Source organism: Nocardia araoensis NBRC 100135 (assembly GCF_000308435.1).
Classification (GTDB): Bacteria; Actinomycetota; Actinomycetes; order Mycobacteriales; family Mycobacteriaceae; genus Nocardia; species Nocardia araoensis.
In genome coordinates this window covers 55,991-112,844 of sequence record NZ_BAFR01000071.1, presented here as the reverse complement: position 1 = coordinate 112,844, position 56,854 = coordinate 55,991, and the positions used below count along the sequence as shown (strand labels likewise).

The window sequence follows — 56,854 nt, the reverse complement described above, 5'->3', positions numbered from 1 at the left end:
GCACCCTCCGCGGCGCCACGCTGCGCGTCGGCGCACCGGCGCCACGGGTCAGGCCGGACACGCTCATGGCCATCGCCGAGACGTGTCAGCGCCACGAACGGCTCAGGTTCGACTATCGCGCGCACAGCGGCGCGCTCGGCCTGCGCACCGTCGAGCCGCACACCCTCGTGCACTTCAGCAGGCATTGGTATCTGGTCGCCTGGGATGTCGACCGCACCGATTGGCGCACCTTCCGGGTGGACCGGATCACCCCGCGGATTCCGACCGGTCCCCGCTTCACACCGCGGGAGCCACCGGAAGGAGATGTCGTGGCATACCTTTCGATGCGGCTGTCGGCCCACGCGTGGCCGCATCAGGCGACAGTGCTGCTGCACCGATCGGCCGATGACGCCGCCGCGCGCGTGTGGCCCGGCGCGGGCGTCGTGGAGGCCGTCGACGAGCATAGCTGCCGCCTGCACGTCGGGAGCGAGACCCCCGAACAGCTGGTCTGGATGATCACCTCCGTCGATCTCGACTTCACGGTGCTCACCGGCCCACCGGAACTCATCGATGCGCTCCGCGACCAGGCCGCCCGCTGCGAGCGCGCGGTAGGCGACTTCGCGCCGCGACGGACTAGCAGCGCCAATCCAGGACCGCGGCGAACGACCTGAGTTGCACCGAGTCGGGGATCGCCCGCACCACGGCGTTCCGCAGCGCGACCGCGGGCGGAAACGACAGCTGCGCCACCGCGCCGATCCGGCGCGAGCGCGACGCGATCATCCTGGTGCGCGGCCTGCGTTCCCGGTCGTAGCCGGTCGGATCGCCGTCGCGGGTCACGACCCGGGCCAGCACCACGGCGTCCTCCAGCGCCTGGCAGGCGCCTTGCCCGAGATTGGGCATCATCGCGTGCGCCGCGTCGCCGACGAGCGCGATCCGTCCCGCCACGAACGTTCGCAGCGCGGGCAGGTCATAGAGATCGTGGCGCAGCACCTCGGCGTCCCCCGCCGCGGCGAGCAGGGCGGGGATCGGCTCGTGCCATCCACCAAACCGGGCGCGCAACTCGGCGAGCCCGCCGTCCGCCGTACCCGCGGGCATGTTGGCGGTGGCGAAGCAGTAGACCCGGCCGTCGGAGAGCGGCGCGTACCCGAAACGCTCACCGCGCCCCCAGCTTTCGCCCATCTCGGTGAGCGGCCTGCGCGGCGTGACGATCAGACGCCAGGCGGTGTATCCGCCGTAGCGGGGCCGTATCTCGCCGCAGACCGCGCGGCGCACCACACTGCGGATGCCGTCGGCCCCGACGACGACGTCCCCGCCGGATGTCCCGGCCGAGTGCACCACGGTGCCGTCGGCCCGAGCCTCGGCCACGGTGACACCGGTGCGCAGCGCCTCCGCCGGAATGGCCGAGCGCAGGACGTTCACCAGGTCCGCGCGGTGCAGCATGATCGGGCTGCCGTAGCGCGTCCGGATCGCGTCGGCGTCCATCCTGGTGAGCCACCGCCCCGCGCGGTCACGAATTCCCGCCTGCCTCTGCTCGACCGCCCGTGCCCGCACCTCGTCGCCGAGGCCGAGCGCGTCGAGCGCGCGAAGCGCGTTGGGCCACAGGGAAAGTCCCGCGCCGACCTCGGTGATCTGCGCAGCCCGCTCGAGCACTTCGACCCGCCAGCCCCGGCGCAGGAAGGCCACCGCGGTCGCCAGACCACCGATGCCACCGCCCACGATGACCGCCTCGGACATCGTCTCCCCTTTCTCCTGGCCGCTCGGCGAGCAGCTGACCCAAAGCTACTACGCATGTAGTGCGACGGCGTCGCGCTGTAACAAGCGTCACTACCGCTGTAGTATCGAATGATGTCCAGCAAGCGCGAACTCGTCTTGGACGCGGCGATCGAGCTGCTCGGCTCCCGCGGGATCCGAGCCCTGACCCACCGCGCGGTCGACGAGGTCGCGGGCATGCCCGCCGGATCGGCGTCCAATTACTTCCGCACCCGCGCGGCGCTGCTGACCGGGATCGCCGAGCGACTCGAAGCTCGCGACTACGCGGATTGGGAGGCGCTCAACCGGCAACCCGCGCCCGGCAGCATCGACGCGCTCGTCGACGGCATGGCGGCCTTCGTCGTCCACGCGGTGCGGACCGACCGCACGCGGACGCTGGCGCGCTACGCGCTGTTCCAAGAGGCACAGACCGCGCCCGCGTTGCGCGAGACGGTGCGCGGCGGCCACCGCAGATTGACCGAATGGGCCGCAGGCCTGCTGGCGGGGGTCGGCGGCGATCGGGCGACGACGCAGATCTTGGTCGGCCAGCTCGAGGGCATCATCCTGCACCAGTTGGTGGACCCCACACCGGATTTCGATCCGCGTCCCGCCCTGGACCGGTTGGTGCGCGCCTTGATCGCTTCGAACAACTGACGCCGGGACGTAAGCGCGTGGCCTCGCGAATCGCTCCACTCCGGCCGCAGTTCCCCCAGCGCCGCCGGGGATCGCCGCCGCCCTCAGAAGAACGTGTGCAGCAGATCGACCACTCTCGGCGCGGGAGCGTCAGCGTCATCGATCACCGGGATCAGCCGCCATTTGTCGAAGGCGGTGCACGGATGAGACAGACCGAGCCGCACGACCGCCCCGATGGACAACTCGGTGGCGGCCCCGCCGGGGAGGCGGAGGAAGGCGTGCTGGTCGTTGAGCGCGGAGACCGTCGCCTCCAGCGCACCGCCCAGCGGCCCCGCGACGCGTTGCGGAATCGGCATTCCCTCGTCGAAAGGCAGATCGCGTCTGCCCGCGTCCAGCAAGGCGAGACCGGGCTCCGGACGCGAGAGAGTGCGTGCCCAGCCGTGCATCGCCGAGCGCAGCGGTCGCGCGCACCCGGGAGCCGCCAGTGGCGACATGCTCGCGTAGAAGCCGTCGTCGTGGATGACATACGCGCCCGAGCGCAACACGACCGTCGTCGCGACACCCTCCCTGCCCTGCTCGTCGGACAGCGGGGCGAGGTACTCGAGCGCCAGCTCCGGGTAGGCGCTGCCACCCGCGGTGACCACCGCCGGACCGCGATATCGCCCCGCCGCGGCCAGTTCCCGGTGCAGCCGGGCGATTTCGCCGAGGTAGTCGCGCACCGCGCGGATGCCGGTCGCGGTGCGGTCGTGCGCGAGCGCGCCCTCGTAACCGCCGACCCCGGCGAGCGTGAGCCGCGACGCCGCCTCGATCGCGCGCGCCACCGCATGCGCCTGTTCCACGGTGCGTGCGCCGGTTCTGCCGTGCGGGCCGCCGAGTTCCACCAGCACCCGGATCGGCTCCGAGTCGGGAGCCGTGCGCAGGTGCGCGTCCATCAGCGCGACCGTTTCCACGCTGTCGGCCCAGCAGTAGAACTCGAAGGACGGATCACGCGCCGATTCCGCCGCGACCCATCGCAATCCGACCGGATCGACCAGCGCGTTGGCCAGCAGCACTCGCGCGACGCCGAAGGATCGCGCCACCTGCGTCTGCCAGACGGTGGCCAGGGTGATGCCCCAGGAACCGGCGGCCAGCTGATCGGCCCACACCTGCGGCGCCATCGTGGTCTTGCCGTGCGGCGCCAGCCGCACGCCTGCCGCGCGCACCCAATCGGCCATGACCGCGATGTTCCCGGCGACGGCCGCGCGGTCGACGGTGAGCACCGGCGTCTGCAACTGGTCCAACCCCGGCGCGGCATCGCGCAATTCCCGCACGGTCCGCCCCCAGAACGCGGGCGGCATGCCCTTGTGCTCGGGACCGATCCGGCGGTCCGCCAGCGCCGCCACCGCTGCTTCGTCGATCGACACGACGTCCTTCCTACCGGGCCACGGCCCTTCGGCGGCTAGCCCGAGTTGCGCAGCGCGGTGGCCAGGCCGTTCATGGTCAGCAGGATGCCGCGTTTCACCAGTTCGGAATCGTCCCCGGCGCGCAGGCGGCGCAGCAGCTCCACCTGCATCTGGTTGAGCGGCTCCAGGTAGGGGAAGCGGTTGTGGATGGACTCGGCCAGCGACGGGTTGTCGGCGAGCAGATGATCGTTGCCGGTGATCGCGGCGTGCATGCGGACGGTGCGGGCGTGTTCGTCGCGGATCATGCCGAAGATCTGCTCCCGCAACGCCACGTCGTCCACGAGTTCGGCGTAGCGCGCGGCGATGTCCAGATCGCTCTTGGCCATCACCTGCGCCAGGTTGGACAGCACCGTGCGGAAGAACGGCCAGCGGCGGTACAGATCCGCCAAGGTGGCCAGGCGCTCCGGGTCCCCGTCGATCCACTCCTCCAGCGCGCTGCCGGTGCCGTACCAGCCCGGCAGCATCACCCGCGACTGGCTCCACGACATCACCCACGGGATGGCGCGCAGGTCCGCGACCGAATTCGTCGGCTTGCGCGAGGCGGGCCTGCTGCCGATGTTCAGATCGCCCACCTCGGCGACCGGCGTGGACTGCCGGAAGTACTCGACGAATCCGGGCGTCTCGTGCACCAACCGCGCGTACGCGGCGCGGGCGCGGGCCGCCAGATCGTCCATGATGCCGTAGGACGGCTCGGCGTCGGCGCCGAGGCCCTCCACGTCCAGCAGCGTCGACTCCAGGGTGCCCGCGATCAGCGACTCCAGATTGCGGTGCGCCGCACCGGGTTCGGCGTATTTCGCGGCGATCACCTCGCCCTGCTCGGTCAGCCGCAGCGAGCCGCGCACCGCCCCGGCAGGCTGGGCGAGGATCGCGTCGTAACTGCGGCCGCCCCCGCGGCCGACCGTGCCGCCGCGGCCGTGGAACAACCGCAGCCGGATGCCGGTCTTGCGCGCGACCTCCACCAAGTCCAGTTCGGCCCGGTACAGCGCCCAGTTGGCGGCCAGGTACCCGCCGTCCTTGTTGGAGTCGGAGTAGCCGAGCATCACTTCTTGGCGCATGCCCTGCGCGGCCACCAGATCGCGATAGACCGGCACTTCCAGCGCCGCGGACAGCGTGTCCGCGCCCGCGCCGAGGTCCTCGATGGTCTCGAACAGCGGGACGATGCCCACCGGGCAGCTCGGCGGCCCGTCCGGCTCCCCGGGGTCGAGCAGCCCGCCTTCCTTCAGCAGCAGGGCGGCTTCGAGCAGATCGCTGACCGACGTGCACATGCTGATGATGTAGTTCGGCACCGCCTCCGCGCCCAGCGTGTCCACCACCTCCCTGGCGGCGCGGACGATGCCGAGCTCCTTGCCCGCCAGTTCGCTCAGCCGTGCGTGCGGGCCGAGCAACGGGCGGCGGGTGCGCAGCTCGGCGGCGAGCAGTTCCACCCGGCGCGACTCCGGCAGGCTCCCGTAGTCGGGGTGCACCCCGGCCCAGGCCAGCAGTTCGGCGACGACCTGCTCGTGCACCTCGGAGTTCTGGCGCATGTCCAGGCTCTGCAAATGGAAGCCGAACGTCTCCATGGCATGGCGCAACGCGGCGAGGCGATCGTCGGCGAGCAGGCCGTCGCCGCTGCGCCGCAGCGAGGCATCGATCGCGTCCAGGTCGTCCAGGGCGGCCTGCGGGGTCGGGTAGGGCCGCGCGCCGGTATCCAGCCCGTTCGGCGGAACCTCCCCGAGCGCCGTCAGCGCGGTGGCCGTCAGCCGGGCCCGGACATGGTGCAGCGCACGGCGATACGGCTCGTCGGCGTGCGCCGCCGGATCGGGGTATCCGGTCTCGGCGAGCGCGGCGACCTCGGGCGTCACGGTGACCAGCCGGGCCGACAACGACAGCGTCTTCTCCAGTTCCACCAGCTCGCGCAGGTAGCGCTCGAACGCCACGCCCGCGGCGCGGTAGGCGGCCTGCCGCACCACCTCGGCGGTGACGTACGGATTTCCGTCGCGATCGCCGCCGATCCACGAGCCGGGACGCAGCATCGGGCGCGCCAGCAGCTCGACTTCTGGCCACCGCGAGCGCAGCGCGGCGCGCACCTCGGCGTTGATCGCCGGGATCACGTCGAAGAGGGTCAGGTCGTAGTAGCGCAGACCCACCGAGATCTCGTCCTGGATGCGCAAGCGGGCCAAGCGGATCAGCGCGGTGCGCCACAGGCTCAGCACTTGGCGCCGGATCCGCCGCTCCAGATCGGCTCGCTCGCGTTCGTTCTCGGCATAGCGCTGGCGCAGGCGCATCAACTCGGTGATCCGGGCCTGCGCGTCGAAGACGGTGCGGCGGCGCGTCTCGGTCGGGTGCGCGGTGATCACCGGCGACACCAGCGCGTCGGCCAGCAGATTCGCGACCCGGTTTCCGTCCAGCGCCGCCGCGTCCAGCTTGCGATAGGTGGCCGCCAGCGACGAGTCCTGCGGCGGTTCGCCCGCCGTCTCGTGCGCGACGCGGCGGCGGTCGCGCTGGATGTCCTCGGCCAGATTGGCCAGCAGCACGAAGTAGCTGAACGCGCGGATGAGCGGAAGGGCCACCGCGATGTCCACGCCGTCCAGCATCTCGGCGACGGCGCTGCGGCCGACCTCCTCGCGGCGCACCCGGAACGCTTCGATGCGCACCCGCTCGATGAGGTCGAAGACCTCCGGCCCCTCGTGGTCGCGAATGGTGTCACCGAGCACGCCACCGAGAAACCGGATGTCGTCGCGCAGTGGCCGGATGGCGTCCTGTTGGGTCTCGCTCATCGTTTCACCCATGATCAGACAGTATTGCCCTCCGGCAGGCGAGGGTATGCGACGCGGCCCACACCGGCCGCGCCCGGCTCAGCCGGGAAGTTCGGAGAAGCGCAGGTGGTTGCCCCACGGGTCACGGAACCCGCAGTCCCGGACGCCGTACGGCTGCGAGATCGGCTCTTGTGTCACCTCCACTCCGGCATCGCGCAGCCGGGCGAACGTGGCGTCCACGGCATCGGTGGTGAAGATCAACGTGCCCTGCGCCCCGTTGGCCAGCCGGGCCCGCGCCGCCGCACCGGCCGCCTCGTCCGGCACCATCTCGGGGGTTTCCAGAATGAACTCGATGCCCGGCTGCTTCACCGGGCCGACGGTCAGCCACCGCCCACCGGCGAACGGCAGGTCCGCGCGCACTTCCAGGCCGATCACGTCGCGATAGAACTCGAGGGCCTTGTCCTGGTCACCGACCAGCACGCCGATGTGGGTGAGGGCGAGGTCCGCGCCGTTGCTCATAGTGTTGCTCCTTCGTCGTCAGGGCCGGGCAACAGTACAGACGACGCCCGCGTGGAGAATTCATCGGTTCCCGCGAGACGACCGCGACGGCCGTGCCGCCCTCAGCCCGCGTCCCGGGCGGTGAGGTGATCCGCACGGTGCAACAGGACTTGTTCGAGCAGCGCGACCAGTACCTCCTTGACCGAGTCACGCTGCCTGGCATCACATTCCAGCACCGGGATCCAGTCGTCGAGTTCGAGCGCCTCCCTGACCTCGCCGAGGTCGAAGCGGGCGCCGCCGTCGAAGCGGTTCACCGCGACGACGAACGGCGTGCCGCGCGCCTCGAAGTAGTCCAGTACCGGGTAGCAGTCGTCGACGCGGCCGGTGTCCACCACGATCACCGCGCCGAGCGCACCGTCGACCAGGTCGTCCCACAGGAAGACGAAACGGTCCTGGCCCGGCGTGCCGAACAGGTACAGCAGCAGTGCGCTGTCCAGGGTGATGCGCCCGAAATCGAGGGCGACGGTGGTCTGCGTCTTGTCGTCGCGGTGCCCCGCGTCGTCCACGCCGACGGCCATCTCGGTCATCGCGGCCTCGGTCACCAACGGCTCGATTTCGGAGATGGCTCCGATGAATGTCGTCTTCCCGACGCCGAAACCACCGCTGACCACGATTTTCACCGAGGACGGCATGGTCGGCGTTCGCATGTCAGAGTGCCCGGACAAGGTCTCTGATCCTCTCGATGGCGGCGGCGGTGAGCTGATCGGCGGAGCGCACGGTCACGTGCCCGGTGGCGGCCAGGTCGCTGACCACGACCTTGGCGACCCCGATCGGGACGCCCAGCGCGGTGCCGATCTCGGCGATGGAGTGCGGCCGCTGGCACAACCGCACGAGGGTGCGCTGCTCGAAGCGCAGCGGCGCGGACAGCGCGGCGGGTTCGGCCCGCACCAACGTCTCGATGCGCAGTCCCTCCAGCAGCGGCGTGGTGCGCCCGGCGGTGACCACGAAGGGGCGCACGAATCGGTCGTCGCCGGAGGCGGTTGCGTGTCTCATCGGCGCAGCGACTCGCGCAGTTCGGCGATGAGCGCGGGATCCAGCAGCGCACCCGCGCGCTCGGCCAGCACCGCCATCTCGTAGCCGACCAGGCCGACATCGCACCCGCTGTCGGCGATCACGCCGAGACAACTGCCGTCGCCCATGGCGGAGACGAGCAGGAACCCGCGCCGCATCTCGATCATGATCAGCTTCAGGCCGTCGAAGGAGTAACTGCGCGAGGCGCTGCGGGCGAGCCCGACCAGCCCGGACACCATGGCGGCGAGCCGGTCGGCCGAGGCGCGGTCCAGTCCGTCGGACATGGCGATCAACAGGCCGTCCGAGGACACCGCGACGGCCTCGCGCACACCGTCGGTCTCGCGGACGAAGTTGGCCAGCATCCAGTTGAACGTGTACGGGTCGGTGCTCGATATGGGGGTGGTCACCGGATCTCCTCTGCCATGGTCGCGGCGGGCTGGATTTCGGTCGCCGCCTCGGCGGCGCGGACGCGGTCGTCGCGCGAGGCGGCGTGCCGTGCGGGGGCGCCACGCTGATGTCCCGTTCGGAAGGACGACAGCATGCCGCGGATCTCCTCGGGTGAGCGCTCGACCGCGGGGGCGGGCTCCGGCCGGGGCGCCGTATCGGGCCGCATGCCGGTGGCGGCGGCACGGGCCTTCTTGTTGCGTTTCACCAAGCCGTTCTTGGTGTGCCGCGCCGCGGGTTCGCCCGGCGCCGGAACCGATTGCCCTGGTGCGCGGTGCGATTCGGTGCGACCCGCGCTCGCCGCGGGCTCGGTCCGTGCGGAAACGAATTGGGTGTAGGCCGACGACCCGGCGCTCATCGCAGGAGCCGGTGGGCGGCCGGCGCCGGTCGAAGACGGCCGCGAACCGATCGCGGACCCAGCGGTATCGCCCGCTGTGGCAGCGTGGGAGGTGGATGCGGTCGGCCGTCCGCTCTCGGCGCTTGCCGAGGGCTCGGCGAGGTCGGCGCGCGGTTCCGGCTCGGTCTCGACCATGCCGGGCGGCAGGGTCAGACGCGCGACGATGCCGCTCACCGGCGAGACACTGAGTTCAACGCCGATACCGAGCCGCTCGGCGAGCCTGCCGACCACGTAGTGGCCGAGATGGCGGGTCGGCGCGACGACGAAGTCCTGTTCGCCGCGCAGTCGCGCGTTGGCCTGGGCCAATTGGTCTGCGGGCATGCCGACGCCGTGGTCGACCACCGCGAGCAGGTACCCGTTCGGCCCGGCGCGCCCGTAGATCTCCACCTCGAGATCCGGCGGGGAGAACGCCAGGCCGTTCTCGATCAGCTCGGCGAGCATGTGCGCCAGCTCGCTGGCGGCTGCACCGGCGACCAGCGCGTCGTCCATCCGGCGCAGCACCACCCTGCGATAGTCGTCGACCTCGGACAGGCCGGCGCGGATCACGTCGCTCAGCGGTATCGGTTCCGCCCAGCGGCGCGGGCTCGCCTCGCCGACCAGCACCAGCAGGCTCTCGGCGTTGCGACGCATCCTGGTGGCGAGATGGTCGAGCTCGAACAGGTTCGACAGCGCCTTGGGATCGAGTTCCTCGCGCTCGAATTCGCTGATCAGCCCGAGCTGGCGGCGCACGAGGTTCTGGTTGCGGCGGGCCAGGCTGACCATCGATTCGGTGGTGTTGCGGCGCACCAGCGCTTGCTCCGACGCGAGGTCGAACGCGGTGGACTGCACCCGGTCCAGCGCGCGGGCCACGGCGGCGATCTCGACGCTCGCGCCCGGCGGCTCCCGCACCGGGGCGGGCGGATCCGGCGGGCGGGTGTCGTCGCCGGTGCGCCAGGCCGAGATCACCTCGGGCAGCCGCCGACCGGCTACGTCGTCGGCGTCCTCGGCCAGCGCCGCCAGCGGCCGGACGATCGCGCGCACCGCGGCGACGACCAGCGCCACCTCCAGCGCGATGGCCGCGAGGGCGGCGAGGACGAACGCGCCGAGGATCACAGCGGCGTTGCGCCGCAGGACTTCCGCGCGCTGCCGCACGTCCGCGCCGACCGTCTGCTGCACGGTGCGCTGCTCGTCGATGACCGCGGTCATCCGGGCCCACCAGGCGATCGAATCGACCGGGCGCGCCAGCGGTCCGCCGCTGGAGGCGATCGCGATGTTCTCCGCTTCCGTAGCCACGACCGCGTCCGCGCCGTCCAGCACGGCGTCCAGGCGTGCCTGCTGTGCCGCGGTCGCGTCGCGGGCGAACGCCGCCAGACCGGCCAGCTTGGCCGCCCGGATGTCGAGGAACTGCACGTACTCGCCCGGCCCGAAGGCGTCCGCGGCGAAGACGCCGTTCAGGAAGCCGCGCTCGCGAGCCGTCTGCTCCTTCGCCTCACCCAGCGCGTACAGCGCTTGCAGCCCGTGCCGGACCACCGGGTCGGCGGCCTGGTCGAGACCGAGGGACAGGTGGTTCAGCGCGTCGATGGCGTCGGTGTAGTACTGGAACGCCGCCTGCCGGGAGGTACGCCGCTCGTCGATCCTGGAGCGCGTCGCGTCCAGATCGGTGAGCGACCCGGCGGCCTCCCGCACCCGCTCCGCGCCCGGCGGGCCGTCCGCCACCGCCTGCCGCAGAGCGCGCAAGGCGCGGTCGACCGTGCCGCGCTGGTCGTCGACCGGTTGCCGCAAGCGCTGGTCGCCGCCGAGCAGGCCATTGGTCAGGCCGCGCTCGCGCTGGGTCTCGTGCACCAGGTCCTGCACCGCCAGCGCCAGCGCCACCGCGGCCGCCGTGTCCCGGCTCTTCCGGTACGCGTCGACCTCGCGCGCCACCATCGCGCCCAACAGCGCGAGCACCAGAACGAGCGAGACCACGAGGATGCGGGACAGCTGCCCGCGAATGGTGCGCGGGCGCACAATTCCGCTGCCGGACACCTGGCGTTCATCATCGGAAGTGCGAAGCGGGAGAACCGGTGTGCCGCCGGAATTCTCCGGTCGTCCAGGTGACCGCACCACCCTCTGCTCCTCCGATCAGCCGCCGCGCCCGCTCCACAGCGAGCACCCGGAAATCAAGGGCAAACTGTCACAGGCCGCACCCGCCGTCAACGCGAAAAGCGGACAAAACGGACACTGTGCGGACTTCTAAACACACTGGCAACGAAGAGTTACGAGCACGACAAAACCGGCATCCGCAGGGACGCACGCGGAGGCCGAATCTCGTTGCCTCATACCCGCCTTCGCCCGCCGCGAAACCTGCCGACTCGACTCTGATACAGTCCGGCGCGACACACCCGTAGGCAAGAGGGCTGGATGGCGCACCGAATCACGTTGGTTCCCTTGGCAATCGCACTTGTGCTCGGATCGGCTGCCTGCGGCGACGAGTCCGGCGGATCACCGGCGACGACCACCACGCAGGCGGCGGGCGCGACCACCGCACTGTTCGATCCCTGCACCGGCATCCCCGACACCGCGCTGACGAGCGCCGGACTCGACCCGGCCAGCAAGCAGGTCGGCGTCGGCGGGGTGAAGCAGCCCGGCTGGGAGATCTGCGGCTGGAAGGGCGCCGACTTCACCCTCGGCGTGTTCTCCAACGGCATGTCGGTGGCCGAGTTCGAGCGGAAGCCGGGCAATGTCGACTTCCAGGACGTCACCGTCGCCGGACGCCCCGGACGCCAGTTCCGCGTCGACGACGCCGCCAAAGATCAGATGTGCGACGTGCTCTTCCCCGCCCGGCAGGGACTGCTGCAACTGACCCTGGTCAACAAGACGGCCGGCCAGAACCCATGCGACCGCCTCGCCACCATCGGCGAAGCGATCGTCCCGGCGCTGCCGAAGTAGCGGTCAGCTACCGCCCAGGATGCCGAGCACCTCGTCCGAGGCGTAGAAGGGGGCGAGGCGCTCGCGGATCAATCCGGCGAGAACGCCTTCACGCTTCGCGCCCTCGATGACCGCGGGCCCGTACCGGAGGATCTCCTCGACGATGTCGTCACCGGTCAGGCCGAGTTCGGGCAGCATGGCCGCCAGGGTGAAATCGCCGTACTTGGTGAAGAACACCTCCACGCACTCGTCCAGCAGCAGGCCGAAGTACTCCTTCTCGCGGGTGGTGACGGCGATCTCGTAGCACAGCAGCACCAACTCGTTGAGGTCCTTCTGGCTGAGGTACTCGCGCAGACCGCTGACCGGCTCGTCGGCGTGCAGATCCCAGAACTCCATCGCGGCGGCGTGCACCGGAGCGTCGCGCAGCATCTCGCGGATGGCGTTGTTGGTGCGCTTGAGCGCGAACAGGGCTCCCTTGCCCGCCAGGTCGCCGACGAAGGTGCCGTCGGCGACCTTCTTGGCGCGATTGGCCGCGGACTGGCCCAGCGACATCAGCGAGGACACGCCCGGGATCTTCTCCGCGCGCTCCCGGTTGGCCTGCATGAAGTCGTTGATCAGCTTGTCCACGAACTTCGACGCGACGGTGGCCACCAGCGGGCTCTCGGTGAGCCGGTCCAGGATGCGCTCCTGTGCCTGGTGCATGCCGAAGATCTTCTCCAGCAGCGCCTCCACCGGCTCGCGCTCGACCACATCGCCGAGCTTGTAGTCGTGGTTGGCGGCGATGTGGTCGTAGATGGAGTCGGCGAACACCCCGACCATGTCGGCGAAAACCGGACTGCCGCCGATCAGTTCGACCACCGTGCGGACCGTCTGCTTGGCCTGGTCGATCTCGACCACGTCCCGGAAGACGAGCGTGTCGGCGACTGCGAGCACCGCCTCGGTGTCGCGGGCGACCACCTCAGCGAAACGCTCGCCGGTCACCTCGGCGAGCAGGAATGCCACCTGGGCGTCCAGTAGCCGTTCGGCGATCTCACGCGGCTCGCTCATCGAATTCCACCCATCACAGCTCGTCCGGCGCGCCCGGCGCGGCTCACGGCTGGCGCGGGTCGCTGTCGTTGTCGTTGTCGTGCAACGATTTCCGGATCCGGTCCAGGCGCTCACGCGCGGCCTGCTCACGTGCCTGCCATTGTTCGTCCACGCTGCGGCCCGCCGGAGTCTGCCGATCGAGTTCGCCCATCCCCTGCGCGGTGCCGTAACGATGCTCGACCTTATCGCGTACTGACTCGAAAGTAGGAACGCCGGAGGCCGAATATCCGCCACTCGCGGCGGGCTCCGGCATACCCTGCGGCGGTACCGGTACCGCCGGTACCGCGGAACTGCCGCCGACCTGGCCCGACACGTCCGGCACCCCCGGTGGGAGGACAGGGCCGCCGGGCGCGGTGTCAGGAGTCACATTCCCGGACACGGTCGTATCACCGGTTTCCAACAGCCCGACCAACGCCGCGTGGACCGCCGCGAAACCGGGACGCCCCGCCGTGGCGGCCAGCAGCACGCCTGCCAGCTCGGCGTCGGACAGCTCGGCCAACCGGCTCGCCATATCGCTGTTGTCGCTCATACCGCCAGGCTACGCACGCTCGACCACACCGAAGGCGTTCACGACCGCACGCGCGCACCCGCCCAGTCCCTCACCAGGTCGGACCAGGCCGAGCCGCCGACGACGATCAGGTCGTTGTGCCCGGCCCCGGGGAAGACGACGAGCCGTTTGGGCTCCGGCGCCGCGGCGTAGAGCCGTTGCGCGTGCCGCAGCGGCAGCAGTTCGTCCTGGTCGCCGTGCATGATCAGGACCGGGGCGCGCAGCGCGCGAATGCGGCGTTCACTGGGGTAGGCGTTCGGCACCAGTGGCGCGGGCAGGAACGGATATATCGAGCGAGCCGCGTCGCGCAGGCCGCTGAAGGTGGACATCAGCATCACCCCGGCCGGCGGGTGGTCCTGCGCGAGCTCGAGCACGACACCGCCGCCGAGGGACTTACCCAGGTACAGCACGCGGTTCGGATCGACGCCGGGCTGTGCCAGCAGCGCCCGGCGCGCGGCGCGTGCGTCCAGATAGGTGCCGTGCTCGGTCGGCTTCCCGGTGCTGCGCCCGTAGCCGCGGTAGTCGAAGGCAAGCACGTCGAAACCGGCCTCGGTGAGCAACGCGAAGATCGGCACCCGGTCGCCGAGATTGCCCGCGTTCCCGTGCGCGAACAGGATGTGCCCTATCGAATCGCGGGCGGGCATCCACCACGCGTGCACCGTCTCCCCGTCCGAGGTGGGCAGGAACAGTTCGGTGTATTCCATGCCGAGCACCGCCGGAGTTTGCAGCACCGTCCGCTCCGGCAGGTAGGTCAGCGCGTTGAGGATCGGACGGGCCGGGTGTCGCATGCCCACGTTCTTACTCCTGGACAGGCAAGGCCGGGTCGGGCGGGTCCGCGACACCGGCGCTCGAGGCTACGACCCACCGCCGCAGGGCCGGTACAGACGCCGGTCACCGACCGCCGCAGCGTAGGCGGCCGGGCCGGACCGCCGCGAGCTTTCGCACGACGAGACCGTGCGCCCCTCCGGCCGCACGGTCTCGTTCGCCGCGGACCTCGACGTCAGCCGCGCAGCACCGCGCCGACGGCGTCGGCCGCCGCCGCGACGGCCGCGTCGCGCGCCGCACTGGCCTCGTCTTCGGTGAGTGTCCGGTCGGTGGCCCGGAAGCGCAGGGCGTAGGTGAGCGACTTGCGTCCCTCACCCGCCTGAGCGCCCTCGTACACATCGAACAGCGCGATGTCCTCCAGCAACTCGCCGCCGCCGGTGCGCAGAGCGGACTCCACTGAGGCCGCCGGAACCGTCTTTTCGACGCTCACCGAGACGTCCTGGAGCACTGCGGGGAACGGTGACACCGTCGGAACCGGCCGGGCTTCCCGCAGCGGCAGCGCGTCCAAGTCGAGCTCGACGGCGCAGGTGCGCGGCGGCAGACCGGAACGTTCCAGCACGGCGGGATGCAGCTCACCCGCGTAGCCGACGACCGTTCCGTCGACCACCAGTTCGGCGCAGCGACCGGGGTGCCAGGGCAAGTGGGCCGCCGGACGGCGCTCGATGGTCACGCCGGCCGCGTCACCGACAACGTCGGCGAGGGCGAACGCGTCGGCGGCCTCGGCCGGACGGCCCGGCCCCCACGGCCCACGCGGCTCGCGGCGGCCGGTCAGGACGGCGGCCACGTGCACCGGCTGGTCGGGCAGCGAGTCCAGCAGTTCGGCGATCTCGTCGTCGGTGGGGCGGCGATCCACCGGCAGCGGATCGACCGCCCTGGTCTTCGCGCTCGGCAGCACGACTTGCGCGATGCCGTAGATCGCCAGGTCGCGCGCGCCCCGCGAGATGTTGCGGACGGCCACCTCGAGCAAACCGGGCAGCAGGGTGGTGGCCAGCTCGGCGCGCTCCACGTCGAGCGGATTCAGCACCTTCGTGGTCGCGCGGCGCGGGTCGTCGGCGTCCAGGCCCCAGGTGTCGAACACGTCGGCGGGCAGGAACACCGGCGGCGGCACCTCCACGGCGCCGGCGAACGCCAGCGCGCGGCTGACGGCGCGGCGACGGCGCTGGGTCGGCGTGAGCCCACGTCCGGCCGGTGCGGCGGGCAGCACGGACGGGATCTGCTCCAGACCCTCCAGCCGCAGCACCTCCTCCACCAGGTCGGCGGGCTGGGCCAGATCGGGCCGCCAGCTCGGCGGGGTCACCACCAGCTGACCGTGTCCGGCCTCGCTGACGCCGACCTCGACCGTGCAGCCGATCTGGGCCAGACGGCGCGCCGAGGTGCCGGTCGGGTACGTGACGCCCGCGACGCGGTCGGCCAGGTCGATGTCCATCCGGATCGGCTCTGGCGCCGGGACCGGGGCCCGGACGTCGGTCAGCACCGGTTCGATGGTGCCACCGGTGATCTCGGCGAGCAGCGTGGCAGCCCGATCGAGCGCGGCCACGTTGATCTCGGGATCGACGACCCGCTCGTACCGCTTACCCGCCTCGGACACCAGCTTGTGCCTGCGCGCGGTCCGGTAGATCAGCAGCGGATTCCAGGTGGCCGCCTCGAGCAGGATGTCGGTGCTGTCCGCGCCGACCTCGGTGCTCGCCCCGCCCATCACACCGGCCAGCGAGATGACGCCGGAATCATCGGCGATCACCACGTCCTCGGTGTCGAGCGCGCGCTCCACGTCGTCCAAGGTGCGCAACTTCTCGCCCTTGCGCGCGGGACGGACCACCAGGCCGCCCGACACCTTGTTCGCGTCGAAGGCGTGTAGCGGCTGCCCGAGCTCCAGCATCACGTAGTTGGTGACGTCCACCGCGGGCGAGATCGGACGCACACCCGACAGCAGCAGCCTGCGCTGCAACCACCAGGGGCTGACCGCCTTCGGGTCGACGCCGGTGACCCGCCGTGCCGCGAAGCGGGTGCACCGAGAGTCCGGCTCCACCCGGATCGACCAGGCTTCCTGCTCGTGATCGGGCAGGGTGCGCACCGCCGGGTCGGCGTACTCGAGATCGAAACCGCAGGCCAGCTCACGCGCCAGGCCGCGCACCGAGAAGCAGTAACCGCGGTCGGGGGTGATGTTCAGCTCGACGACGGTGTCGTCCAAACCGAGCAGCGCGTTGGCGTCGGCGCCCGGCTCGGCGGTGCCCGGTTCCAGCACCAGGATGCCGGAATGGTCCTTGCCGATACCGAGTTCGGCGACCGAGCAGATCATCCCGTTGGAGACGTGCCCGTAGGTCTTGCGCGAGGTGATCTCGAACCCGCCGGGCAGCACACCGCCGGGCAGCACCACGACCACCAGGTCACCGACCTGGAAATTCCGCGCGCCGCAGATGATCTCCTGCAACTCGGGCTTGCCGACGTCCACCTTGCAGAAGCGGATCGGCTTCTTGAACTCGGTCAGTTCGGTGATCTCGGCGACGCGGCCGACCACCAGCGGCCCGGAGCCCTCCTGCGGACCCGCGATCCGCTCGAGCTTGTCGAGCTCCTCGACTTCCAGCCCGACCCGGACGAATCCCGCGTCGAGCTCCTCCGGCGTCACCGACCACCCCGGGTTGGTGCGCTGGATGATGTCGGTCAGCCAGGACTGCGCTACTCGCACTTGACGTTTCGCTCTCTCGATCGAAGGGTGGGGTCAGGACCGGATACCGAAGGGCAGCGTGAAACGCACGTCGCCCTCGACGATGTCGCGCATGTCCGGGATGCCGTTGCGGAACTGCAGCGTGCGCTCCAAGCCCATGCCGAACGCGAACCCGCTGTACACCTCGGGATCGATCCCGCTGGCGATCAGCACCTTCGGGTTCACCATGCCGCAGCCGCCCCACTCGACCCAGCCCGCACCGCCCTTCTTGTCCGGGAACCACACGTCGACCTCGGCGGATGGCTCGGTGAACGGGAAGTAGTTGGGGCGCATGCGGGTGCGGGTCTGCGGCCCGAACAACGCACGGGCGAACGCGTCCAACGTGCCGCGCAGATGCGCCATGGTCAGGCCCTTGTCCACCGCCAGGCCCTCGACCTGGGAGAACACCGGCGTGTGCGTGGCGTCCAGCTCGTCGGTGCGGAAGGTGCGCCCCGGGCAGACCACATAGATCGGCAGCTCGCGTTCCAGCATCGAGCGCACCTGCACCGGCGAGGTGTGCGTGCGCAGCACCTGGCGCGAGCCCTCCGGCGCGATGTGGAAGGTGTCCTGCATGGTGCGGGCCGGATGGTCGGGCAGGAAGTTCAGCGCGTCGAAGTTGAAGTGCTCGGTCTCCACCTCGGGACCTTCGGCGACCTCCCAGCCCATCGCGACGAACACGTCGGCGATCTGCTCGGAGATGGCGGTGATCGGATGCCGCGCGCCGACGGCCTCGCGACGCGCCGGCAGCGTCACGTCGATGGTCTCGGCGACCAGCACGGCGGCGTCGCGCTCGGCCAGCAACGTGGCGCGGCGGGATTCGAACGCCTCCGACACCCTGGACCTGGCGACGTTGACCCGTTTGCCCGCGTCGGCCTTCTCCGACTTGGGCAGGCTGCCCAGCGCGCGTTGCGCCAGCGCCAGCGGCGCCTTGCCGCCGAGGTGCTCGGTTTTCGCGACCGCGAGCGCATCCAGGTCGGCGGCAGCGGCGAACGCCTTCTCGGCGGCCGCCGCGGCCGCGGCCAGTGCCTCCTCGGTCAGCGCTGCGTTCTGCTCGCCTGCGTCGATGTCGTCGGCCACGATGCTCCGTCTCTCGCCTGGGGATCAATTCCGCGGGCACCGCTGCTCGCCTGCCCGCATTGCTGCTGGTCGCAATCGTATTCGATGGGCGATCGCGGAATCACGCGGATTACCCGCCGCGCCGCGCGAGCCGTGTGGTAGCCCCGCTGCCACGCGCTCGGATGTGCCAGGTCCGGATAGGGAGCGCTGTCTCACACCGTTACCCGCCCCGAACGCGCGGACCGTCACCACCTCGCAGGCGGTGACGGGTCAGGAGAAAGCGGTTCCGGCGGCTGTCGCGGAACGTCCGGCCCAGGGCGGTAGCCGGTGACCGGACGTTCCGCGACAGTTCAGCGGTCAGCGCGCGGCGGTGATGCGGGCGGGCAGCAACCGCGATACCAGCGCGCCGACCGCGACGATCGCGGCGCCGACCCACACCGCGGGCACCAGTCCGTCGACGTAGCTCTGCGGATCCAGATACGAGCCCTGCGCGGCGAACACCGACGCCAGCACCGCGACGCCCATGGCGACACCGACTTCCCGCAGGGTGTTGTTGGTCCCCGACGCCATCGCGCGGTCCTCCTCCGCCGCTGCGGCCATCACCACGGTGGCGCCCGGCGCGAAGGTCAGGCCCATCCCGATCCCGCCGAGCAGGAACGGCCCGACGAACGACAAGTAGCTCGCGTCGACGGAGGTGACCGACGCCATCCAGCCCAGCGCGACGGCAAGCGAAGCCTGCCCGGTGGTGAGCAGCGCACGTGCGCCGACCTTGTCGACGATCAAACCCGCCAGCGGAGCGACGACCATCGGCGCCATCGTCCACGGCATGGTGCGGATGCCGGATTGCAGCGGTCCGTAGCCCTGCACGACCTGGAAATACTGGGCCAGCAGGAAGATCGAGCCGAAGACGCCCATCGAGAAGGTGAAGCCGGTCGCGTTGCTCACCCGGAACGCACGGGAGCGGAACAAGCGCAGCGGCAGCATCGGCTCCGGTGTGCGCAGCTCCCAGACGATCAGGCAGCCGAGCAGCAATGCGCCGCCGACCAGGGCGGACAGCACGCCGCGAGACGTCCAGCCATCCTCGGCGCCGTGGATGACGCCCCACACCACCGCCAGCACACCGCCCGCCGACAGCAGCAGTCCCAGCAGGTCGACTCGTCTGCTGCCGCCGTGCGACTCCGCCAGTACCCGCAGCGCGAACGGCAGCACGACCAGTCCGATCGGCACGTTCACCCAGAAGATCCACTGCCAGCTCAGTCCCTCGACGACCGCGCCGCCGATGAGCGGCCCCAGCGCGACGCCGAGGCCTGCGATCCCGCCCCAGATGCCGATGGCGGCGCTGCGCATCCTCTCCGGCACCGCCGCCGACAACAATGTCAGCGACAGCGGCATCACCCCCGCCGCGCCGAATCCCTGCACCGCCCGTGCCGCGATGAGCATCCCGGGGCCGGTCGCCAGTGCGCATGCCGCGGACGCCAGCGTGAACACCGCGATGCCGAGCAGGAAGATCCGACGCCTGCCGAGCCGGTCCCCCAGGGCGGACGCGGTGAGCAGCAGTGAGGCGAACGACAGTGTGTAGGCGTTGACGAACCATTGGAGGTCGGCCAGCGAGGCGCCCAGCTCGGTGCGGATCACCGGCAGCGCGTTCGTCACGACCAGGTTGTCCAGCGTGACCATGAACATCGGGATACCGACCGCGGCGAGTACGGCCGCGAGCCTGCGACCGCCGATCGTCGCCTCGAGCGCGGCGACGGGCGCCTTGGCGGATGGGAGGGTCTCGGTCATGTCCAGTCCTTGTTGTAATCGACTGATAACTACTGTCCGAAACGGTATGCATCGACTGATAACATGTCAAGAGCAAGGCCCGTACCAGCAGCAACGGAGAACAATGGCACCCAGAACCAGGATGACGGCCTCCGAACGAGGCGAACAGGTGCTGCGCGCGGCGGTCTCCGCGTTCGCCGAATGCGGTTACGCCGCTACCAGGACCGACGAGATCGCCCGGCGAGCGGGCGTATCACAGCCATACGTGATCCGGCTGTTCGGCACCAAACAGAACCTGTTCCGCGCCGCCCAGCACCGCGTCTGCGACCGGATCGAAGAAATCTTCCGCGCCGCGCGCGCCGAGGCATCGCCCGAGGCGGCCCCCGACGAAGCCCTCGCCGCCCTCGCCACCGGCTATTCGGTCTTCCTCGCCGAACGCGAATTGCTTCAACTCCTGCTACACGGCTTCGCGGCCAGCGCGGACCCGGAGATCGGCGACCAGGTCCGGGCCCGATTCGGCGGCATCTACGACCTGATCCGCGACCTGACCGGAGCGCCGGAAACCGAGGCGCGCCGCTTCCTCTCCACCGGAATGCTGCTCACCGTCATGAGCGCGATGCGGGTGGCGGGCCCGGACGCGGTACCCGCGACATGGGCGACGGAGATCCTGGAAAACCTCAGCACTCAGGGCGACTGACGGCCACGGGTTCACTTCGATACCGCACGCGCGAGTTTGCGTAGAGACAGATCGCGGCGGCCGTCGCCAGGTTCAGGCTCTCGGCCCGGCCGCGAATGGGAATGCGGATGCGGTGGTCGGCGCGACGCGCGACGGCCGGGTCGAGGCCGTGCGCCTCGTTGCCGAACAGCCAGGCCACCGGCCCGGTGAACAGGTCGTCGGCGTCGTCGAGGTCGATCTCGCCATTCGCCGCGGTCGCGAGGATCGTGATGCCCGCCGCGGCGATCGAATCCAGCGTCTCGGCGACATCGCGATGGCGGGCGATCGGCACGTGGAAGATGCTGCCCGCGCTGGCTCGCACGCACTTGCCGTTGTGCGGGTCGACCGTGTCACCGGCCAGCACCACGCCGTCTACGCCGACGGCATCGGCGACTCGGATGACCGTGCCCGCGTTCCCCGGCTCGGCCATCTCGACCGGCACCGCGAGCATCCGGGGTCCGGCGTCGAGGATCCGGGTCAGGGGCACGTCGAGCAGATCGCAGACCGCCACCAAGCCCGGCGCCGTGACGGTTTCCGCGAGATGCTGGGCCGCTCGGTCGCTGACCAGCGTGGTGCGGACCCCCGCCGCGCCCGCGCCCGCGATCAGCGCGTGATCACGCTCGGCGGCTGCCTGCGAGTAGAACAGCTCGTGGACGCGCGCGGTCTCCAGAGCCGCGCCGACGGCGTTGGCGCCCTCGGCGAGGAAACGGCCCGCTTTGCGGCGCTGCGCTCCGCGCTGCAGCTTGACAGCGGAAACGACCCGTGGATTGCGCTCACTGAGCGCTTCCACGGGTCGTTCCGAAAGTCGTCCGGGAGTCAACGAACGCGGCTCAGGCGGCCGGCGCGTTGACGTCCTGCGGCAGGGCGGCCTTGGCGACCGCGACGAGACCGGCGAACGCCTCGGCGTCCGATACCGCGAGCTCGGCGAGGATCTTGCGGTCCACCTCCACACCGGCGGCCTTCAGGCCCTGGATGAAGCGGTTGTAGGTGATGTCGTTGATCCGCGCGGCGGCGTTGATGCGCGCGATCCACAGCTTGCGGAAGTCGCCCTTACGCGCCCGGCGGTCCCGGTAGGCGTAGGTGAGCGAGTGCAGCTGCTGCTCCTTGGCCTTGCGGTACAGCCGCGAGCGCTGGCCGCGGTAGCCCTTGGAGGCCTCGAGGATGGAACGGCGCTTCTTCTGAGCGTTGACGGCCCTTTTGACGCGTGCCACTGGTCAGTCCTGTTCGATCTGGGGGCGCGGGGCGGCGCCCGGAATTGGGTCGGGGGTGGCGACGGAGGTACTCCGGTCGCGGGTGCGTGCCGGTCTGCGCGGGGGCGCGATCAGAGACCGAGCAGCTTCTTCACGCGACGGACGTCGGCGGAGGCGACGACTTCCACGCCGTCCAGACGACGAGTCCGGCGGGAGGGCTTGTGCTCGAACAGGTGGCGACGGTTCGCCTGCTGGCGCAGCAGCTTGCCTTTGCCGGACACCTTGAATCGCTTCGAGGCGCCGCTGTGCGTCTTCATCTTCGGCATGGATTCCTCTATCTGTCGCCCGGCGGTCGGGGCGGACCGCCGGTGTTCTGATCGGTGTTACTGCGGGCCGGCCGTCTCGGCCTGCTCCGCGGTGGGCTGACCGGCCGGGGCGGCGCTGGGCGCCGGGCGCGGGGCCGACTCCTGCTGCGCCTTCACCCGGGTCTTCGCGCCCTTGTGCGGGGCGAGGACCATGGTCATGTTGCGACCGTCCTGCTTGGCCGAGGTTTCCACGAAACCGAGATCGGCGACGTCGGACGCCAGCCGCTGCAGCAGCCGGAAACCGAGTTCGGGACGGGACTGCTCGCGTCCGCGGAACATGATCGTCACCTTGACCTTGGACCCGGCCTCGAGGAAGCGCACGACGTTGCGCTTCTTGGTCTCGTAATCGTGGTCGTCGATCTTCGGGCGGAGCTTCTGCTCCTTGATCACCGTCTGCTGCTGGTTCTTCCGAGACTCGCGCGCCTTCTGCGCCGTCTCGTACTTGAACTTGCCGTAGTCCATGATCTTGCAGACCGGCGGACGGGCATCCGGTGCCACCTCGACCAGATCGAGGTCGGCTTCGAGGGCGACGCGTAGTGCATCTTCAACACGCACGATCCCAACCTGCTCGCCGCCAGGTCCGATGAGCCGGACCTCGGGAACACGGATGCGATCGTTGATGCGGGTCTCAGTGCTGATGGGGCCTCCTAGGTCAAGCGGTGTCGTCAGACGACCGCGCGCAATAACTGCAACCCCTGTTCAACACGAAGGCCCCGGTGCGGTATTCCGCGCACGGGGCCCGATGTCGACCGATCGCCGACCGCGAGCGAACTCGCGTCGACCCTCGCGCGAGGTTCTCCACGAGAACCTCGGCACGAGAAACCCACCCTCGCGGGGCAGGTGACCGGACCGCTGGACCGTACGATGACTCGTCGGCAACGGTGGGAGTCGGGCTCCACTTATCAGCCCCGGATGGTCCCGGGGCGGTCGTCAGCGGAAAGTCTAACATTCCGTTCGGCTATCGCCGAATCGGGTCGAAAATCCCTTGCCCGGCCACAACCGGCGTGCCACGCTCCCCCGGTGCTCACACCACGCCGCGACCTGCTGCGATGGCAGTTCGACCTGACCTGGTCACTCGCCGGGATCCACCTCGACGCGCTGACACCGGAGGATTTCCTCTGGGAACCCGCCGAGCCCACCTGGACGGTACGCCCCGACGCCGACGGCGTATGGCGGCCGGACTGGGCCGACGTCGAGCCCCACCCGGTTCCTCTCCCGACGATCGGCTGGCTGACCTGGCACATCGGCTGGTGGTGGGGCACGGCCATCGACCACGTCGAGGGCGTCACCCCGCCCGCGCGGGAGGATGTGCACTGGCCCGGTGACGGCGCCGCGGCCGTCGCCTGCCTGCGCGAACTGCGCATCGAATGGGAGCGGGTACTCGACGGGCTCGACGAGGCCGATCTGGACCGGCCCTCCGCCTACCCGTGGCCCGCCGACGCGGGGCTGACCATCGCGCATCTGGCGGGCTGGGTGAACGCGGAACTGATGAAGAACATCGCGGAGATCGGCCACCTCCGGATGCTCCGGGCGGCGTCGCTAGCCTGAAGACATGACTGACGAGCTCGACGCCTCCGTACGCGAACTGGCCGACATCCCCGCCGTCGAGGTGATCAGCCGCGCCGCCGTGATGCTGATGAGCTCGGCGGCGGAGAAGCTCGGGCTGGCGGACGAGGACCCCGACACCAGCCCGCGCCGCGACCTGGACGAGGCGCGCCGCGTGATCACCGCGCTGGCCGGACTCGTGACGGCCTCGGTGGAGTACCTGGGTCCGCACGCGGGACCGATACGCGAGGGGTTGCAGTCGCTGCAACGCGCCTTCCGTGAGTCCTCCGCGCATCCCGACGAGCCGGGCAAGGGTCCGGGCGAGAAGTACACCGGCCCGGTCTACTGACCTCGATCGGGTCCCGAGCCCTGCGGTCGGGCTGACGCCCGGGACCGCACCGCGCTGGGATCACTGTCCGTCCTGTGGTGGAGTTGCATGACCAGTGGAGAAGACTCGGAGTGCAGCCGGAATTGTGCGCGGAACACCTATGGAAACAACGATGTTTAGGAAGTTTCCCAACGGGTGGGGCACAGTGAGCCCATGGCTACTCGGATTCTTCTCGCTCCCGGATTCTGGCTCGGTGCATGGGCGTGGGACAAGGTCGCACCCGACCTGCGGCGGCGTGGCAACGAGGTAGTGGCGCTCACGCTGCCGGGTCTGGACGAGGCCGACCCGGACCGGTTGTCGGCCACCCTGGAATCCCAGGCGCAAGCCATCGTCGACGCGGTGCCCGAGGGCGAGACCGTCGTGCTCGTCGCGCACTCCGGCGGGGCGGCGCCCGCCTATCTCGCCATCGACCGCGCGCCCGAGTTGTTCCGCCGGGCGATCTACGTCGACAGCGCGCCGCTGCCGAACGGTTTCGTCATCAACTCCGCGCTCGACGTCGCCGTGCGCGAATGGATTCTGCCGGAATGGCCGGAACTGGAGGCCGCGGGCAACAGCCTGGCGGGCCTGGACGAGGCCGCCCTGGCGCGCTTTCGCGAGCGTGCCGTGTCGGAGCCCACGTCCGTCGCGGCCGCCCCGCTGCGGTTGAGCGATTCGGACGCCCGCCTGTCGGTCCCGACCACCGTGATCTGCAGCAGCATGACCGCCGACGTGGTCGAGAAGCTGCGCGACAACGGTGAGACTCCCCTCTTCGCCGAACTCGCACGCATCGACGCCGAGTACGTCGACCTGCCCACGGGGCATTGGCCGATGTGGTCCAAGCCGAAGGAACTCACCGAACTGATCCACACCATCGCCAACCGCTGAACGAAGACCGGCGCGGCCCGGTGTACCCGGACCGCGCCGCTTCGCGACACGGGTCAGCCGACCGCGGCGGCCTTCTTCGCAGTGCGCTTTGTGGCCTTGGCCGCGGTCTTCTTCGCCGGAGCCTTCTTCGCGGCGCTCTGCGGCGCGGGCGGCTGGTCCAGCACTTCCTTGAGGAACTGGCCGGTGTAGCTGTGCGCGACGCCCGCGACCTCCTCCGGCGTGCCCTCCGCCACCACGGTGCCGCCGCCGGAGCCGCCCTCCGGACCCATGTCGATCACCCAGTCGGAGGTCTTGATGACGTCCAGGTTGTGCTCGATGACGATCACCGTGTTGCCCTTGTCCACCAGGCCGTTGATGACGCTGAGCAGCTTGCGGATGTCCTCGAAGTGCAGGCCCGTGGTCGGCTCGTCGAGGATGTACACCGTGCGGCCGGTGGACCGCTTCTGCAACTCGGCGGCGAGCTTCACCCGCTGGGCCTCGCCACCGGAGAGGGTCGGAGCGCTCTGCCCGAGGCGCACGTAGCCGAGCCCCACGTCCACCAGGGTCTTGAGGTAGCGGTGGATCGAGGTGACCGGTTCGAAGAACTCGGCGGCCTCCTCGATGGACATGTCCAGCACCTCGGCGATGGTCTTGCCCTTGTAGTGCACCTCGAGGGTCTCCCGGTTGTAGCGGGCCCCGTGGCACACCTCGCAGGGGACGTAGACGTCCGGCAGGAAGTTCATCTCGATCTTCAACGTGCCGTCACCGGAGCAGGCCTCACAGCGACCGCCCTTGACGTTGAACGAGAACCGGCCGGGCTGGTAGCCGCGCACCTTCGCCTCGGTGGTGGCCGCGAACAGCGTGCGGATCTTGTCGAAGACGCCGGTGTAGGTGGCCGGGTTGGACCGCGGCGTCCGGCCGATCGGCGACTGGTCCACCTGCACCAGTTTGTCCAAGTGGTCGAGCCCGTTGACCCGGGTGTGCCTGCCCGGCACCTGTCGCGCGCCGTTGAGCCGGTTCGCCAGCACCGTCGCGAGGATGTCGTTCACCAACGTCGACTTGCCCGACCCGGAGACACCGGTCACCGAGGTGAGCACGCCGAGCGGGAACGCGACATCGATGCCCTTGAGATTGTGCTCGCTGGCCCCGACGACGGTGAGCTGCCGCTTCTTGGTGACCGGGCGGCGCACCATCGGCACCTCGATGCGCTCCCGGCCCGACAGATACGCCCCCGTGAGCGAGTTCGGATCGGTGAGCAACTCCTCGTAGGGCCCACTGTGCACCACCGTGCCGCCGTGCTCGCCGGCGAACGGGCCGATGTCGACCACCCAGTCCGAGGCGCGGATGGTGTCCTCGTCGTGCTCGACCACGATCAGCGTGTTGCCCAGATTGCGCAGGCGCGTGAGGGTTTCGATGAGCCTGCGGTTGTCCCGCTGGTGCAGGCCGATGGACGGCTCGTCGAGCACGTACAGCACACCGACCAGGCCGGAGCCGATCTGGGTGGCGAGCCGGATCCGCTGCGCCTCACCGCCGGAGAGGGTGGCCGCCGCGCGGGACAGCGTGAGGTACTCCAAGCCGACATCGAGCAGGAAGCCCAGCCGCGCCTGCACCTCCTTCAGCACCTGCCCGGCGATCGCCGCCTCGCGCTCGCCCAGGGTGAGCGAATTCAGGAAGGCCGAGCACTCGCCGATGGACAGGTCGCTGACGTCGGCGATGGACTTCTTGTCGCCGTTCGCGGCGATGGTGACGGCGAGGATCTCCGGGCGCAGCCTGGCGCCGTTGCACACCGGGCACGGGATGTCGCGCATGTACCCGTCGTAGTGCTCTTTCATCTGCTCGGACTCGGTGTTCTCCATGCGCCGCTGCAGGAACGGCATCACGCCCTCGAAGTCCGCGTAGTACGAGCGCTTGCGGCCGTAGCGGTTGGTGTAGGAGACGTGCACCTGGTCGGCGCTGCCCTCCAGCACGGCCTTGCGCGCCTTCGGCGGCAGATCCTGCCACGGGGTGTCCATGGAGAAGCCGATGGAATCGGCGAGGCCGGACAGCAGCCTGGTGAAGTACTCGGCGGTCTGGCCGCGCGACCACGGCGCGATGGCGCCCTCGTTCAGGCTCAGCGCCGGATCGGGCACCACCAGTTCCGGGTCGACCTCCTTGCGGATGCCGAGGCCGGTGCAGTCCGGGCAGGCGCCGTAGGGCGAGTTGAACGAGAACGAGCGCGGCTCCAGGTCCTCGATGTCGAGCGGATGGCCGTTCGGGCAGGCGAGACGCTCGGAGAAGCGGCGCTCCCGGTCGTGCGCGTGCTCGTCACGATCGACGAAGTCGAGCACCACGATGCCGTCGGCCAGGCGCAGCGCGGTCTCGATCGAATCGGTCAGGCGCTGCTTGGAACCCGGCTTGACCGCGAGCCGGTCGACGACGACCTCGACGTCGTGCTTCTCCTGCTTCTTCAGCTTCGGCGGATCGGTGAGCGGATACACCACGCCGTCCACCCGCACACGGGAGTAACCCTGGGTGTTGAGCTGGTCGAACAGATCGACGAACTCGCCCTTGCGTGTACGCACCACCGGCGCGAGCACCTGGAATCGGATGCCCTCCTCCATCGCAAGCACCTGATCGACGATCTGCTGCGGCGTCTGCTTGGCGATCAGCTCGCCGCAGACGGGGCAGTGCGGAGTGCCCGCTCGCGCGTAGAGCAGCCGCAGGTAGTCGTAGACCTCGGTGATGGTGCCGACGGTCGAGCGCGGATTGCGGTTGGTCGACTTCTGGTCGATGGACACCGCGGGCGAGAGACCTTCGATGAAGTCGACGTCGGGCTTGTCCATCTGACCGAGGAACTGCCGCGCGTACGCCGACAGCGACTCGACGTAGCGCCGCTGCCCCTCCGCGAAGATCGTGTCGAAGGCCAGGCTCGACTTGCCGGAGCCGGACAGGCCGGTGAACACGATGAGGCTGTCGCGGGGCAGGTCGAGATCGACACCCTTGAGGTTGTGCTCCCGAGCTCCGCGCACAGTGAGGCGTTCCGCCACAGGCCGTCCCTTCTCCTTCGTGTTCGGCGTCCAGACATACCCCCGGCCGCCATGCTAGGCATGGGCACCGACAAGTTTCGCGGACCGCCCGTCACCTGGACGAATGGCGGGACCCCGGCGGCCGGACATTACGGATGAGCCGGGAAACAGGCCAGGACGCCTCCGTAGCATCGCCCTCCCGGCACCACTGGTCAACAGCGCGACGTGATTCGGCATTCCCGCTGGTCGCCGCCGTTGCCGCGGGCAGGCCCCGATTCAGCGGGCAATGGTCGGCCGACGGGGCCGGACGCGACCCCCGGCGAATGCGCGGCGCGTGAGAGTCACTCCGGAGGTGTGACGGAAAACATCGAGCGTCCGCAGTGATCGAACGGCGCGACCGGCCCGAAGCAGCACGTCACCGATGCCTCCTACGGCGCCGCCGATGACCGGTCAGCACTCCGCACAACCGCCCCCGCGCGCACCGGCCCACGACTAAACTGAGCGCGCTGTGCGCACCCCACGCCTACCTCACTCCGCCATGACGGTCACCACTCAGCGCCTCCCGTCAACGGTGCTCGACACCCTGCGCGCCCTGCTGCAGACCGCCACCCGCCTGGTCGCGGCCCGCTACGGCGCGCTCGGCATCCGCGGACACGACGACCGACTGGGCGATTTCATCTTCCACGGCGTCGATGACGCGATGCCCGCCCACATCGGGCGCTCGCCCGAGGGACACGGCGTACCGGGGTTGCTGCTGGCGCACCCGCACCCGATCCGGCTGGCCGATCTGTCGGAACATCCGGCCGCCGTCGGGTTTCCGCCCGACCATCCGCCGATGGGCAGCTTCCTCGGCGTCCCGGTGCGGGTCGGCGAGGAGATCTTCGGCAATCTCTACCTCACCGAAAAGGCAGGGGGACAGCCGTTCACCGAGGACGACGAGGCCATCGTGCTCGCCATGGCCGCCGCGGCCGGCATCGCCATCGAGAACGCCAGACTGTACGAATCCGCGCGGACCAGGCAAGCGTGGATCGAGGCGACGCGCGACATCGCGACCGAGTTCCTCGCGGGCACGGCGCCGGACCTGGTGCTCGCGCAGGTGGTGGCGCGCGCCCGCGCGCTGACCGGTTCGCAACAGGCGCTGCTGGCCGTGGTGGCGCCCGGGACACCGCCCGACGAGGCCACCGAACTCGTTGTGACACAGTGGTTCGGCCCGGGACCGGGGCCCGAGCGGGTGCGCATAGCGGACACCGCCACCGGCACGGCGTTCACCCGGCGCGCGCCGGTGCAGGTGCCCGACGCCGGGCCGGTCGATCTCGGCGCCGCGGTGGGCGCGGCGGGGCCCGCGCTGGTGCTCCCGCTACAGACCGCGGATCTGGTGCTGGGCGTACTGATCGTGGTGCGGCCGCCCGGGTGTCCGCCGTACCCCGGCGAACTGGTCGAACTGACCGCCGCGTTCACCGATCAGGCGGCGCTGGCCATGCAACTGGCCGAGACCCAGCGCAAGATGCGCGAACTCGACGTACTCGCCGACCGCGACCGAATCGCGCGCGACCTGCACGACCATGTGGTCCAGCGCCTGTTCGCGGTCGGGCTCGGGTTGCGGGCCACCGCGGCCCGCACCACGGATCCCCAGGTACGGCAACGCCTTTCGGTGGAGATGGACGGCCTGCAGGAGGTCGTGCAGGAGATCCGCACGTCGATCTTCGACCTGCACGGCGGCGACCCGCTGCGCAGGCGGCTGGAGGACGCGATCCGCCAGCAGACCGCCGACACCGCGTTCCGGACCAGCGTGCGGTTCTCGGGCCCGCTGTCGGTGGTAGGCGACGCGCTCGCCGATCACGTGGAAGCCGTGGTGCGCGAATCGGTCAGCAACGCGGTGCGCCATTCCGGCGGGAACCGGCTCGCCGTCGAGATCACCGTCGGCGACGAGCTGACCGTGCTCGTCGAGGACAACGGCGCGGGGATGCCCGCGCAGGTGTCATCGAGCGGACTGGCCAATCTCGCGCAGCGCGCGAGCATGTCCGAGGGCCGCTGCACGGTGCAGCGGACCGAGAGCGGCGGCACCAGGGTGCACTGGTCCGCGCCGCTGGCCTGACGGTCAGGCGGGTACCACGATCGCCAGGTCGCCGTCGTGGCGGCGATACAGCAGCCCGCCTCGCCCATTGCCAGGGTCGGTACAGAACAGGAACGGTAATCCCTTGCGGCACAAGACATTCGCGGCCTCGGCCGGATCCAGGCAGACGGCGGGATCCGCGTCGACCACGATCGGCGGGGCGCCGCCCGCCGTTTCCGTCGACCGGATCGGCGGGCAGGTCGCCCGCTGGCGGATGAGTCGCACGCCCGCCTCCGCCCAATGCACCACCGCGTCCTCACCGGTCTCGGCGTCGACGAACAGGTGGGCGTCGTAGTCCATGGCGTCCAGCACCGCGACCGCCTCGGCAGGCGTGCAGGTGGACAGGACGCATCGCTTGCTGCGGACGATCGGACGCGGCGCACCGGCGCCGGCCAGCGGAGGGCGGGCCGGATCGGGCCAGGTCCGCGTCTGTCCCGCGGCCAGGCGGGCCAATCTGCGGTCGAGCCGCTCGGCGGCGAAGGTCACCGCGAAGCCGCGCGGCCCGGTGACCTGGACCCGGGTGACCGCATCCCGGTGGTGGACGTCGACCTGCACCACCGTCGGCGCCTCCGGATCGGGCGGCGCGCCGAGCCGCACCCGGGCGGGCACGTCGAGATGATGTCGGCGCAGGACCCGGGTGATCGCGCGCACCGCCCGCGTCACGTCCGTGGCGGACACCTCCCCGCGCGTGGTCACGACCACCTCCGGCCCCGCAGCCGTCGCCCACTGGTCCGACGCGAATCGCAGCCCCGATGCCACCATCTGCATTGCCCCGCTTCCAGATCGGTTCGTTCCATCCATGCCAGCACCGCCGGTGCGGCCACGAACAGGGCCGAAAGTCCCGACCGGGCGAAAAAGATTGGCGCAGGGCGGGTTCAGGCGCACCCGAGCGGGTCGGCCCGAACGTTCCCGCCGTACATCACGCAGGGGCCGCGATCACACGGCGCCGAGCACCACGGCCGAGTTGTTGCCACCCATTCCGAGGGAGAGCTTCACGGTGATGCCACCCTCGAAGGGCGCGGGGCCGTCCAGCAGCCGTGGATGCGCGGGCGCGACGATCGGGGCCGCGGGCACGATGCCCCGTTCGTAGCCGAGCGCGGCGGCCGCGACCTCGACGGCGGCCGACGCGCCCTGGCAGTGTCCCGCCAGCGGCTTGAGCGCGTAGATGTGCGGGCGGTCGGCGAACAGGTGCTCGAGCAGATGGTGTTCGGCCGCGTCGCACTGCCGGGTTCCGGTGCCGTGCGCGTTGAAATAACGCACGTCGGCGGCGGTGACGTCCGCGGCGGCGAGCGCGCGGCGAGCGCAGTCGAGGATCTGCTCGTGCGTCGGGTCGACCGAGACCACGTGATAGGCATCGTTGGACATGGCGCCGCCGAGCACGGCGGCGTAGGGCCGATCCACCGAACGGGTCAGCACGAACGCCACCGAGGCCTCGCCCATGCTGAACCCGCGGCTGCCCTCCTGGAAGGGCCTGCACGCGTCCAGCGGTTCCGCGTCGGTGACCGCGGCGCCGAGCCGCACGAAACTGTCCAGCATGTCCGGGGTGGCGGACAGGTCGGTCGCCACGAAGAGCACGTCGTCGGCCATGCCCGCGTCCAGCCAGAGCTTCGCGGTGACGAGCGCGACGTTGGCGGAACTGCACGCGGCGGAGACGTTCATCGCCGGGCCGTGGAAACCGAATTCCTCCATCAGCATCGACACCGGCGTGGACGGCAACAGCCGCAGGTAGTCCCTCGACCGGCGGCGGCCTCCGTCGACGAGGTAGAAGTCGCGCCAGTTCACCACATCGCCGAGCACGATGGCGTGCAGCAGGCCGACGGTGCGGCCGGGCCGCCAGCCCCGGTCGCGGGCGTCGGCGACGGCCTCCCGCGCCGCCTCGTGCACGGCCCGTCCGTACCTGCTCGTGCTGATCTCGGGGTCCCCGCCGTCGGGGACCAGCGCGACCCAGGCGTCGTCATCGCGGCCGGGCCCGTAGCCCGGTTGCAGGGTCGCCGCCGACTTGCCGCTGAGCAAGCCGTCCCATAGCTGTTCACGTCCCCATCCGTACCCGGTGATCGCGCCGATCCCGGCGATGGTCATATGGTCTCGAGGCCGCTGCGGATCGGTGCGGAACCGCGTAGCGGTGTTCGGGTCGGCACCCGGCATGTATCGCTCCTTCACCGGATCCCTGGGCGGGCCGAACCGTCTGCCCCGCCTCCACGCAGAAACCGGTATCTGCCATGATCGCCGGATCCGGCCCGAGAACGTGCCAGTACTGTGATCGAAGCAATAGCGTGGAGGATGTGATCTTGTCCACGTCGATACCAGAATAATCCCGTGTTCCAATGGCCATAATGGGGTCGATGATCGGGGGTTCGAGTGGGTGACGAGAAGCTGGCCGCCGCGGTCGACGCCGCCGAACAGCTGGCTGCGCGCTACCGCTCTCTGGTCGAGCACACCCCGGACGGAATCTGCGTACACGAGCGCGGCCGGGTCGTCTACGTCAACCCGGCCACCGTCCGGCTGCTCGCCGCGGACGACGCCGAGGAGATCATCGGCCGTCCGCTGACCGACTTCGTCCACCCCGCCTCCGTCCCGGCGATGCTCGACCGGATCAGCACCCTCACCACCGCCGGCGCCGCCTCGATCCCCACCGAGATGACCTTGATGCGGGTGGACGGCGGCACCGTCCCGGTGGAGACGGTGTCGGTGCTCACCGCCTGGCACGACCACCTCGCCTACCAGGTGGTCATCCACGACCTCACCGCCCAGCGCCACGCCGAGGCCGCGCAGCGCAAGGCCGAGCACTACTTCACCACGGTCGTGTCCCAGTTGGAGGAAGGCGTCGTGGTGATCGATCCGGAGGGCCGGATCGAGTCGATGAATCCGGCGGCCAAGCGCATCTTCGGTACCGAGGGGCCCGACGGCATGGTCATCGGGCGCACCATCCAGTCGCTGCCGCTGGTGCTGCTGGACGCCAACGCGCAGCCGCTGCCGCCGAGCCGCCATCCGGTGGCGCGCACGCTGGCCACGGGCGAGACCATCACCGGCTACATCTTCGGCGTCGATCGGGTGGACGGCCAGCGGCGCTGGCTGTCGGGCAGCAGCCGCCTGCTCAATCCGGGCGACCCGCGCTCGTCGGCGGTGTCCTCCTTCGCCGACATCACCGAATTCCGCGCCAGCAGAAGGCAATTGGAGTACCAGGCCACGCACGACTCGCTCACCGGGCTGGCCAACCGCTCGCTGATCCTGTCCCAGCTGGCCGCCGCGCTGGCCAGTACCGACGAACTGCTGCCGGTCTCCACCGTGCTGTTCATCGACCTGGACGGGTTCAAGGCGATCAACGACACGCTCGGGCACGCCATCGGCGACACGGTGCTGCAGATCGTCGCCCAGCGCTTGCAGCGCGCGCTGCGCGGCGACGACATCGTCGGCAGGCTCGGCGGCGACGAGTTCCTGGTCCTGCTGTCGGGCCGCACCCGCCGCGTCGACATCGATGCGCTGGTGAGCAGACTGCGCTCCACCATGGCCGAGCCGATCATCGCGCGCGGGCACCGGATCGAGGTGAACGCCTCGATCGGCGTCACCGAACTCGGAGTCGGCGACCGGCGCAGCCCGGAGGCGGTGCTGCACGACGCGGACCTGGCGATGTACCGCGCCAAGCCGGCGGGGCGGCGGGAAGGCACCGTCACCAAAGGCCGCAGGCCCAACAGCACCCACGCGTCCTGACGGGTTCGCCATGATCATCGAACACGCCCTGCTGCCGGTTCGCCCCGAACTCGCCGCCGATTTCGAAGCCGCCTTCGCCGTGGCACGGCCGATCATCGAAAGCATGCCCGGCTTCCGGTCGCTGTCGCTGTCGCGCGGTGTCGAGTCGCCGGGCAGCTACCTGCTGCGGGTGGAATGGGACCGGCTGGAGGACCACGTCGCCGGATTCCGCGGCTCGCCGCAGTACCAGCGCTGGAAGGACCTGCTACACCACTTCTACGACCCGTTCCCGGTGGTCGAGCACTTCACGCCGGTGCAGCTCACACCGCCCGCCGACGTTGCCTCCGCCCCGGCGCCGGTGGCAGGACCTGCGGTTACGGCGAGTCCGTCGCAACCCCAGTAGACTCGACAACTCTGCTTTCCGTGCGTGCACCCGCCCGATCCCGGCGGCGCGCTCGCGCCTGTTCGCGGTGACAAGGAGTTCAGTTTGCCCGACCTCACTCAGGACCGTGCCGCCCACGACGGCGCCCCCGAGCGGACCCGCGAAACCGATCAGGAGCAGGCCTACCTGTCGGTGCTGTACCAGCGGCTCGACGAGATGCGCGACTACGCGCGCAACCGGCTGCGCACCGTGCTGCTGGAGACCGGCGGCACCCCGCAGGCCCGCAGCGAACGGGAGTCGTTCACCCAGCTCTACTCCGAGGACCTGGCGAAATACGATGCCGCCGAGCACGGCCTGTGCTTCGGCCGCATCGACCTCGACGGTGAACAGGACGAATACCGCTACATCGGCAGGCTGGGCATCCTCGATGAGAAGGACGACTACGAGAGCCTGCTGCTGGACTGGCGGGCCCCGCTGGCGCGGCCGTTCTACCTGGCCACCACCGCGGCGCCGGACGGCGTGACCCGGCGCAGGCACATCCGCTCGCGCAACCGCAAGGTGACCGCGATCAACGACGAGTACCTCGATCTGGAGGCCGCGCGCCGGGCGGGCGTCACCGACGCCGACGGCGGCGTCGGCAGCGAGAGCGCGCTGCTGTCCGCGCTCAACGCCGCGCGCACCGGTCACATGAACGACATCGTCGAGACCATCCAGCACGAGCAGGACGCGATCATCCGCTCCGAGCACAAGAGCGTGCTCGTGGTGCAGGGCGGCCCCGGCACCGGCAAGACCGCCGTCGCGCTGCATCGGGCGGCGTATCTGCTCTACACCTACCGCCAGCAGCTGGCCAAGAGCGGCGTGCTGATCATCGGGCCGAACGCCACCTTCCTCGACTACATCGGACAGGTGCTGCCGTCGCTCGGCGAGACCGGCGTGCTGCTGTCCACCATCGGCGATCTGTACCCCGGCGTCCGAGCCGCCCGCGAGGACTCGTTGCGCGCGGGCGAGATCAAGGGATCGCTGACGATACTCGAGGTGCTCAAGCAGGCGGTGCGCGATCGTCAGGAGGTGCCCGCCGAACCGATCCGGCTGAGCTTCGACGGCTATCCGGTCACGCTGGATCGCAAGATCGCCACCAAGGCCCGAGGACGCGCCCGCTCCTCGCGCCGCCCGCACAACCTCGCCCGTCCGATCTTCGCCGCCTCGGTGATCGATGCGCTGACCGATCAACTCGCCGCGACCATGGGCGCCGACCTCTCCGGTGGCCCCAGTCTGCTCAGCTCGGCCGATCTCACCGAGATCCGCGACGAGATGCGCGCCGACCCGCAGATCCAGACCGCGATCGCGAAACTGTGGCCGATCCTGTCCCCGCAGGAGGTCCTGGCCGACCTGCTCGCCGACCCGAAGCGGCTGGACCGGGCCGCGAGCTCGCTGGACCCGGCCGACCGCGCCGAATTGCTCCGGCCGGACGACGGGCGATTCAGCCCCGCCGACGCGCCGCTGCTGGACGAACTGGCCGAACTGCTCGGGGTGGACGATGCCGAGGAACGCGAACGCGCCCGCCGCCGCTGGCGCGCCCAGATCGCCGAAGCGCAGGACGCTCTGGACATCCTCACCGGCTCCGCGCCCCAGGATCTGGAAGACGACCTCGATCCGGAGATCCTGATGGCCTACGACCTGATCGACGCGAGCCAGCTGGCCGAGCGCCAGGACTTCCGCACTCGTCAGACGACCGCGGAACGGGCCGCGGGCGACCGCACCTGGACCTACGGCCACGTGATCGTGGACGAGGCGCAGGAGCTGTCGGAGATGGCCTGGCGCATGGTGATGCGACGCATCCCGAACCGGTGGGTCACCGTGGTCGGCGACGTCGCGCAGACCGGCGACCCGGCGGGCACCTCCTCGTGGCAGCGGATGCTGGAGCCCTATGTCGCGGCCCGGTGGAAGCTGACCGAGCTCACCGTCAACTACCGCACCCCCGCGGAGATCATGGACGTGGCCGCCGACGTCCTCGCCGCCATCGATCCGACGGCGACCGCGCCGCGCTCGGTCCGCGAGACCGGCGTGGCGCCGCGCGCGTACCGGGTCGCGCCGGGCGATGTGCGTGCGGAGGTGGCGCGGCTGGTAGCGGCCGAGACGGGGCCGGGCACCACGGCGGTGATCGCGCCGCAGGCGCTGGCGCCACGGCTGGCCGACCTCGCGGGGGACGCGGTGCGGGTGCTGACCGTGCACGAGGTGAAGGGATTGGAGTTCGACGCGGTCTACCTGGTGGAACCGCAGGACATCCTGGCCGAATCGCCGCGCGGACTCAACGATCTGTACGTCGCGCTCACCCGCGCCACCCAGCGGCTCGGCGTCGTGCACAGCGCGGACCTGCCCGGCGTGCTCGACCGGCTGCGCTGATCGCGGGCCGTTCGAAACGACGAAAGGCCCCGTACCGCACCGCGATTCGCGATGGCACGGGGCCTTTCGGCAGAACCGGACTCAGCGCACGGTGTGCACGATCAGAACGTCGGAGCGAGACTTGCGCGCCACGTCGGAGGGCACCGAGCCGAGCAGCCGTCCGGCCAGGGTGTTCAGGCCGCGGTTACCGACGACAAGCAGGTCCGCGTCGACCTCCTTGACCAGCGACAGCAGCGATTCCACCGGCTCGCCGACGATGGCGCGCTCGACGATGTCGGCAGCACCCGCCGCGATCGCCTTGTCCCGGGCGATGCGCAGAATCTCGGTGGTCGGCGCGGAACCGCGTACCTGGTAGGCCTCCTCCTTGAGCACGTCGGCCGCGGCGGCGACATCGCGGTCGTCGGTCGGGTAGTACGCGCAGGCCACGACCAGGGTCGCGCCGGAAACGCCGGCCAGGGCCCCTGCCTTCTCGACGGCGACATACGACGAGTCCGAGCCATCGGTACCGACGACAATGGTCCGGTAGGCGGTCATTTCTCCTCCAACTATGCGGTGTGTCGGGTGCTGCGCACGGGTTCGCCCCGGTTCGACGGAGCGCCGGCGCGGCGACTGGGGTCGACCATAGCCGCAAACAGTGTGGAAAATTCAGAAATCGCAAGACATCACACTCGGGGCTGTTCGGCCATTCCCGCCGCGGATTCGCCAGGGAATGCCGGAAGGGCCGGAACCACCAGGGCGGATTCAATTTCGCAGAACTAAACCTGTGATATGCCACAACCGCTTCGAAGGGCTTTGCGGCCCTGGGATATTGATCACAGAGCCAGGTCGGTCACAGGAAGATCGGCCCGCCGCGCACGTGCGACACGCACCCGGAACGGACCGATCAAGCTGGGACCACTGTGCGGCTAGGGCCACTGCCGATAGTTTGCCCAGAATATGCCGAGAATCGCCCCGATGATGTCCATGGCTTCGCCTTCCTGCCGAGAAAAGGACGCGCAATATTAGCGCGCGGGGCGGGGACTAGAGGTCGAAAAGAGGCCCGGTGATGGTCAATCCGAGTTCGTCGACATGCGCGAAGAACGCGAACAGCATCAGGGCGGCGCCCGCCAAGGCGACGTCCTTGTTGAAATGGATCATCTCGCCCTGCCTGGTCTGCGGATCGGACTCCTGCCAGAACCGGTGCATCACGGCCGCCGTCGGCAGCAGCGCGACGACCAGCAGCAGCGACCCGAGATCGGCCCAGATACCCAACAGCACACCGAGACCGCCCAGAAGAAACAGCGCGCCCGAGCCGAGCACGGCGGCCTTCCCCATCGGGACGCCCTTGCTCCGCGCATACCCCGCCATCGCCTCGGTCTGGGTGAAATGCCCGAGGGCGGAAGTCAGGAAAAGCAGCGCGAACAGCACCCGTCCGATCAACACCACGACGTCCATGTCCAACTCCTCGTCGGCTGTCCGGCAACTAAGTCCTCGTCGGGATGACCTTGGCGGTGACCTCGTTGCGGAGGCGTAGGGAATTCTTGGCGTATTCCCCAGGTGCCATACCCACTTCCGCGGTGAACTCACGCGAGAAGTGCGCCTGGTCGAAATAGCCCAGTTCCGCGGCCAACGCCGCGAGATCTTCGGTACGGCCTTTCGCGAGCAGATCGGCGCCGTCCTGCAATCGGTAGCGCCGCAGCACCCATTTCGGCCCGGCGCCGACGTAGCGGCGGAACATGCGCTGCAGCGTGCGGGCGGGTACATCGAACCGTTCCGCGATCTGATCGACCCTGGTGAGCTCCTGATCGGTGGCCATGGCGTCGACGATGCGCAGCACCAACCGATAGGTCGGGTCCTCGACCGCGGGATGGTCCGCGAGGTATTCCTCGACGACGCGGCGGCGGCGCTCGACAGTCGGCGCCTCCAGCACACGTTCGGTCAGGCTCGTGGCGTCGGGCAGCACGTCCGCCAGCGGTACCGCGCGATCGCGGAACGAGCCGACATCCAGACCGGTGAACGCGCCGAACCCGCCCGCACGGAAGCGGATGCCGAACGTCTCCCCGAGCCCGCTCAGTTCGCGAATGAATTTCGTGGTGGTCACACCGTTGACGAATCCTCCGGTGCGCGTCTCGGACCGCTCGAAGGTGACGTTCACGCTCGGATAGGACAGGACCTCCGCCCGGTACGGCGGTCTGCCGCGCAGATCCCAGCCCACCGCCCAATACCACTCGACGTAGCGGTCGACCGCGGGACTCGGCGGCAAGCGGACCAGAGAGCGATGTTTCGCCTGCTCGTCCGGATGCAGGATGCCTTTGGTGTCCGCGGGCGCAAGGGGATTGCGGGGCCGTGGCGGCCCCGCGGCGGATGATTCGGCGCTACTCGGCACGGTGTCGCTTTCTTACAAGACCCCTGTGCCCGGACCGGCGAAAGTAGTGGTCATGACGAACACAGTGAATCCCATCGCCGACGGCTACCACTCGATCACCTGTTTCCTCGCGGTCGGTGACGGCAACAAAGCGATCGATTTCTACACCGCCGTTTTCGAGGCCGAGGTGATCACTCGCAACGACCTGCCCGACGGGCAGCCCGCGCACGCCGAACTGAAGATCGGCGACTCGACCCTGCAAATGGGGCTGCCCATCCCGGACAACGGCGTGCTGGCTCCGAACGGGGAGTGGGTGCACACCTCGATCGTGCACTACTGCCCCGATGTCGACGCCGTGGTCCGGCGCGCCGTCGAACACGGCGCCCGCAAGGTCGAGGAGCCGCAGACCTTCGTGACCGGCGACCGGTTCGGCGTGGTGATCGATCCCTTCGGCCACCGCTGGGTGGTGCTCACCAAGGTCGAGGACGTCTCGCGCGAAGAGGCCGAGCGCCGGGTGAACGAATGGATGGCCACCCAGGCCTGACGGCTCGGCCGCCTCCGCGGTCGTTCCCGGAACGGCCCGCGGAGGCGGCGCCGCTGCGCCCCGGATCAACTCAACCCGGCGGCGTCCATGCCGCGCAGTTCCTTCTTCAGATCCGCGATCTCGTCGCGCAACCGTCCGGCGAGTTCGAACTGCAACTCTCGTGCCGCGTTCATCATCTGTGCGGTGAGTTCTTTGACGAGGTCGGCGAGTTCGGCGCGCGGCATCGACTTGACGTCGCGGCCCTCGTACACGCCCGCGCTCACCGCCCGTCCGGGCTCGCCTTGCGCGCGCCTGCCCCGGCTGGCGTTGCGTCCGGAGCCGCCGACCTCCACCTCGGTCTCGTCGGCCTCGCGGTACACCTGGTCGAGGATGTCGGCGATCTTCTTGCGCAGCGGCTTCGGATCGATGCCCATTTCCTCGTTGTAGGCGATCTGTTTCGCGCGGCGGCGCTCGGTCTCGTCGATGGCGAACTGCATCGAATCGGTGATCTTGTCCGCGTACATGTGCACTTCGCCGGAGACGTTGCGCGCCGCGCGGCCGATCGTCTGGATCAGCGCGGTGGTGCTGCGGAGGAATCCTTCCTTGTCCGCGTCGAGGATCGCCACCAGCGACACCTCGGGTAGGTCGAGACCCTCGCGCAGCAGGTTGATGCCGACCAGCACGTCGTATTCGCCGAGCCGCAGCTGCCGCAGCAGCTCGACGCGGCGCAAGGTGTCGATCTCGGAGTGCAGGTAGCGCACCCGGACCCCGAGCCCGAGCAGGTAGTCGGTGAGGTCCTCGGCCATCTTCTTCGTGAGCGTGGTGACCAGGACCCGCTCGTCGCGCTCGGTGCGCTGCCTGATCTCGTGGATCAGATCGTCGATCTGCCCCTTCGTCGGCTTCACCACCACCTTCGGATCGACCAGGCCGGTCGGCCGGATGACCTGCTCGACCACCTCGCCGCCGGTCTGCCCGAGCTCGTAGGGCCCCGGTGTGGCCGACAGATAGACCGTCTGCCCGATCCGCTCGGCGAATTCCTCCCAGGTCAGCGGCCGGTTGTCCACCGCCGACGGCAACCGGAAGCCGTACTCCACCAGGTTGCGCTTGCGGGACATGTCGCCCTCGTACATCCCGCCGATCTGCGGGACGGTGTTGTGCGACTCGTCGATGACGAGCAGGAAGTCCTCGGGGAAGTAGTCCAGCAGCGTCGCGGGCGCCGAACCGGCCGGGCGGCCGTCGATGTGGCGGGAGTAGTTCTCGATGCCGGAGCAGAAGCCGACCTGACGGATCATCTCCAGGTCGTACTGGGTGCGCATGCGCAGCCGTTGCGCCTCGAGCAGCTTGCCCTGGCGTTCCAGCTCGGCGAGCCGCTCCTCCAGCTCGGCCTCGATGTCGTGCACCGCGCGCTCCATCCGCTCCGGCCCCGCCACGTAGTGGGTGGCGGGGAAGATCCGCAGCATGTCCACCTGGCGGACCACGTCGCCGGTGAGCGGGTGCAGGTAGTACAGCGCCTCGATCTCGTCACCGAAGAACTCGATGCGCACGGCGAGTTCCTCGTAGGAAGGGATGATCTCCACGGTGTCGCCGCGCACCCGGAACGAGCCGCGGGTGAACGCCATGTCGTTGCGGGTGTACTGCACGTCGACCAGCAGCCGCAGCAGCGCGTCCCGATCGATCTCGGTGCCGACCTGCAGCTGCACCGACCGGTCGAGATACGACTGCGGCGTGCCGAGGCCGTAGATGCACGACACCGAGGCGACCACCACCACGTCGCGCCGGGACAGCAGGCTGGAGGTCGCCGAATGACGGAGCCGCTCGACGTCGTCGTTGATCGAGCTGTCCTTCTCGATGTAGGTGTCGGTCTGCGCGATGTACGCCTCGGGTTGGTAATAGTCGTAGTAGGAGACGAAGTACTCGACGGCGTTGTTCGGCAGCATCTCGCGCAGTTCGTTGGCCAGCTGGGCGGCGAGCGTCTTGTTCGGCGCCATCACCAGCGTCGGCCGCTGCAACCGCTCGATCAGCCAGGCCGTGGTGGCCGACTTGCCCGTACCGGTGGCGCCGAGCAGCACCACGTCGCGCTCCCCCGCTTTGATCCTGCGCTCCAGCTCGGCGATCGCGGCGGGCTGGTCGCCCGCGGGCTGGTGCTCGCTGACCACCTCGAACCGGCCGCCGACGCGCTCGATCTCGCCGACCGGGCGGAACTCCGAGTGCGCGAGCGGCTGCTCGGCGGCCCGGTCCTCGAAGCCCTCCGCCGGAATCTCGGTTGCGAATGCCATGCTCACCAGCGTAGGCCCACCCACCGACAGGTTCGCGTGGACGACGAGCGGTCACGAGCCGGTCGATACCCTACCCTCTTCGCGCTGTGAAACCGGTCACAGCACGACGGGTCGCCGACCGGCTGCCGCGGAGCGCCACGAGCCCGCGCCCCGGCACGTGATCGAGCCACCCCGTCGGCCATCGTGAACAAAGAAGACAAGCGACACCGCGCGGTGGGGTATACCGAAAGCAAACGCTTCCAAACACTTTCGGCGACACAGCGCGAGCGCACCCCTATCGCCCTCGGCGCCACGGAGTCCGGCGCTTCGAGCGCGTCCTCACAGCCGGTCCGCGCCCGCTCGGCGCAAACGGTTACATGTCCGAAATGTCCGTTGCTGCAACAGGTTTCGTGTCGGAGAACACCTTATCGCGAGCCGCGCGAGCGCCCCGCCCCAGGTGTAACCTGATCTGGTTGTTCGGACGTGAAGGACAAGAGCCATGAGCGGTCTGATTCCATTGCTCGTCGCCGTGCCGGCCGTGACCGGCCTCGCCGGGTACGTCGCCAGAGACATCCGCGCGGTGGTTCCCTCCGTCGCAGGCGCCGCCACGGCCGCCCCACCGGGGCCGATCCCCGCGGTCAGACCGGCGCCGCATCGGCCGCGAGTGGAGTTCTTCAATCTGGCCGAACTCAGCAACACCGACGCCAAGGGCTTCGTCCGCCCAGTCGACCGCTTCCACGTCGAGCCGTGGGGCCTCTACATGGCGCGCCGAGTCGGCGGAGCGGATTCGCACTACCTCGAATCCTGGTTGCTGCCGGGCCTGTCGTTGCGCGCGACCCTGGCGCGGACCAACCCGGCGCACCACCGGGAACCGGTCTACCGCCTCGACGTCGGCGAGTTCACCCGGGTCGGCCAGAAGCGCTGGAAGGCGGTGGACCAGTACTTGTCCATCGCCGTGCGCCGCGGCGGCACCGCCGAACTGCTCGGCGTCGACGAGCTGCTCGCCGCACACGCCGCGGGACTGGTCGACACGGCGCAGGCGCACCGGGCGTTCGAGCGGGCCACGGCCGTACTGGACGGGCTGGCCGCGCACGATCACCGCGTGGAGAGCTGGCTTGCCACCCACGGCATCACCCTCACCTGGATGTAGCCCGCCGATTACTGTCTCCGGCTCGACGCATCGGGAACGGCGGTAGATTCTTGATGCATGACGCAGGCACCCATCGTCGACGTGCACCGGCCCAAGGTCGAGTACTTCAACCTCGCGGATCTGACGAACACGGATCCGAAAGGCTTCGTGCGCCCGGTCGAGAAGTACCACGTCGAGCCGTGGGGCCTGTACATGGCGCGCACCTCGGATCACCCGCAGTTCCGCTACATCGAGTCCTGGTTGCTGCCGAAGCTGCACCTGCGCGCCACCATCTTCCACTACCTGCCCGCGCATCGGCGCGACCAGGACTACTACCTCGACATCGGTGATTTCACGCCGGTCGCGCCGAAGAAGTGGAAGTCCGTCGATCACTACCTCGACATCGTCGTGCGCTCCGCGCGCGAGACCCAGCTGCTCGACGTCGACGAGCTGATCGCCGCACACGCCGCGGGCCTGATCAGCCTCGCCGACGCCGAGGCGGCCGTGCAGCACGCCACGGCCGCCATCGACGGCATCGCCGCCAACGGCCACACCTTCGAGGGGTGGCTGGAGACCATGGACATCACGTTGACCTGGCTGTAGTCCGGCGGCTGCGCGCACCCGGCCCGATCAGCGCACTTGGACTACCTGCACCGCATCGCTAGGACGCCGACGAATCGCGCCAGGCGAGCGCCCGTGGGTACGCGGCGTCGAACCACGGCTCCTTGACATCGAGATAGGCCGCGGTCGCCTCCGCGCCCGTCAGCCCCGCCGCTTTGGCCTCACCCTCGCGCTTGACGGCGAGATACTCCGCGCGAGCCCCGGCGTCCGCGCGCAGCCAGTCCCGCAGCAGCAGCGCGTACTGCTGCCCGGGCGAGCCCTCCGCGCGCACGTGCACGTTGGCCAACCGGCCCGGGTCGGCGCTCTGGTGAAAGCGCTTGCTCCACAGCGCGGTGTCCGCACCGGCGGGGTCCTGCGGTGTCGGCTTGGGATTGTCCTGGGTGACCTCCGGGCGCACCGGGAACCCCGCGGCGGCGATGGCATCGCGCAGGCCGTCGGCGGCGGTCAGGTCGGCGACCGTGATCTGGAGATCGATCACGTCCTTGGCGGGCAGCCCCGGCACGGAGGTGGAGCCGACATGGTCGATCCGGGATGCGGCGCTGCCGCAGGCCACCCACAGCCGGGCGATCAGCCGCTGCGCCTGCGCGGGCCACGCGGGGTCGGCGGGCACGAGCCGGATGTCAGCGCGGCGGGCGGGCGTGCCCGCACGCAGGTTGCGCTCGAAGGGCACCAGGCGCTCCGCCCACAGCTCACGCACCTGCGCTTCGACCTCACCCGGCGCGCCACGATTGTCCAGCAACACATCGGCAACGGCTCGGCGCTGGTCGTCGGTGGCCTGTGCCGAAATACGCGCACGCGCATCGGCTTCGGCGACACCGCGGAATTCCACCAAACGGCGAATTCGCGTTTCGGCGTCGACGTCGACAATGAGTACGAGATTCATCAAAGGCGCCAGGCCGTTTTCCACCAGCAGCGGAATATCCTGCACCACAATGGCGTCCACGGGCGCCGCCGCGATCAATTCCGCGGTGCGTTTTCCGACGAGCGGGTGGGTGATCGAATTCAGTTTCGCGCGCGCCGCGTCGTCGCCGAAGGCCTTGGCCGCCAGAGCGGGCCGGTCGAGGCTGCCGTCCGCGGCGAGGATGTCGGCGCCGAATGCCTCCACCAGCGCGGCCAGCCCTTCGGTGCCCGGCTCGACCACTTCCCTGGCGACGAGGTCGGAATCGATGACCACCGCGCCGAGATCGGCCAAGGTCCGGGCCACCGTCGACTTCCCCGCTCCCATGCCTCCGGTGAGGCCGATTCGTAACATTCGACCAGTCTCGCATCCGGGGCGCACTCGGGCGTGCGCTGCCCCGCGCGCGCCTCCGGCCGACCCGCACCGGATGACGAGCGATCCGGCCGATTACCCGATGCGGTCGCGTATTCCACCACCCGGGAAGCCATTTGCCCGTTCCGTGACAGCGCCGAGACCGATTCGCAACAATTCCGGATGTTTACCGTTCGGGCGCGGCGACTTTCCGACACGCCGAGGCAATTACTCGGGCAAAATACTCTGCCGCGCAGTTTCGTTCCGCTAATCTTCGCCGTGGCGATCCAGGCCGACACCAGCGAAGCAAAGGAACACCATTGGGCACCAGAATCAACCGGGCGGGTCGCCACCGCCTGGGCATGGCGGGACGAGTGCACTGCATTCAGATCCCCGCTGTCGCGGCGGCGCTCGCCGAGCACCGCCGCTCTTGGTTCACCGCGTTCATCAGTCCCGCGCGGCACAGTTTCGCTGCCATGCGGAACCGTCCGGCCGCACCCGCGGTCCGGTGGGTACCTGCTACCGCAAGCTGAACCCGAGCTCGAAGTGGCCCAGCCTCTCGCCAAGGCTGGGCCACTGTTTTGCGTACCCACAGCCCGTGCGGTTCGCGGTACACGACAGCGCCCGGGCCGAATGTAAGTACAGATGCAAGATCGATCGGGGGCCACGACGGTAGAGCCGCCTCCGACGGAACTCCGCGTCGATCATTCATGAAACAGCGTCGCCGGCGCTGGACACGAAAGCCGGAGCAGAACCACGCCGGCCGGCGGTTCGGCAAATGTGGACGAGTCGATTCGGCGCGAGCACGCCGACGGCCCGCACCACGGCATACCCCACTCCCTCGGTTTCCGTTTCATGGCGATCGCCGGAACACGAGGAAGACAGCGCCGAAACCCTTTGATCCATCGCGCCTGTCCCACCCTATCCATCACACGACGCCGAAAAAGCATGGACGACAGGCCCATCGCTCTTTGCCACGGTAGGGAATCGCAGGTCGTCAGCGGCCCGACATTTCGGATTCGCGATGTGGCGCACTCCTGGCTAACTATCCGAGCGAGTCAGCCCGACGTCACGCGTCGCAGCAACCCGTACAGTTGCCTGCGCTCCGGTTCGTCCAGCACGGCCAGCGCGGGCACGTTGTCGAACACCTCTCGATCGAGCGTTCTCCGGAGCTCTTCTCCCCGTTCGGTGAGAGTGAGCAGGCGCGCGCGGCGATCGGCGGGGTGGATCTCCTTGCGCACCAAGCCCAGCGCCTCCAAACGGTCCACCATGCTCGCGGTGTTCGACAGGTCGGCCCCCAACTGACGGGAGAGATCTTTCGGCGTCATGGGCGTCGCCAATCGGCCGAGGGCTTTGGCCTGCGCCGGAGTCACGCCCACACGCGCCGTTGCGGCGGCGAAATGCGCACGCACCAGCCCGACCGCACGCTGCAGCACGTCGACCAACTCCGCCATGCTCGGCGCCTCTTGCGGTTCGCTCACCGGCACAGCCTACCTACCGCACACTAATTAGTGGTTGACCACCATCAGTTCGGATGTCACGATAGCCATGAAATAGTGGTACACCACCAGTAAGGAATCATGACTACTTCGACAATCGCGGCGCGGCCCGGCCTGAGGTCCGGCTACCTGGCATTGACGTTGCTGTGCTCGGTGCAGATGATGCTGAATCTCGACGACACCGTGGTCAACGTCGCCCTGCCCACCATTCAGCGCTCGCTGCACATGTCCGAGAGCGACCTGACCTGGGTCGTCAACGCCTATCTCCTACTGTTCGGGGGATTCCTGATCCTGGGTGGCCGGTGCGCCGACCTGTTCGGCGGCAAGCGGGTCTTCCTGGTCGGCGTCACTGTGTTCGCGGTCGCCTCACTGGCCACCGGCCTCGCACAGAACGGCTTGATGGTTGTGGCCAGCCGCGCGGGTCAGGGCATCGGCGGCGCCCTCGCCAGCCCGGCCGCGCTGAGCATCGTCGCGGGATTGTTCACCGATCCACGAGCGCGCAGTCGCGCCTTGGGCATCTGGGCCGGCCTCGGCGGCTTGGCAGCGACACTCGGCGTGGTGCTTTCCGGCGTCATCACTCAGTACGCGAGCTGGCGCTGGTGCTTCTTCATCAATGTGCCGGTGGCGCTGATCGCCCTGGTCGCGATCCCGCGGCTGGTCGCGACGGGATCTCCGGGCGGGGCCGGGCGAGCGCGCATCGACGGGCTCGGCGCAGCCCTGATCACCGCGGCGGTCGCGGCATGCAACCTCGGGCTCGTCGACAGCGGCCGAGTCTCGTTCACCACGACGGTGTTACGGCTGGCTGCCGGACTCGCGCTGCTGGTCGCATTCGTGGTACGCGAACAGCGCCACCGCTCTCCACTGATTCCCTTGTCGTTCTTCCACGATCGCGATCGGGCGGTGGCCAACGCGGCCAACGTCCTGTTCTGCTCGGCGATCCTGTCGATGTTGTTCTTCCTCACCCTTCACCTGCAGCAGGTCATGCACTACAGCCCGGCCCGAACGGGAGCGGCCTGGCTGCCGTTCTGCGCCGTGGTGATCGCGGGCTTCGCGACCTCGGCGGCCCTCACGCCGCGCTCGGGGGTCCGCTGGGTGCTGACCACCGCGATGGTCGCCTGCGGCTTCGGCATGCTCGCGTTGTCCCGCTTGTCACCCACTGGCGGGTATCGAGAATTGTTGCCGGGCATGCTGGCCGCCGGGTTCGGAATGGGCCTGGCCTTCGTGTCGATCACCATCGCCGCGGTCGGTGAAACCCATGAGGACATCACCGGATTGGCCTCCGGACTGGTGACGACGACGCAACAGCTCGGCGGCGCGTTCGGGCTGGGCGTGCTCAGCACCATCGCCATCCGCCGGAGCACCGCGCTGCTCGAGTCCGGAATGTCCACCGAATTCGCCTTCACCCAGGGATTCCGGCTCGCATTCGAAGTCAGCTCCGCGATTCTCGCGGTGGCGGCGATCCTTGCGGCGGTCGGCATCACCGCGAAAGCCGGCACCTCTGCGGCACCGGCTCGCTGAAAGTCATGGACCGGCTTCGGCGAGACACCTCATCGGATACCTCGCCGAAGCCGCACCAGCCGGACCGCCGGTCACGCAGTCGTACCCGCGTGCATCTGCCGGGGCGGATTGGGCAGCCCGAGTGCGGTATTGAGCCGGTAGGCCCCACCCAGGCCGTGGAAGATCGCCATGCTCAACCCACCGATGCCGATGCTCACCGCACCGGCCCAAGGATGACTCGCCAAGTCGGCCCAGTACACGAGCAGCGCCGTCAGCAGCAGTCCGAGAAATCCGGCCACGGAGTTGCGTACAGGCGCGTTACCCGTGACATTCGGGAACTCCTCCCCCATCATCCCTTTCACGAAATGCGGAACGGCGTTCACTCCCAGGATCCCGGCGCCGAGGGCCAGGGCGACAGTGGACCACATCGCTACCACCTCACTTTCCAATTCGGTCAACAGATGTAGACCGAAAGCTACCCCCGCGCAGTCATTGAGTCAACGGATGTAGACTGAATTCATGGATCCCGCCTCCACCCGAGCCCAGCAGCGCCGAAACACCGAGGAACGGATCCTGACGGCGGCGGGCCGGTTGTTCGCGGAGATCGGCTACGACCGAACGACCATCCGTGCCGTCGCGACGGAGGCGGACACCGATCCCAGCCTGGTGATGCGCTATTTCGGGTCGAAAGAGAATCTGTTCGCGCGCGTCGCGGTCTTCGCCGACGACCACCCGATCACCGGGACGCCGGAGCAGGTGGCCGAACTCCTGCTCGACGCACTCGCCATCAAACTCGCGGACCAGCCGGTCAACACCCTGGCGGCGATCCGCTCGATGCTCACCCACCCGGACGCCGCCGACGAGGTACGCGCGGCCATGACCGCCCGCCAGCGGGAAGCGGCCGGACAACTCGGCGACGACGAGGCGGACCTGCGCGCCGGATTACTGGGAGCCCTCACCATCGGCGTGGTGATCGGCCGCCATCTGCTCGAACTCGAGGGCCTGCGCGACGCGCCGCCGCAGCGCATCATCGCACTGCTGAGAAACGCCTTTCACGACATCGCCCACCGCCCCGCCGAGCCCGGCCCCCTCGGGGGGACACCCTCGGCGCGCCATGCCGGCCATTCCGGCTCGCCGCCGCCCGACCCGACCGGCTAGAAGCCGAGGGAACGAACCAGATCGCGCATCTCGGCGCGGAACAGTTTCCCCGGATCGTGAGACTGTGGACGCAGGTGCCCGTACACCTCGAGCGCGATCGGTCCGTGCATCCGGCCCCACAGACGCAGAGCGAGCGCGAGCGCATCGGGGGGCAGGTCCGGGAAATCGGACCGGACATGGTCGACCAGGCTCGCGTCGAAGTCGGACCACGCACAGTCCGCCGCGGACTGGGTGGCCGCGGCCCGCGGCCACGCGGCGGCCGCGAGACCGACCAAACCGGTGCAGGCGCGCAATTCGGCCGCGGCGGCGGGTCCGCCCGGCGGCGGGCGATAGCCGGGCACGGGATCGCCGTAGATCAGCCGGAATTCGGCGGGCCGCTCGATCGCCCACGCCCGCACGGCCTCGGCCCAGGCCATGATGCGCCCGGCCGGATCCGCCGCCGCAACGGCGTCGCGCGCCGCTTCCAGCCGATCGACCAAGGCGGTGTAGACGTCCGAGATGAGGGTGGAGATCAGGTCGTCGCGGGTGGCGAAGTAGCCGTAGATCGCGCCCGCCGTCATGCCCATCTCCCGCGCGATGGCGCGCAACGAGATCGCGTCCGGGCCGCCCTCGGCGAGCAGCCGCATCGCGATCGTCTTGATGTCCTCGAGCGTCTGCGCGCGCAGGCGCTCCCGGCGACTCCTCACGATCTCGGCCACGGTTGACACCCTACAGCGGCTGGGTACTATCTGCCGTGTTGTTACTGAACGGCGTGTAGTAAATGAACGATGTTAAGGAGAAGTAGTGGACATCGGAGTTTTCGGGGCGACCGGCGTCATCGGTTCGCGCGTGGTCACCGAAGCACTGCGGCGGGGGCACCGGGTCACCGCCTTCACGCGCGACGCGGCACGTTTCCCCGCCCGCGGCGGCAGCGAGACGTGGGCGGTGGCCGACTGGCTGGACAGCGAGAGCATCGCCTCGGCCATAGCCGGGCTCGACGTCGTCGTCAGCGCGGTGAACACCGGACACGGCATCGCCGACACGATCGCCAAAGCGGACGACTTCGTGGTGGGCGCACGGGCGATGGTCGCCGCGCTCGACCGGCAGCCGCGCGTCCGGCTGATCGCGGTGGGCGGGGCGGGCAGCCTGGAAGTCGCGCCCGGTACGCAATTGCTGGACACCGGGGAGGATTTCATTCGCACCCTCACCGAAGTCCTCGACGTCCCCGCTGACTATGCGCGGGTGGTGCGCGCCTTACGCGACGCGCTGAACGTCTATCGACTGTCGAACCGCAATTGGACCTACCTGAGCCCTTCCTCGGGGCGGATCAATCCCGGCGAGCGCACCGGCCGCTTCCGGATCGGCGGCGATCAGCTCCTGGTCGGCGGCGCAGACCTCTCCGCCGAAGACGTGGCGGTCGCCATCGTCGACGAAGCCGAGCAGCCCCGTTTCGTTCAGCGCCGCTTCACCGTGGGCTACTGAGACCGGAGTCGTCTGCCGAGCAAGTTCGTCGCGGTTTCTGTCGTACCCCTCCGGCACACTGAGGGATGTCAGACGTCGATCCGGTTGCCACGCAAAGTAACCCGCAACCCGAGAGATAGGGGTCACCATGCCCGACGTCCTTGCTTCGACGCCCGACCGTCTCGCCGTGGATCACGAAGAACTCGTGGCCTTCGCGGCCGAGATCGAGCGGCACCGTGCTCTGCTGCGCCCCGCCGCGCAGGATTACCGGCGCCGCGTGGCCCAGCGGATCGAGCATTTGGATCCGTCGGACCAAGAGCCGTTCCTGCGGCAGGCGGAGCAATTCGTCGTCTCGCTGCTGATCGACCCGATCCGGCACAGCACGCTGGATGTGGCCGCTTACCGGGCGATCCGGGGCGGCGCTCCCGTGCGCTTCGACGCCGAACGTCGTGCCTACGTCCTGCCTCGGCCGGAGCGGGAGCCGCTGGTGATCCGCCCCGGTATGCCGGAACATCGGCTGGGCGTCATCGCCCGGCTGGCCTCACTCGGGTTGCGGCTCGAGCAGATTCAGGTCGTCGCGCTCACCACGGCGCAGATGATGGCGCCCCACGAGGCCGCACCGCCGCCCGCGCACGCGCCGCGAGTACAGCGGGGCACGACGAAGCCCTCGCGGCACGGGAGCGATTGAAAACCGCTCGAAAACGACTGTGCCCCAACCGGATAGCGGTTGGGGCACAGTCGTTCAGGCTATCGCCGATCAGGCGTTGCCGGACAGCTTCTCACGCAGAGCCGCCAGCTGGGCGTCGCTGGCCAGCGAACCGCCGGCGGGCTCGGCCTGGCCCGCGGAGGACTGCGAACCGCTCTCGGAGGAGTAGTTCGACGCGCCGCCGCCGTTCGCGGCCTCGGCCGCGGCGTCGGCCGCCATCTTCTCCATCTGCGCGGTGTGCATCTTGTGGCGACGCTCCGCCTCGGCGTAGCGGCCTTCCCACTCCTCGCGCTGCTTGTCGAAGCCCTCGAGCCACTCGTTGGTGTCGGGGTCGAAGCCCTCGGGGAAGATGTAGTTGCCCTGCTCGTCGTAGCTGTCGGCCATGCCGTACTTCGACGGGTCGAACTCGGCGTGGTAGTCCTCGTTGGCCTGCTTGAGGCTCAGCGAGATCCGGCGACGCTCCAGGTCGATGTCGATGACCTTGACCATCGCGTCGTCGCCGACGGCCACGACCTGGTCCGGCACCTCCACGTGGCGCTCGGCCAGCTCGGAGATGTGCACCAGGCCCTCGATGCCCTCCTCGACGCGCACGAACGCGCCGAACGGAACGAGCTTGGTGACCTTGCCCGGCACGATCTGGCCGATCGCGTGGGTGCGGGCGAACTGACGCCACGGGTCTTCCTGGGTCGCCTTCAGCGACAGCGAGACGCGCTCGCGGTCCAGATCGACGTCGAGCACCTCGACGGTGACCTCGTTGCCGACCTCCACAACCTCGGACGGGTGGTCGATGTGCTTCCAGGACAGCTCGGAGACGTGCACCAGACCGTCGACACCGCCCAGGTCGACGAACGCGCCGAAGTTGACGATCGAGGAGACCACACCCTTGCGGACCTGGCCCTTCTGCAGCTGGTGCAGGAACTCGCTGCGCACCTCGGACTGGGTCTGCTCCAGCCAGGCACGACGGGAGAGCACGACGTTGTTGCGGTTCTTGTCCAGCTCGATGATCTTGGCCTCGATCTCCTTGCCGACGTACGGCTGGAGATCGCGCACGCGCCGCATCTCGACCAGCGACGCGGGCAGGAAGCCGCGCAGGCCGATGTCGAGGATCAGGCCGCCCTTGACGACCTCGATGACGGTGCCCTTGACGGCCTCGTCCTTCTCCTTGAGCTCCTCGATGGTGCCCCACGCACGCTCGTACTGCGCCCGCTTCTTCGACAGGATCAGGCGGCCTTCCTTGTCCTCCTTGGTGAGAACAAGGGCCTCGACCTCATCGCCCACGGAAACGACCTCGTTGGGGTCGACGTCGTGCTTGATGGAGAGTTCACGAGAGGGGATGACGCCTTCGGTCTTGTAACCGATGTCGAGCAGGACCTCGTCGCGATCGACCTTGACGATGGTTCCTTCGACGATGTCGCCGTCGTTGAAGTACTTGATCGTGGCGTCGATGGCGGCGAGGAAATCCTCGGCGGAGCCGATGTCGTTGACGGCTACCTGCGGCGAGGTGACGGTGGTGGGCATATGTCGGTTTGCTCCGGACGGATTGTGGTCGGTTGCGGACATTGGAACTTTCGGTACGCTGCGATCTCACCGCGAGGTGTGAAGACGGACACTAGGAACGTACCGCACGCGACGCGCGTGAAACTCAGCACGGGTTGAACTTCGGTACGGCTGTACGGAAGACACTCGCGCGTTCAGCGTACGCGACCTCGGTCCGGGCGGGCAAACCGGTCGGGTCGCCACGCCGATAGTCTGATCGGCGTGTCGGAAGATCGCCATGCGCAAGCAAACGCACTGCTCGGAACGGCGGGCACGGTGCGGACCCGGATCGGATCGGCGGCCAGCAGACTGGCCAGCAGGCGGTGGTGGGACGCCGACGCCGCGCAGTACCACGAGACGCACGCGGAGTTCCTCGGCGTTGACTCCCCCGGCGGCGAGTTCGTGTGGTGCCCGGAGGGCCTGCACGAAGGCGACATGGGATTCCTCGGCGACGTCACCGGCAAAGCGGTGCTGGAGATCGGCTGCGGCTCCGCTCCGTGCTCGCGCTGGCTGGCGGGGCAGGGCGCGCGCCCCGTCGGGCTCGACCTGTCCCGCGGGATGCTCGAGCGAGGTCTCGCGGTGATGGCGCGCGGCGGCCCGCGGGTGCCGCTGGTGCAGGCGGACGCCGAGGCCCTTCCGTTCGCGGACGCGTCGTTCGATCTGGCCTGCTCGGCGTTCGGCGCGGTGCCGTTCGTCGCCGATTCGGCGCAGGTGATGCGCGAGGTGGCGCGGGTGCTGCGCCCCGGCGGGCGCTGGGTGTTCTCGGTGAACCACCCGATGCGCTGGATCTTCCCGGACGATCCAGGCCCGGCGGGCCTGACCGCCACCATCCCGTACTTCGACCGCACCCCTTACGTCGAGGTCGACGGCGACGACGTGCCCACCTACGTCGAGCACCACCGGACCATCGGCGACCGGGTCAGGGAGATCGTCGCGGCGGGCCTGGTGCTGGAGGACATCGTCGAACCGGAATGGCCGGAGTGGCTCGACCGGGAATGGGGCCAGTGGAGCCCGCTGCGCGGTGAGCTGTTCCCCGGTACGGCCATCTTCGTCACGACGAAGCCCGGGCCGTGAGGCGGCGGTCGTCGACCAGCTCGAGGATGGAGACCTCGTGGCTGACCAGCAGCATCTGCGTCCGCGGCAGGTCGATCAGCTTGTGCAGACCGTCCCGGAAGGCTTCGGCCTCCGCCATGGTGTCGAAGTCCAGCTCGATGAGCACCCGGTTGGGGTTGTGCGTGAACCGCGCCACCCGGCAGTTGCGGGCTCCCGCCTCGGTGTAGAACTGCACCAGACCGTCGAACGCGGGCTTCCACGTCTCGTAATCGCGGACGGTGTCGTCGATGTGCACGATCGTGGTCATCATTTCCCCTTTCGGTTCCGATGGCCGGGCATTGCTGACACCTTGCCAGTCTTCGCGCCCTGGGGCCGGGGCGCCATCTCCGATCGGTATCGAGGTCGTGTCACTGCGACTTCGGTTTGCGCCCGGCCTGCTCCAGCGCCAGGCGCAGCGCGTATTCGATCTGGGCGTTGATGCTGCGCAGGTCGTCGGCCGCCCACTTCGCGATGGCGTCGTGGACGGCCGGGTCCAGGCGTAGCAGCAGCTTCTTGCGCTCGGCCACGGGCAGCCCGCCTCAGGAGTAGAGCGAACCGGCGTTGACGACGGGCTGGGTCGGACGATCACCGCACAACACGACGAGCAGGTTCGACACCATCGCCGCCTTGCGCTCCTCGTCCAGTTCCACCATTCCCTCCTGGGCGAGCCGCTCCAGCGCCAGTCCCACCATGCCGACCGCGCCTTCGACGATCCGGGTCCGCGCGGCGACCACCTGGGCGGCCTGCTGGCGGACCAGCATGGCCTGGGCGATCTCGGGCGCGTAGGCGAGGTGGGTGATCCGCGCCTCCAGCACCTCGATGCCGGCCATCTCGGTGCGCTCGCGCAGTTCGACGGTCAGCTCCTCGGCCACCTCCGCGCCGTCGCGCAGGCTGGTGCGGTCGGCCTCGTGGGCGTCGTACGGATGCGTCGTGGCCAGGTGCCGGACGGCCGCCTCGGACTGGGTCTCGACGTACTCCTCGTAATCGTCGACGGCGAAGGCGGCCTTGAAGCTGTCCACTACCCGGTAGACGACCACCGCGGCGATCTCCACCGGGTTGCCGTCGGCGTCGTTGACCTTGAGCTTCTGGGTCTCGAAGTTCCGCACGCGCAGCGAGATGCTCTTGCGGTCGGTCAGCGGGAGCACCGAATAGAAGCCCGGCTCGCTCACCGAGCCGACATAGCGGCCGAAGAACTGCACCACCTTGGCCTCGTTCGGGTTCACCACGGTCAGTCCGGTCGCGAGCAACAACAGGACGACGACGACCACCGCGGCCGCCACCGCGCCGGCCACGGCGAGACCATTGCCGTCCCTGGCGCCCGCGACGAAACCGAGCGCCGCGCCGCCGCCGAACAAGACCGTGAGCACGAACCACCCCAGCAGCACCAGAAAGCCGTCGACGTGGAACGCGGGTCGGAACTTCATGACATCCTCCCAATATCAGAGTGATATCACTAAGATAGCATGGCGCCGCCGCGCCGCACCAGGGCACGGCGGCGGTGCGATCACCCCACGTCCGGCCGGATATTGCGATTGAAACGGAACAGATTGCGCGGATCGTGCCTGGCCTTGAGCGCGGCCAGCCGGGCGTAGGTGTCCGGCCGATAACCCGCGCGGGTCTGCGCCTCGTCCGCTTCGGCGCCCGCGCCGTAGAGGAAGTTGAGGCTGTGCCCGAGCGTCCACGGCGTCAGCGCGGCACGGATGGCGGCGCGGGTCGCGGCATTCTCGGGGCCGGTGATGATGCGCACGATATAAGCAGCCTCGCGATGGTCCACGGCGATGCCGGTTTCGCTCGGGCGGGCCAGCGCGCCGCCGAGATGACGGACGTCGACGACCGCGCCCGCGCCGGAGTCCGGACCCGCAACGGCGACCAGGGCCGCGGCCGTTTCCTCGGTGAACTCACCGAGTAGCGCGTTGGTGGCGGCGTAGGCGTGGGGATGGTCGGGATCGCTGTGAATGGTGTGCGACTCGGTGTACGGCATCGCGCGCAGATCGTCCTTCAGTCGTTCCCCGATCGCCCGCAACGGCGCGACCAGCCGTTCCCCTTCTTCCGCCTGCCCGCTGTAGGCGATCCGGATCGAGGCGACGTACCGACCGCGCAGCGGGGCGGGCACCTGCGGGATGTCCGGGAAAGCGAGCATGGTAATCGTCGAGGTCAGCTCCTCCGGCACGGTCGCGGTCCATCGCCGCCACGCGTCCAGCGCCCGCTCGACCAGCGGCGTGTCGAACACCAACTGTCCGCCGTACACCGTGGTGACCGGCACGAGGCCGACCTCGAGCGCGGTCACGACGCCGAAGTTTCCCCCACTGCCGAGCACGGCGCCGAACAGTTCGTCTTCCGGTGTGAGCGTGCGCGCCCGGCCGTCGGCGGTGACCAGCTCGATGGAGCGCACGTGCTCGGCCGCGTACCCGAACCGGCGCGCGAGCAGCCCGACGCCGCCGCCGAGCAGGTAGCCGACCACGCCGACCGACGGCGACGACCCGTTCAGGGGCGCCAGTCCGTGCTCGGCCGCCGCTTCGACCAGCGCGCCCGCCCGCACTCCCGCGCCGACGTGTGCGGTGCGGCGGACCGGATCGATTCGGATGCCCGCCATGCGCCGGGTGCTGATCAGCACGCCGCCGTCCGCGGCGACGGACAGTCCGTGGCCGGTCGCCTGCACGGCGATCGGCAGATCGTGGCGGGCGGCGTATTCCACGGCCGCCCGCACGTCCTCGGCGTGCGCGGCGCCGACGATCAGCGCGGGTCGATGGGTGTAGGCGGTCTGGAATCCGGCGATCTCCGCGTCGTAGCCGTCGTCACCCGGACGGAAGACCGGACCGGTGAAGATGTCGCTGTTCTCTTCGATCTGTGCGGCGTTGTTTCCCATGGCTTCGACCCTGCCCTGCCTGCTGGAAGAAGTAAAACAGATAGTTCTTCTAGTTCTTATAATGAACCGTTATGGAGCTGCGCCAGCTACGTTACTTCGTCACCGTCGCCGAGGAAGCGAGCTTCACCCGTGCGGCGGCGCGGCTGCATCTGGCGCAGCCCGGCCTCAGCGCCCAGATCCGGCAGTTGGAACGCGAACTCGGCCAGCCGCTGCTCGACCGCGGCGGGCGCACGGTGACCCTGACCGAGGTCGGCGCCGCCGTCCTGCCGCACGCGCAGGCAGCGCTGGCCGCGGCCGAACGGGTCGCCCACACGGTGGACGAGTTCACCGGCTTGCTACGCGGGCAGGTCCGGGTCGGCCTCATCTCTGGGGCCGCGGTCGAGGAGTTCGACGTCGCGGCCGTACTCGCGGACTTCCATCACGACCACCCGGAGGTCGCCATCAGCCTCACCGAGGACACCTCCGAGCGGATGCTCGCCGCCCTCGGCCG

At 69.5% G+C, this 56,854-nt stretch carries 53 protein-coding genes and 1 pseudogene (2 of these 54 cut by a window edge); 20 read left to right on the top strand and 34 right to left on the bottom strand.

Annotation, left to right across the window (positions count from 1 at the left end; genetic code table 11):
* A protein-coding gene (locus ON21_RS09990; RefSeq protein ID WP_039797345.1) for a helix-turn-helix transcriptional regulator crosses the window boundary here: on the top strand, window positions 1-650 show its 3' portion. It extends 349 nt beyond the left edge of the window; the window shows 650 of its 999 coding nt (coding positions 350-999); its start codon lies off the left edge, out of view; the stop codon is at window positions 648-650.
* On the opposite strand, the gene ON21_RS09985 is transcribed toward ON21_RS09990, so the two are convergent.
* Window positions 613-1,713: an FAD-dependent monooxygenase gene (locus ON21_RS09985; protein ID WP_039797343.1), complete on the bottom strand. Its 1,101-nt coding sequence runs from the start codon at window positions 1,711-1,713 to the stop codon at window positions 613-615. The genes ON21_RS09990 and ON21_RS09985 overlap by 38 nt on opposite strands.
* A 111-nt stretch (window positions 1,714-1,824) precedes the next feature.
* Between ON21_RS09985 and ON21_RS09980 the strand changes: the two genes are divergently transcribed.
* Entirely contained in the window at window positions 1,825-2,382 is a 558-nt protein-coding gene (locus tag ON21_RS09980; RefSeq protein ID WP_039797341.1) for a TetR/AcrR family transcriptional regulator, read from the top strand.
* Window positions 2,383-2,465: 83 nt separating this feature from the next.
* Here the strand turns inward: ON21_RS09980 and ON21_RS09975 are convergent, their stop codons facing one another.
* The 7 genes from ON21_RS09975 to ON21_RS09945 form a co-directional block, all read right to left on the bottom strand.
* Window positions 2,466-3,758, bottom strand: a complete 1,293-nt coding sequence (locus tag ON21_RS09975) for a type III PLP-dependent enzyme domain-containing protein (RefSeq protein ID WP_444543662.1) — start codon at window positions 3,756-3,758, stop codon at window positions 2,466-2,468.
* A gap of 41 nt (window positions 3,759-3,799) precedes the next feature.
* The gene (ppc, locus tag ON21_RS09970; protein WP_039797397.1) at window positions 3,800-6,559 is read right to left on the bottom strand and encodes a phosphoenolpyruvate carboxylase; all 2,760 of its coding nucleotides are present in this window, start codon (window positions 6,557-6,559) and stop codon (window positions 3,800-3,802) included.
* 78 nt (window positions 6,560-6,637) lie between these two features.
* Complete coding sequence (locus ON21_RS09965; RefSeq protein ID WP_039797338.1) at window positions 6,638-7,057, bottom strand: VOC family protein; 420 nt, start codon at window positions 7,055-7,057, stop codon at window positions 6,638-6,640.
* A 101-nt stretch (window positions 7,058-7,158) separates the two neighbouring features.
* On the bottom strand, window positions 7,159-7,743 hold the full coding sequence (locus ON21_RS09960; RefSeq protein ID WP_039797336.1) for a GTP-binding protein: 585 nt from the start codon (window positions 7,741-7,743) through the stop codon (window positions 7,159-7,161).
* A gap of 1 nt (window position 7,744) precedes the next feature.
* Complete coding sequence (locus tag ON21_RS09955) at window positions 7,745-8,089, bottom strand: DUF742 domain-containing protein (protein WP_039797334.1); 345 nt, start codon at window positions 8,087-8,089, stop codon at window positions 7,745-7,747.
* A complete protein-coding gene (locus ON21_RS09950) occupies window positions 8,086-8,514 on the bottom strand; it encodes a roadblock/LC7 domain-containing protein (protein ID WP_039797332.1) in 429 nt (142 codons plus the stop codon). Before ON21_RS09950 ends, ON21_RS09955 begins: the two co-directional genes overlap by 4 nt.
* Entirely contained in the window at window positions 8,511-10,952 is a 2,442-nt protein-coding gene (locus ON21_RS09945; protein WP_051020611.1) for a sensor histidine kinase, read from the bottom strand. The genes ON21_RS09950 and ON21_RS09945 overlap by 4 nt, the downstream gene beginning before the upstream one ends.
* Before the next feature lie 402 nt (window positions 10,953-11,354).
* On the opposite strand from ON21_RS09945, the gene ON21_RS09940 reads away from it, so the two are divergent.
* Window positions 11,355-11,855, top strand: coding sequence for a DUF3558 domain-containing protein (locus tag ON21_RS09940; RefSeq protein ID WP_157170776.1), 501 nt, complete (start codon window positions 11,355-11,357; stop codon window positions 11,853-11,855).
* 3 nt (window positions 11,856-11,858) lie between these two features.
* On the opposite strand, the gene ON21_RS09935 is transcribed toward ON21_RS09940, so the two are convergent.
* From ON21_RS09935 to ON21_RS09910, 6 genes are all read right to left on the bottom strand, one after another.
* Entirely contained in the window at window positions 11,859-12,881 is a 1,023-nt protein-coding gene (locus ON21_RS09935) for a hypothetical protein (protein WP_039797330.1), read from the bottom strand.
* Between the two features lie 43 nt (window positions 12,882-12,924).
* A complete protein-coding gene (locus tag ON21_RS39425; RefSeq protein WP_039797329.1) occupies window positions 12,925-13,449 on the bottom strand; it encodes a PspA/IM30 family protein in 525 nt (174 codons plus the stop codon).
* Between the two features lie 38 nt (window positions 13,450-13,487).
* The gene (locus tag ON21_RS09925) at window positions 13,488-14,255 is read right to left on the bottom strand and encodes an alpha/beta hydrolase (protein WP_039797328.1); all 768 of its coding nucleotides are present in this window, start codon (window positions 14,253-14,255) and stop codon (window positions 13,488-13,490) included.
* Between the two features lie 212 nt (window positions 14,256-14,467).
* Window positions 14,468-16,975, bottom strand: coding sequence for a phenylalanine--tRNA ligase subunit beta (pheT, locus tag ON21_RS09920; RefSeq protein WP_039797327.1), 2,508 nt, complete (start codon window positions 16,973-16,975; stop codon window positions 14,468-14,470).
* 33 nt (window positions 16,976-17,008) lie between these two features.
* Window positions 17,009-18,070, bottom strand: a complete 1,062-nt coding sequence (gene pheS / locus ON21_RS09915) for a phenylalanine--tRNA ligase subunit alpha (RefSeq protein WP_051020604.1) — start codon at window positions 18,068-18,070, stop codon at window positions 17,009-17,011.
* Between the two features lie 336 nt (window positions 18,071-18,406).
* The gene (locus tag ON21_RS09910; RefSeq protein WP_039797326.1) at window positions 18,407-19,834 is read right to left on the bottom strand and encodes an MFS transporter; all 1,428 of its coding nucleotides are present in this window, start codon (window positions 19,832-19,834) and stop codon (window positions 18,407-18,409) included.
* Window positions 19,835-19,937: 103 nt separating this feature from the next.
* Here ON21_RS09910 and ON21_RS09905 point away from each other — a divergent pair, with 103 nt between their 5' ends.
* The gene (locus ON21_RS09905; protein ID WP_245562526.1) at window positions 19,938-20,510 is read left to right on the top strand and encodes a TetR/AcrR family transcriptional regulator; all 573 of its coding nucleotides are present in this window, start codon (window positions 19,938-19,940) and stop codon (window positions 20,508-20,510) included.
* Here ON21_RS09905 and ON21_RS09900 read toward each other — a convergent pair.
* The 4 genes from ON21_RS09900 to infC form a co-directional block, all read right to left on the bottom strand.
* Window positions 20,491-21,318: a TrmH family RNA methyltransferase gene (locus ON21_RS09900; RefSeq protein WP_039797324.1), complete on the bottom strand. Its 828-nt coding sequence runs from the start codon at window positions 21,316-21,318 to the stop codon at window positions 20,491-20,493. The two genes, ON21_RS09905 and ON21_RS09900, sit on opposite strands and share 20 nt — an antisense overlap.
* Before the next feature lie 40 nt (window positions 21,319-21,358).
* Window positions 21,359-21,739 (bottom strand): 50S ribosomal protein L20, encoded by a 381-nt coding sequence (rplT, locus tag ON21_RS09895; protein ID WP_039797323.1) that lies wholly within the window; start codon window positions 21,737-21,739, stop codon window positions 21,359-21,361.
* Between the two features lie 110 nt (window positions 21,740-21,849).
* Complete coding sequence (gene rpmI / locus ON21_RS09890; protein ID WP_039797322.1) at window positions 21,850-22,044, bottom strand: 50S ribosomal protein L35; 195 nt, start codon at window positions 22,042-22,044, stop codon at window positions 21,850-21,852.
* A gap of 57 nt (window positions 22,045-22,101) precedes the next feature.
* Window positions 22,102-22,767, bottom strand: coding sequence for a translation initiation factor IF-3 (infC, locus tag ON21_RS09885; protein ID WP_083880513.1), 666 nt, complete (start codon window positions 22,765-22,767; stop codon window positions 22,102-22,104).
* A 336-nt stretch (window positions 22,768-23,103) separates the two neighbouring features.
* On the opposite strand from infC, the gene ON21_RS09880 reads away from it, so the two are divergent.
* From ON21_RS09880 to ON21_RS09870, 3 genes are all read left to right on the top strand, one after another.
* The gene (locus ON21_RS09880) at window positions 23,104-23,631 is read left to right on the top strand and encodes a DinB family protein (RefSeq protein WP_039797320.1); all 528 of its coding nucleotides are present in this window, start codon (window positions 23,104-23,106) and stop codon (window positions 23,629-23,631) included.
* A gap of 4 nt (window positions 23,632-23,635) precedes the next feature.
* Window positions 23,636-23,977 carry a DUF1844 domain-containing protein gene (locus ON21_RS09875; RefSeq protein ID WP_039797319.1) on the top strand — a complete coding sequence of 114 codons (342 nt, stop codon included), beginning with the start codon at window positions 23,636-23,638 and terminating at the stop codon, window positions 23,975-23,977.
* 192 nt (window positions 23,978-24,169) lie between these two features.
* Window positions 24,170-24,880 carry an alpha/beta fold hydrolase gene (locus ON21_RS09870; RefSeq protein ID WP_039797318.1) on the top strand — a complete coding sequence of 237 codons (711 nt, stop codon included), beginning with the start codon at window positions 24,170-24,172 and terminating at the stop codon, window positions 24,878-24,880.
* Between the two features lie 53 nt (window positions 24,881-24,933).
* Here ON21_RS09870 and uvrA read toward each other — a convergent pair whose 3' ends face one another.
* Complete coding sequence (gene uvrA / locus ON21_RS09865; protein ID WP_039797317.1) at window positions 24,934-27,885, bottom strand: excinuclease ABC subunit UvrA; 2,952 nt, start codon at window positions 27,883-27,885, stop codon at window positions 24,934-24,936.
* Between the two features lie 517 nt (window positions 27,886-28,402).
* Between uvrA and ON21_RS09860 the strand changes: the two genes are divergently transcribed.
* The gene (locus ON21_RS09860; protein ID WP_083880512.1) at window positions 28,403-29,959 is read left to right on the top strand and encodes a sensor histidine kinase; all 1,557 of its coding nucleotides are present in this window, start codon (window positions 28,403-28,405) and stop codon (window positions 29,957-29,959) included.
* A gap of 3 nt (window positions 29,960-29,962) precedes the next feature.
* Here the strand turns inward: ON21_RS09860 and ON21_RS09855 are convergent, their stop codons facing one another.
* Entirely contained in the window at window positions 29,963-30,673 is a 711-nt protein-coding gene (locus ON21_RS09855) for a sigma 54 modulation/S30EA ribosomal C-terminal domain-containing protein (protein WP_245562525.1), read from the bottom strand.
* A gap of 240 nt (window positions 30,674-30,913) precedes the next feature.
* Window positions 30,914-32,056, bottom strand: coding sequence for a beta-ketoacyl synthase N-terminal-like domain-containing protein (locus tag ON21_RS09850; protein WP_039797316.1), 1,143 nt, complete (start codon window positions 32,054-32,056; stop codon window positions 30,914-30,916).
* A gap of 279 nt (window positions 32,057-32,335) precedes the next feature.
* Here ON21_RS09850 and ON21_RS09845 point away from each other — a divergent pair, with 279 nt between their 5' ends.
* The 3 genes and pseudogenes from ON21_RS09845 to ON21_RS09835 all read left to right on the top strand — a co-directional run bounded on the left by ON21_RS09845 (window position 32,336) and on the right by ON21_RS09835 (window position 36,449).
* On the top strand, window positions 32,336-33,685 hold the full coding sequence (locus tag ON21_RS09845) for a diguanylate cyclase domain-containing protein (protein ID WP_039797315.1): 1,350 nt from the start codon (window positions 32,336-32,338) through the stop codon (window positions 33,683-33,685).
* 10 nt (window positions 33,686-33,695) lie between these two features.
* Window positions 33,696-33,983 (top strand): annotated as a pseudogene (locus ON21_RS09840) (antibiotic biosynthesis monooxygenase family protein); the annotation flags it as partial.
* Between the two features lie 168 nt (window positions 33,984-34,151).
* Window positions 34,152-36,449: a HelD family protein gene (locus tag ON21_RS09835; protein WP_039797388.1), complete on the top strand. Its 2,298-nt coding sequence runs from the start codon at window positions 34,152-34,154 to the stop codon at window positions 36,447-36,449.
* An 81-nt stretch (window positions 36,450-36,530) separates the two neighbouring features.
* Here the strand turns inward: ON21_RS09835 and ON21_RS09830 are convergent, their stop codons facing one another.
* The 3 genes from ON21_RS09830 to ON21_RS09820 form a co-directional block, all read right to left on the bottom strand.
* Window positions 36,531-36,983, bottom strand: coding sequence for a universal stress protein (locus tag ON21_RS09830; protein ID WP_039797314.1), 453 nt, complete (start codon window positions 36,981-36,983; stop codon window positions 36,531-36,533).
* Window positions 36,984-37,469: 486 nt separating this feature from the next.
* On the bottom strand, window positions 37,470-37,883 hold the full coding sequence (locus ON21_RS09825; protein ID WP_039797313.1) for a DoxX family membrane protein: 414 nt from the start codon (window positions 37,881-37,883) through the stop codon (window positions 37,470-37,472).
* Between the two features lie 28 nt (window positions 37,884-37,911).
* A complete protein-coding gene (locus ON21_RS09820) occupies window positions 37,912-38,814 on the bottom strand; it encodes a helix-turn-helix domain-containing protein (RefSeq protein WP_083880511.1) in 903 nt (300 codons plus the stop codon).
* A gap of 52 nt (window positions 38,815-38,866) precedes the next feature.
* On the opposite strand from ON21_RS09820, the gene ON21_RS09815 reads away from it, so the two are divergent.
* The gene (locus ON21_RS09815) at window positions 38,867-39,337 is read left to right on the top strand and encodes a VOC family protein (RefSeq protein WP_039797312.1); all 471 of its coding nucleotides are present in this window, start codon (window positions 38,867-38,869) and stop codon (window positions 39,335-39,337) included.
* 65 nt (window positions 39,338-39,402) lie between these two features.
* Here the strand turns inward: ON21_RS09815 and uvrB are convergent, their stop codons facing one another.
* Window positions 39,403-41,592, bottom strand: coding sequence for an excinuclease ABC subunit UvrB (gene uvrB, locus ON21_RS09810; RefSeq protein ID WP_039797311.1), 2,190 nt, complete (start codon window positions 41,590-41,592; stop codon window positions 39,403-39,405).
* A 478-nt stretch (window positions 41,593-42,070) separates the two neighbouring features.
* Here uvrB and ON21_RS09805 point away from each other — a divergent pair, with 478 nt between their 5' ends.
* Together ON21_RS09805 and ON21_RS09800 are read left to right on the top strand one after the other, a co-directional pair.
* Window positions 42,071-42,721, top strand: a complete 651-nt coding sequence (locus ON21_RS09805; RefSeq protein WP_083880510.1) for a ribonuclease FAU-1 family protein — start codon at window positions 42,071-42,073, stop codon at window positions 42,719-42,721.
* Between the two features lie 57 nt (window positions 42,722-42,778).
* Window positions 42,779-43,303 carry a ribonuclease FAU-1 family protein gene (locus ON21_RS09800; protein WP_039797310.1) on the top strand — a complete coding sequence of 175 codons (525 nt, stop codon included), beginning with the start codon at window positions 42,779-42,781 and terminating at the stop codon, window positions 43,301-43,303.
* Window positions 43,304-43,361: 58 nt separating this feature from the next.
* On the opposite strand, the gene coaE is transcribed toward ON21_RS09800, so the two are convergent.
* Both coaE and ON21_RS09790 read right to left on the bottom strand, forming a co-directional pair.
* Complete coding sequence (gene coaE / locus ON21_RS09795; protein ID WP_039797309.1) at window positions 43,362-44,573, bottom strand: dephospho-CoA kinase; 1,212 nt, start codon at window positions 44,571-44,573, stop codon at window positions 43,362-43,364.
* A gap of 1,055 nt (window positions 44,574-45,628) precedes the next feature.
* Window positions 45,629-46,051, bottom strand: coding sequence for a MarR family winged helix-turn-helix transcriptional regulator (locus ON21_RS09790; RefSeq protein WP_157170774.1), 423 nt, complete (start codon window positions 46,049-46,051; stop codon window positions 45,629-45,631).
* A gap of 99 nt (window positions 46,052-46,150) precedes the next feature.
* On the opposite strand from ON21_RS09790, the gene ON21_RS09785 reads away from it, so the two are divergent.
* Window positions 46,151-47,587 carry an MFS transporter gene (locus tag ON21_RS09785; protein ID WP_039797305.1) on the top strand — a complete coding sequence of 479 codons (1,437 nt, stop codon included), beginning with the start codon at window positions 46,151-46,153 and terminating at the stop codon, window positions 47,585-47,587.
* A 71-nt stretch (window positions 47,588-47,658) separates the two neighbouring features.
* Here ON21_RS09785 and ON21_RS09780 read toward each other — a convergent pair whose 3' ends face one another.
* Window positions 47,659-47,994 carry a hypothetical protein gene (locus ON21_RS09780; protein WP_039797303.1) on the bottom strand — a complete coding sequence of 112 codons (336 nt, stop codon included), beginning with the start codon at window positions 47,992-47,994 and terminating at the stop codon, window positions 47,659-47,661.
* Between the two features lie 91 nt (window positions 47,995-48,085).
* Between ON21_RS09780 and ON21_RS09775 the strand changes: the two genes are divergently transcribed.
* On the top strand, window positions 48,086-48,724 hold the full coding sequence (locus tag ON21_RS09775) for a TetR/AcrR family transcriptional regulator (RefSeq protein ID WP_051020597.1): 639 nt from the start codon (window positions 48,086-48,088) through the stop codon (window positions 48,722-48,724).
* Here the strand turns inward: ON21_RS09775 and ON21_RS09770 are convergent.
* On the bottom strand, window positions 48,721-49,422 hold the full coding sequence (locus ON21_RS09770; protein WP_039797301.1) for a TetR/AcrR family transcriptional regulator: 702 nt from the start codon (window positions 49,420-49,422) through the stop codon (window positions 48,721-48,723). The genes ON21_RS09775 and ON21_RS09770 overlap by 4 nt on opposite strands.
* An 85-nt stretch (window positions 49,423-49,507) precedes the next feature.
* On the opposite strand from ON21_RS09770, the gene ON21_RS09765 reads away from it, so the two are divergent.
* Together ON21_RS09765 and ON21_RS09760 are read left to right on the top strand one after the other, a co-directional pair.
* Window positions 49,508-50,185 (top strand): NAD(P)-dependent oxidoreductase, encoded by a 678-nt coding sequence (locus ON21_RS09765; protein WP_039797299.1) that lies wholly within the window; start codon window positions 49,508-49,510, stop codon window positions 50,183-50,185.
* A gap of 127 nt (window positions 50,186-50,312) precedes the next feature.
* Window positions 50,313-50,852, top strand: a complete 540-nt coding sequence (locus ON21_RS09760; protein ID WP_157170773.1) for a hypothetical protein — start codon at window positions 50,313-50,315, stop codon at window positions 50,850-50,852.
* A gap of 69 nt (window positions 50,853-50,921) precedes the next feature.
* Here the strand turns inward: ON21_RS09760 and rpsA are convergent, their stop codons facing one another.
* Window positions 50,922-52,388 carry a 30S ribosomal protein S1 gene (gene rpsA, locus ON21_RS09755; protein WP_039797295.1) on the bottom strand — a complete coding sequence of 489 codons (1,467 nt, stop codon included), beginning with the start codon at window positions 52,386-52,388 and terminating at the stop codon, window positions 50,922-50,924.
* A gap of 240 nt (window positions 52,389-52,628) precedes the next feature.
* On the opposite strand from rpsA, the gene ON21_RS09750 reads away from it, so the two are divergent.
* Window positions 52,629-53,480 carry a class I SAM-dependent methyltransferase gene (locus ON21_RS09750; RefSeq protein WP_039797293.1) on the top strand — a complete coding sequence of 284 codons (852 nt, stop codon included), beginning with the start codon at window positions 52,629-52,631 and terminating at the stop codon, window positions 53,478-53,480.
* Here the strand turns inward: ON21_RS09750 and ON21_RS35705 are convergent.
* The 4 genes from ON21_RS35705 to ON21_RS09735 all read right to left on the bottom strand — a co-directional run bounded on the left by ON21_RS35705 (window position 53,458) and on the right by ON21_RS09735 (window position 56,364).
* Window positions 53,458-53,766: a hypothetical protein gene (locus tag ON21_RS35705; RefSeq protein ID WP_157170772.1), complete on the bottom strand. Its 309-nt coding sequence runs from the start codon at window positions 53,764-53,766 to the stop codon at window positions 53,458-53,460. The genes ON21_RS09750 and ON21_RS35705 overlap by 23 nt on opposite strands.
* Window positions 53,767-53,866: 100 nt before the next feature.
* Complete coding sequence (locus tag ON21_RS39235) at window positions 53,867-54,025, bottom strand: type II toxin-antitoxin system antitoxin (protein ID WP_168434213.1); 159 nt, start codon at window positions 54,023-54,025, stop codon at window positions 53,867-53,869.
* Between the two features lie 12 nt (window positions 54,026-54,037).
* Complete coding sequence (locus ON21_RS09740; protein WP_039797291.1) at window positions 54,038-54,922, bottom strand: SPFH domain-containing protein; 885 nt, start codon at window positions 54,920-54,922, stop codon at window positions 54,038-54,040.
* Window positions 54,923-55,002: 80 nt separating this feature from the next.
* Window positions 55,003-56,364: an FAD-binding oxidoreductase gene (locus ON21_RS09735; protein ID WP_039797289.1), complete on the bottom strand. Its 1,362-nt coding sequence runs from the start codon at window positions 56,362-56,364 to the stop codon at window positions 55,003-55,005.
* A gap of 71 nt (window positions 56,365-56,435) precedes the next feature.
* Between ON21_RS09735 and ON21_RS09730 the strand changes: the two genes are divergently transcribed.
* A protein-coding gene (locus ON21_RS09730; protein ID WP_039797287.1) for a LysR family transcriptional regulator crosses the window boundary here: on the top strand, window positions 56,436-56,854 show its beginning. It continues 481 nt past the right edge of the window; 419 of the gene's 900 nt are visible here — the first part of the coding sequence; the start codon lies at window positions 56,436-56,438; its stop codon lies beyond the right edge, outside the window.

What these genes read in the sequence shown, in the direction of transcription:
- ON21_RS09760 (WP_157170773.1), top strand. Translation starts at nt 50,313, where the DNA reads ATGCCCGACGTCCTTGCTTCGACGCCCGACCGTCTCGCCGTGGATCAC.
- ON21_RS09800 (WP_039797310.1), top strand. Translation starts at nt 42,779, where the DNA reads ATGACGCAGGCACCCATCGTCGACGTGCACCGGCCCAAGGTCGAGTAC.
- ppc (WP_039797397.1), bottom strand. Translation starts at nt 6,559, where the DNA reads ATGAGCGAGACCCAACAGGACGCCATCCGGCCACTGCGCGACGACATC.
- ON21_RS09965 (WP_039797338.1), bottom strand. Translation starts at nt 7,057, where the DNA reads ATGAGCAACGGCGCGGACCTCGCCCTCACCCACATCGGCGTGCTGGTC.
- ON21_RS09740 (WP_039797291.1), bottom strand. Translation starts at nt 54,922, where the DNA reads ATGAAGTTCCGACCCGCGTTCCACGTCGACGGCTTTCTGGTGCTGCTG.
- ON21_RS09850 (WP_039797316.1), bottom strand. Translation starts at nt 32,056, where the DNA reads ATGACCATCGCCGGGATCGGCGCGATCACCGGGTACGGATGGGGACGT.
- ON21_RS09780 (WP_039797303.1), bottom strand. Translation starts at nt 47,994, where the DNA reads ATGTGGTCCACTGTCGCCCTGGCCCTCGGCGCCGGGATCCTGGGAGTG.
- ON21_RS09910 (WP_039797326.1), bottom strand. Translation starts at nt 19,834, where the DNA reads ATGACCGAGACCCTCCCATCCGCCAAGGCGCCCGTCGCCGCGCTCGAG.
- coaE (WP_039797309.1), bottom strand. Translation starts at nt 44,573, where the DNA reads ATGTTACGAATCGGCCTCACCGGAGGCATGGGAGCGGGGAAGTCGACG.
- ON21_RS35705 (WP_157170772.1), bottom strand. Translation starts at nt 53,766, where the DNA reads ATGACCACGATCGTGCACATCGACGACACCGTCCGCGATTACGAGACG.
- ON21_RS09805 (WP_083880510.1), top strand. Translation starts at nt 42,071, where the DNA reads ATGAGCGGTCTGATTCCATTGCTCGTCGCCGTGCCGGCCGTGACCGGC.
- ON21_RS09955 (WP_039797334.1), bottom strand. Translation starts at nt 8,089, where the DNA reads ATGAGACACGCAACCGCCTCCGGCGACGACCGATTCGTGCGCCCCTTC.
- ON21_RS09870 (WP_039797318.1), top strand. Translation starts at nt 24,170, where the DNA reads ATGGCTACTCGGATTCTTCTCGCTCCCGGATTCTGGCTCGGTGCATGG.
- ON21_RS09785 (WP_039797305.1), top strand. Translation starts at nt 46,151, where the DNA reads ATGACTACTTCGACAATCGCGGCGCGGCCCGGCCTGAGGTCCGGCTAC.
- rpmI (WP_039797322.1), bottom strand. Translation starts at nt 22,044, where the DNA reads ATGCCGAAGATGAAGACGCACAGCGGCGCCTCGAAGCGATTCAAGGTG.
- ON21_RS09905 (WP_245562526.1), top strand. Translation starts at nt 19,938, where the DNA reads ATGGCACCCAGAACCAGGATGACGGCCTCCGAACGAGGCGAACAGGTG.
- uvrB (WP_039797311.1), bottom strand. Translation starts at nt 41,592, where the DNA reads ATGGCATTCGCAACCGAGATTCCGGCGGAGGGCTTCGAGGACCGGGCC.
- ON21_RS09825 (WP_039797313.1), bottom strand. Translation starts at nt 37,883, where the DNA reads ATGGACGTCGTGGTGTTGATCGGACGGGTGCTGTTCGCGCTGCTTTTC.
- ON21_RS09775 (WP_051020597.1), top strand. Translation starts at nt 48,086, where the DNA reads ATGGATCCCGCCTCCACCCGAGCCCAGCAGCGCCGAAACACCGAGGAA.
- ON21_RS09815 (WP_039797312.1), top strand. Translation starts at nt 38,867, where the DNA reads ATGACGAACACAGTGAATCCCATCGCCGACGGCTACCACTCGATCACC.
- ON21_RS09980 (WP_039797341.1), top strand. Translation starts at nt 1,825, where the DNA reads ATGTCCAGCAAGCGCGAACTCGTCTTGGACGCGGCGATCGAGCTGCTC.
- ON21_RS09735 (WP_039797289.1), bottom strand. Translation starts at nt 56,364, where the DNA reads ATGGGAAACAACGCCGCACAGATCGAAGAGAACAGCGACATCTTCACC.
- ON21_RS09875 (WP_039797319.1), top strand. Translation starts at nt 23,636, where the DNA reads ATGACTGACGAGCTCGACGCCTCCGTACGCGAACTGGCCGACATCCCC.
- ON21_RS09960 (WP_039797336.1), bottom strand. Translation starts at nt 7,743, where the DNA reads ATGCGAACGCCGACCATGCCGTCCTCGGTGAAAATCGTGGTCAGCGGT.
- ON21_RS09830 (WP_039797314.1), bottom strand. Translation starts at nt 36,983, where the DNA reads ATGACCGCCTACCGGACCATTGTCGTCGGTACCGATGGCTCGGACTCG.
- ON21_RS09925 (WP_039797328.1), bottom strand. Translation starts at nt 14,255, where the DNA reads ATGCGACACCCGGCCCGTCCGATCCTCAACGCGCTGACCTACCTGCCG.
- rpsA (WP_039797295.1), bottom strand. Translation starts at nt 52,388, where the DNA reads ATGCCCACCACCGTCACCTCGCCGCAGGTAGCCGTCAACGACATCGGC.
- ON21_RS09860 (WP_083880512.1), top strand. Translation starts at nt 28,403, where the DNA reads ATGACGGTCACCACTCAGCGCCTCCCGTCAACGGTGCTCGACACCCTG.
- ON21_RS09985 (WP_039797343.1), bottom strand. Translation starts at nt 1,713, where the DNA reads ATGTCCGAGGCGGTCATCGTGGGCGGTGGCATCGGTGGTCTGGCGACC.
- ON21_RS39425 (WP_039797329.1), bottom strand. Translation starts at nt 13,449, where the DNA reads ATGAGCGACAACAGCGATATGGCGAGCCGGTTGGCCGAGCTGTCCGAC.
- ON21_RS09935 (WP_039797330.1), bottom strand. Translation starts at nt 12,881, where the DNA reads ATGAGCGAGCCGCGTGAGATCGCCGAACGGCTACTGGACGCCCAGGTG.